This is a genomic window from Enterobacter sp. 2VL (assembly GCF_005503595.1).
Lineage (GTDB): Bacteria > Pseudomonadota > Gammaproteobacteria > Enterobacterales > Enterobacteriaceae > Enterobacter > Enterobacter cancerogenus.
In genome coordinates this window covers 112,913-170,583 of sequence record NZ_SCNE01000007.1, presented here as the reverse complement: position 1 = coordinate 170,583, position 57,671 = coordinate 112,913, and the positions used below count along the sequence as shown (strand labels likewise).

General features: G+C 55.9%; 52 protein-coding genes (2 of these 52 running past the window's edge). 31 read left to right on the top strand and 21 right to left on the bottom strand.

Features of this window, described 5'->3' with window-relative positions; genetic code table 11:
- From dusB to acuI, 11 genes are all read right to left on the bottom strand, one after another.
- Nucleotides 1-137: the 5' portion of a tRNA dihydrouridine synthase DusB gene (gene dusB / locus FFS28_RS17160; RefSeq protein WP_006178865.1), read on the bottom strand. The gene continues 829 nt to the left of window position 1, outside the view; 137 of the gene's 966 nt are visible here — the first part of the coding sequence; the start codon lies at nt 135-137; the stop codon falls past the left edge of the window.
- A gap of 330 nt (nt 138-467) precedes the next feature.
- The gene (locus FFS28_RS17155) at nt 468-1,208 is read right to left on the bottom strand and encodes a carbonic anhydrase (protein ID WP_088208420.1); all 741 of its coding nucleotides are present in this window, start codon (nt 1,206-1,208) and stop codon (nt 468-470) included.
- 136 nt (nt 1,209-1,344) lie between these two features.
- Complete coding sequence (prmA, locus tag FFS28_RS17150) at nt 1,345-2,226, bottom strand: 50S ribosomal protein L11 methyltransferase (RefSeq protein WP_006178862.1); 882 nt, start codon at nt 2,224-2,226, stop codon at nt 1,345-1,347.
- Nucleotides 2,227-2,237: 11 nt separating this feature from the next.
- Nucleotides 2,238-3,689: a sodium/pantothenate symporter gene (panF, locus tag FFS28_RS17145; RefSeq protein ID WP_137903546.1), complete on the bottom strand. Its 1,452-nt coding sequence runs from the start codon at nt 3,687-3,689 to the stop codon at nt 2,238-2,240.
- Nucleotides 3,679-3,921 (bottom strand): YhdT family protein, encoded by a 243-nt coding sequence (locus FFS28_RS17140; protein WP_006178860.1) that lies wholly within the window; start codon nt 3,919-3,921, stop codon nt 3,679-3,681. The genes panF and FFS28_RS17140 overlap by 11 nt, the downstream gene beginning before the upstream one ends.
- Nucleotides 3,922-4,030: 109 nt before the next feature.
- A complete protein-coding gene (accC, locus tag FFS28_RS17135; RefSeq protein WP_006178859.1) occupies nt 4,031-5,380 on the bottom strand; it encodes an acetyl-CoA carboxylase biotin carboxylase subunit in 1,350 nt (449 codons plus the stop codon).
- 10 nt (nt 5,381-5,390) lie between these two features.
- Nucleotides 5,391-5,858, bottom strand: a complete 468-nt coding sequence (accB, locus tag FFS28_RS17130) for an acetyl-CoA carboxylase biotin carboxyl carrier protein (protein WP_137903538.1) — start codon at nt 5,856-5,858, stop codon at nt 5,391-5,393.
- A gap of 21 nt (nt 5,859-5,879) precedes the next feature.
- Nucleotides 5,880-6,332: a type II 3-dehydroquinate dehydratase gene (gene aroQ, locus FFS28_RS17125; protein ID WP_006178857.1), complete on the bottom strand. Its 453-nt coding sequence runs from the start codon at nt 6,330-6,332 to the stop codon at nt 5,880-5,882.
- 234 nt (nt 6,333-6,566) lie between these two features.
- Complete coding sequence (msrQ, locus tag FFS28_RS17120) at nt 6,567-7,166, bottom strand: protein-methionine-sulfoxide reductase heme-binding subunit MsrQ (protein ID WP_006178856.1); 600 nt, start codon at nt 7,164-7,166, stop codon at nt 6,567-6,569.
- Nucleotides 7,166-8,167 carry a protein-methionine-sulfoxide reductase catalytic subunit MsrP gene (gene msrP / locus FFS28_RS17115; RefSeq protein WP_137903537.1) on the bottom strand — a complete coding sequence of 334 codons (1,002 nt, stop codon included), beginning with the start codon at nt 8,165-8,167 and terminating at the stop codon, nt 7,166-7,168. The genes msrQ and msrP overlap by 1 nt, the downstream gene beginning before the upstream one ends.
- A gap of 77 nt (nt 8,168-8,244) precedes the next feature.
- On the bottom strand, nt 8,245-9,219 hold the full coding sequence (acuI, locus tag FFS28_RS17110; RefSeq protein WP_137903536.1) for an acrylyl-CoA reductase (NADPH): 975 nt from the start codon (nt 9,217-9,219) through the stop codon (nt 8,245-8,247).
- Nucleotides 9,220-9,401: 182 nt separating this feature from the next.
- Here acuI and csrD point away from each other — a divergent pair, with 182 nt between their 5' ends.
- The 8 genes from csrD to tldD all read left to right on the top strand — a co-directional run bounded on the left by csrD (nt 9,402) and on the right by tldD (nt 21,667).
- On the top strand, nt 9,402-11,342 hold the full coding sequence (gene csrD / locus FFS28_RS17105) for an RNase E specificity factor CsrD (protein ID WP_137903535.1): 1,941 nt from the start codon (nt 9,402-9,404) through the stop codon (nt 11,340-11,342).
- A gap of 279 nt (nt 11,343-11,621) precedes the next feature.
- Nucleotides 11,622-12,665, top strand: a complete 1,044-nt coding sequence (gene mreB / locus FFS28_RS17100) for a rod shape-determining protein MreB (protein WP_000913396.1) — start codon at nt 11,622-11,624, stop codon at nt 12,663-12,665.
- 62 nt (nt 12,666-12,727) lie between these two features.
- The gene (gene mreC / locus FFS28_RS17095; RefSeq protein WP_006178851.1) at nt 12,728-13,744 is read left to right on the top strand and encodes a rod shape-determining protein MreC; all 1,017 of its coding nucleotides are present in this window, start codon (nt 12,728-12,730) and stop codon (nt 13,742-13,744) included.
- On the top strand, nt 13,744-14,232 hold the full coding sequence (gene mreD, locus FFS28_RS17090) for a rod shape-determining protein MreD (RefSeq protein ID WP_006178850.1): 489 nt from the start codon (nt 13,744-13,746) through the stop codon (nt 14,230-14,232). The genes mreC and mreD overlap by 1 nt, the downstream gene beginning before the upstream one ends.
- A 9-nt stretch (nt 14,233-14,241) precedes the next feature.
- Nucleotides 14,242-14,835: a Maf family protein gene (locus tag FFS28_RS17085; RefSeq protein WP_006178849.1), complete on the top strand. Its 594-nt coding sequence runs from the start codon at nt 14,242-14,244 to the stop codon at nt 14,833-14,835.
- Nucleotides 14,825-16,294, top strand: a complete 1,470-nt coding sequence (gene rng / locus FFS28_RS17080) for a ribonuclease G (protein ID WP_006178848.1) — start codon at nt 14,825-14,827, stop codon at nt 16,292-16,294. The genes FFS28_RS17085 and rng overlap by 11 nt, the downstream gene beginning before the upstream one ends.
- Before the next feature lie 43 nt (nt 16,295-16,337).
- Nucleotides 16,338-20,138, top strand: coding sequence for an AsmA2 domain-containing protein YhdP (gene yhdP / locus FFS28_RS17075; RefSeq protein ID WP_137903534.1), 3,801 nt, complete (start codon nt 16,338-16,340; stop codon nt 20,136-20,138).
- A gap of 83 nt (nt 20,139-20,221) precedes the next feature.
- Nucleotides 20,222-21,667, top strand: coding sequence for a metalloprotease TldD (gene tldD, locus FFS28_RS17070; protein ID WP_137903533.1), 1,446 nt, complete (start codon nt 20,222-20,224; stop codon nt 21,665-21,667).
- Between the two features lie 48 nt (nt 21,668-21,715).
- Here tldD and aaeR read toward each other — a convergent pair whose 3' ends face one another.
- Entirely contained in the window at nt 21,716-22,642 is a 927-nt protein-coding gene (gene aaeR / locus FFS28_RS17065; RefSeq protein ID WP_042322147.1) for an HTH-type transcriptional activator AaeR, read from the bottom strand.
- 179 nt (nt 22,643-22,821) lie between these two features.
- On the opposite strand from aaeR, the gene aaeX reads away from it, so the two are divergent.
- The 5 genes from aaeX (at nt 22,822) to FFS28_RS17040 (ending at nt 27,798) form a co-directional block, all read left to right on the top strand.
- Complete coding sequence (aaeX, locus tag FFS28_RS17060) at nt 22,822-23,025, top strand: p-hydroxybenzoic acid efflux pump operon protein AaeX (RefSeq protein WP_003860416.1); 204 nt, start codon at nt 22,822-22,824, stop codon at nt 23,023-23,025.
- Nucleotides 23,026-23,032: 7 nt separating this feature from the next.
- Nucleotides 23,033-23,965: a p-hydroxybenzoic acid efflux pump subunit AaeA gene (gene aaeA / locus FFS28_RS17055; protein WP_042322362.1), complete on the top strand. Its 933-nt coding sequence runs from the start codon at nt 23,033-23,035 to the stop codon at nt 23,963-23,965.
- Between the two features lie 5 nt (nt 23,966-23,970).
- The gene (aaeB, locus tag FFS28_RS17050; protein ID WP_137903532.1) at nt 23,971-25,938 is read left to right on the top strand and encodes a p-hydroxybenzoic acid efflux pump subunit AaeB; all 1,968 of its coding nucleotides are present in this window, start codon (nt 23,971-23,973) and stop codon (nt 25,936-25,938) included.
- Between the two features lie 87 nt (nt 25,939-26,025).
- Nucleotides 26,026-27,480: an NAD-dependent succinate-semialdehyde dehydrogenase gene (locus FFS28_RS17045; RefSeq protein WP_137903531.1), complete on the top strand. Its 1,455-nt coding sequence runs from the start codon at nt 26,026-26,028 to the stop codon at nt 27,478-27,480.
- A gap of 45 nt (nt 27,481-27,525) precedes the next feature.
- A complete protein-coding gene (locus FFS28_RS17040) occupies nt 27,526-27,798 on the top strand; it encodes a barstar family protein (RefSeq protein WP_006178838.1) in 273 nt (90 codons plus the stop codon).
- A gap of 59 nt (nt 27,799-27,857) precedes the next feature.
- Here FFS28_RS17040 and yhcN (FFS28_RS17035) read toward each other — a convergent pair whose 3' ends face one another.
- The 3 genes from yhcN (FFS28_RS17035) to argR all read right to left on the bottom strand — a co-directional run bounded on the left by yhcN (FFS28_RS17035) (nt 27,858) and on the right by argR (nt 29,337).
- On the bottom strand, nt 27,858-28,124 hold the full coding sequence (gene yhcN, locus FFS28_RS17035) for a peroxide/acid stress response protein YhcN (protein WP_006178837.1): 267 nt from the start codon (nt 28,122-28,124) through the stop codon (nt 27,858-27,860).
- A gap of 102 nt (nt 28,125-28,226) precedes the next feature.
- Nucleotides 28,227-28,490 (bottom strand): peroxide/acid stress response protein YhcN, encoded by a 264-nt coding sequence (gene yhcN, locus FFS28_RS17030; RefSeq protein WP_006178835.1) that lies wholly within the window; start codon nt 28,488-28,490, stop codon nt 28,227-28,229.
- A gap of 376 nt (nt 28,491-28,866) precedes the next feature.
- Complete coding sequence (argR, locus tag FFS28_RS17025; RefSeq protein WP_006178832.1) at nt 28,867-29,337, bottom strand: transcriptional regulator ArgR; 471 nt, start codon at nt 29,335-29,337, stop codon at nt 28,867-28,869.
- 394 nt (nt 29,338-29,731) lie between these two features.
- On the opposite strand from argR, the gene mdh reads away from it, so the two are divergent.
- Nucleotides 29,732-30,670: a malate dehydrogenase gene (gene mdh / locus FFS28_RS17020; protein ID WP_088208430.1), complete on the top strand. Its 939-nt coding sequence runs from the start codon at nt 29,732-29,734 to the stop codon at nt 30,668-30,670.
- Nucleotides 30,671-30,757: 87 nt separating this feature from the next.
- Here mdh and degS read toward each other — a convergent pair whose 3' ends face one another.
- The 3 genes from degS to zapG form a co-directional block, all read right to left on the bottom strand.
- Nucleotides 30,758-31,825: an outer membrane-stress sensor serine endopeptidase DegS gene (gene degS / locus FFS28_RS17015; protein WP_006178829.1), complete on the bottom strand. Its 1,068-nt coding sequence runs from the start codon at nt 31,823-31,825 to the stop codon at nt 30,758-30,760.
- 92 nt (nt 31,826-31,917) lie between these two features.
- Nucleotides 31,918-33,285, bottom strand: a complete 1,368-nt coding sequence (gene degQ, locus FFS28_RS17010) for a serine endoprotease DegQ (protein ID WP_137903530.1) — start codon at nt 33,283-33,285, stop codon at nt 31,918-31,920.
- Nucleotides 33,286-33,455: 170 nt separating this feature from the next.
- Nucleotides 33,456-33,854 carry a Z-ring associated protein ZapG gene (gene zapG / locus FFS28_RS17005; protein WP_006178827.1) on the bottom strand — a complete coding sequence of 133 codons (399 nt, stop codon included), beginning with the start codon at nt 33,852-33,854 and terminating at the stop codon, nt 33,456-33,458.
- A 189-nt stretch (nt 33,855-34,043) separates the two neighbouring features.
- Here zapG and zapE point away from each other — a divergent pair, with 189 nt between their 5' ends.
- From zapE to nanQ, 15 genes are all read left to right on the top strand, one after another.
- A complete protein-coding gene (gene zapE, locus FFS28_RS17000; protein ID WP_137272581.1) occupies nt 34,044-35,168 on the top strand; it encodes a cell division protein ZapE in 1,125 nt (374 codons plus the stop codon).
- A gap of 374 nt (nt 35,169-35,542) precedes the next feature.
- Nucleotides 35,543-35,971: a 50S ribosomal protein L13 gene (rplM, locus tag FFS28_RS16990; protein WP_006178824.1), complete on the top strand. Its 429-nt coding sequence runs from the start codon at nt 35,543-35,545 to the stop codon at nt 35,969-35,971.
- Between the two features lie 15 nt (nt 35,972-35,986).
- The gene (gene rpsI / locus FFS28_RS16985) at nt 35,987-36,379 is read left to right on the top strand and encodes a 30S ribosomal protein S9 (RefSeq protein ID WP_003860436.1); all 393 of its coding nucleotides are present in this window, start codon (nt 35,987-35,989) and stop codon (nt 36,377-36,379) included.
- A gap of 308 nt (nt 36,380-36,687) precedes the next feature.
- Nucleotides 36,688-37,326 carry a stringent starvation protein SspA gene (gene sspA, locus FFS28_RS16980; RefSeq protein WP_014071978.1) on the top strand — a complete coding sequence of 213 codons (639 nt, stop codon included), beginning with the start codon at nt 36,688-36,690 and terminating at the stop codon, nt 37,324-37,326.
- A gap of 5 nt (nt 37,327-37,331) precedes the next feature.
- Entirely contained in the window at nt 37,332-37,823 is a 492-nt protein-coding gene (gene sspB / locus FFS28_RS16975) for a ClpXP protease specificity-enhancing factor (protein ID WP_137903529.1), read from the top strand.
- A 618-nt stretch (nt 37,824-38,441) separates the two neighbouring features.
- Nucleotides 38,442-39,119 carry a DUF1120 domain-containing protein gene (locus FFS28_RS16970; RefSeq protein WP_137903528.1) on the top strand — a complete coding sequence of 226 codons (678 nt, stop codon included), beginning with the start codon at nt 38,442-38,444 and terminating at the stop codon, nt 39,117-39,119.
- 120 nt (nt 39,120-39,239) lie between these two features.
- Nucleotides 39,240-39,944, top strand: a complete 705-nt coding sequence (locus FFS28_RS16965) for a fimbria/pilus chaperone family protein (protein WP_137903527.1) — start codon at nt 39,240-39,242, stop codon at nt 39,942-39,944.
- 9 nt (nt 39,945-39,953) lie between these two features.
- Complete coding sequence (locus FFS28_RS16960) at nt 39,954-42,374, top strand: fimbrial biogenesis usher protein (RefSeq protein ID WP_137903526.1); 2,421 nt, start codon at nt 39,954-39,956, stop codon at nt 42,372-42,374.
- Nucleotides 42,371-42,931: a DUF1120 domain-containing protein gene (locus tag FFS28_RS16955; RefSeq protein ID WP_006178816.1), complete on the top strand. Its 561-nt coding sequence runs from the start codon at nt 42,371-42,373 to the stop codon at nt 42,929-42,931. The genes FFS28_RS16960 and FFS28_RS16955 overlap by 4 nt, the downstream gene beginning before the upstream one ends.
- 109 nt (nt 42,932-43,040) lie before the next feature.
- Nucleotides 43,041-43,820, top strand: coding sequence for a transcriptional regulator NanR (gene nanR, locus FFS28_RS16950; RefSeq protein WP_006178815.1), 780 nt, complete (start codon nt 43,041-43,043; stop codon nt 43,818-43,820).
- Nucleotides 43,821-43,945: 125 nt separating this feature from the next.
- Complete coding sequence (gene nanA / locus FFS28_RS16945; RefSeq protein ID WP_058609387.1) at nt 43,946-44,839, top strand: N-acetylneuraminate lyase; 894 nt, start codon at nt 43,946-43,948, stop codon at nt 44,837-44,839.
- A 112-nt stretch (nt 44,840-44,951) separates the two neighbouring features.
- Nucleotides 44,952-46,442 carry an MFS transporter gene (locus tag FFS28_RS16940; protein ID WP_006178813.1) on the top strand — a complete coding sequence of 497 codons (1,491 nt, stop codon included), beginning with the start codon at nt 44,952-44,954 and terminating at the stop codon, nt 46,440-46,442.
- Nucleotides 46,443-46,446: 4 nt separating this feature from the next.
- The gene (locus tag FFS28_RS16935) at nt 46,447-47,151 is read left to right on the top strand and encodes an N-acetylmannosamine-6-phosphate 2-epimerase (protein WP_137903525.1); all 705 of its coding nucleotides are present in this window, start codon (nt 46,447-46,449) and stop codon (nt 47,149-47,151) included.
- Complete coding sequence (gene nanK / locus FFS28_RS16930) at nt 47,132-48,001, top strand: N-acetylmannosamine kinase (protein WP_137272586.1); 870 nt, start codon at nt 47,132-47,134, stop codon at nt 47,999-48,001. Before FFS28_RS16935 ends, nanK begins: the two co-directional genes overlap by 20 nt.
- A complete protein-coding gene (nanQ, locus tag FFS28_RS16925; protein ID WP_137903524.1) occupies nt 47,998-48,465 on the top strand; it encodes an N-acetylneuraminate anomerase in 468 nt (155 codons plus the stop codon). The genes nanK and nanQ overlap by 4 nt, the downstream gene beginning before the upstream one ends.
- 37 nt (nt 48,466-48,502) lie before the next feature.
- On the opposite strand, the gene FFS28_RS16920 is transcribed toward nanQ, so the two are convergent.
- Nucleotides 48,503-49,921 (bottom strand): glutamate synthase small subunit, encoded by a 1,419-nt coding sequence (locus tag FFS28_RS16920; RefSeq protein WP_006178809.1) that lies wholly within the window; start codon nt 49,919-49,921, stop codon nt 48,503-48,505.
- 9 nt (nt 49,922-49,930) lie between these two features.
- Nucleotides 49,931-54,391, bottom strand: a complete 4,461-nt coding sequence (gene gltB, locus FFS28_RS16915; RefSeq protein ID WP_137903523.1) for a glutamate synthase large subunit — start codon at nt 54,389-54,391, stop codon at nt 49,931-49,933.
- Nucleotides 54,392-55,078: 687 nt separating this feature from the next.
- Here gltB and mnmL point away from each other — a divergent pair.
- On the top strand, nt 55,079-56,020 hold the full coding sequence (mnmL, locus tag FFS28_RS16910; RefSeq protein WP_137903545.1) for a tRNA modification radical SAM protein MnmL/YtqA: 942 nt from the start codon (nt 55,079-55,081) through the stop codon (nt 56,018-56,020).
- Here the strand turns inward: mnmL and FFS28_RS16905 are convergent.
- Complete coding sequence (locus tag FFS28_RS16905) at nt 56,000-57,502, bottom strand: helicase HerA-like C-terminal domain-containing protein (protein ID WP_088208443.1); 1,503 nt, start codon at nt 57,500-57,502, stop codon at nt 56,000-56,002. The two genes, mnmL and FFS28_RS16905, sit on opposite strands and share 21 nt — an antisense overlap.
- A 137-nt stretch (nt 57,503-57,639) precedes the next feature.
- Here FFS28_RS16905 and FFS28_RS16900 point away from each other — a divergent pair, with 137 nt between their 5' ends.
- On the top strand, nt 57,640-57,671 hold the beginning of the coding sequence (locus tag FFS28_RS16900) for a glycerone kinase (protein WP_137903522.1). Its footprint extends 1,609 nt past the window's final position; 32 of the gene's 1,641 nt are visible here — the first part of the coding sequence; its start codon is at nt 57,640-57,642; its stop codon lies beyond the right edge, outside the window.

Sequence of the window (57,671 nt, the reverse complement as noted above, 5' to 3'; positions counted from 1 at the left end):
GGGTTAGACGACATCATCTCGGAAACGGTTAATCCGGCTCCCATCTCGTAGCACAGCGTCCTGAACGGCCGGTCGGTAATACCTGCCATAGGGGCTGCGATCAGGCGATTTCTGAGCTGGTGGTGTCCGATGCGCATGAGTTAAGAAATGACCATACTGTGACTGCAAGGCGGCGTATATTACGCATTTTTTGCACGAGATGAAAGGCCAAACTTTGAACAATCCTCTGTTGTAGATCAAGGAATCAGCGGCCTGACGTGGTGATGAGATTTATTCACTATTTAAATCATTGAGTTATGTGTTAACGCTTATTTTATAGGCGCTTACAATTTCCCGTAACTTCTCATCGTTTCTGAATAAATGAATCGGTTTAGCGGGATAATCTGCTGTTTTTAGCAGCAGTTTATCCCGCTTCAATGCGATCTGCGTCGCATTTTAGAACATGATCTTAGTGCGAAAAATGCACATTACTCCACGACGACACGGCCATGGAGTGACTGTACCGAGCGGTTATTATCGTGGTGCATGGTATGGGTGAATTTCTCCAGTTGTTCAGCAGAGAGCGTCAAAGGATGTTTAAGGACAACCCAGATAACGCCTTCGGAACACGGAGGAGTAGTAAGCGAGCCGCTAAAACGCCAGTAGGTTTTGTCTTTCGGCAGAAGGTTATTCAGATTAAGGTTCTGATTAATGGTCGCATTTTGCTCCGCATGTTCAGGCATCACTTTCCACAGCTTTTCCAGCTCAGCATTCGGTGCGCCCTTATCAAACATTACCGCAACCACGACCAGTTCGCCTTCAGCATTCTTGTGCACCAGGTGCATTTCCATCGCATAGTTTTTGCCATGGATCGTGTTTTCACTCGGCGCATGGAAATGGAATTGCTGAAGAGACCAGGTCTGTTTATCCAGGGTAATGCTGTCGCGCGTGTCCGCTTTTTCGCCAGCCTGAATGGTGTGCCCGTTGTTCGTCAGCGTGATGGGACCCTCGGTGTAGTGCGTTTGTAACGGGGTGAGGTGGGCCTTAAGGGTGGAATCAATGTTAATCGGGGACTGATTCATACCGCTTTGACAGGTTTTATACGCCTCATCCAGTTCGCCCCAGTGCTCCGGAGCGCCCTCGCCTTCATAGCTCCAGTGTGATGCATACGCTGAAGCGGAAATGATGCTCAGCGCCAGCAGCGCTGCCTTGCCAGTGATGTGTTTCATAATATTCTTCCGGTGAATTTTATTGTTCAAATCATTTAATTAACGCATGATTTGTAAGGGTATTTTACCGGAGAAAACCAGGAGGCGGGAGCAATATCAGAGAGGAAAGGCGTGGTCAGATGACCACGCCAAAAGATCACTTTTTACGGCCAGTAATACGGCACCACTCTTCTTTCTCAACCACCGGATCGAGCGTAAAGAGATCGGCATAGGCTTCGCAGACGCTGTCGGCCTGGCTGGCGAGGATGCCGGAAAGGCCCAGCAGGCCGCCTTCAACGGGCAGCACGCTGATTAACGGTGCCAGCTCGCGCAAAGGGCCTGCCAGAATGTTCGCGACGACGACGTCGGCTTTCATCGCTTCTGGCTGCGCGTCGGGCAGGTACAGCTCCAGACGGTCGGAGACGCCGTTACGTTCAGCGTTATCGCGGCTGGCCTGGATAGCCTGGGGATCGATGTCGATCCCGATCGCTTTCGCTGCGCCCAGCTTCAGCGCGGCAATCGCGAGGATCCCCGAGCCGCAGCCAAAGTCGATCACGGTCTTGCCTTCCAGATCCAGCCCGTCCAGCCACTGCAGGCACAGCGACGTAGTAGGGTGCGTGCCTGTACCAAATGCCAGACCCGGATCGAGCATAACGTTCACCGCGTTTTCATCGGGAACGTCGCGCCAGCTCGGGCAGATCCACAGGCGTTTACCGAACTGCATTGGATGGAAGTTATCCATCCACTCGCGTTCCCAGTCTTTGTCTTCGATCTGCTCGATCTTATGGACAAAGCCTGCGCCCAGAAGCGGGTGGTTTTCCAGAATCGCGACGACCTCGTTCATGTCGGTTTCGGCATCGAACAGGCCGATAACGTCGGTGTCGCCCCACAGGCGGGTTTCACCCGGAAGCGGCTCGAAAACCGGCGTATCATGCGTGTCCTGGAAGGTGATGGAAACCGAGCCGGCCTCCATCAGCGCATCGCTCAGCTCTTCGGCATTCGCGCCGGTTGTATTCAGTTTCAGTTGGATCCACGGCATGGCAAAACTCTTTATTTATCAGTAGAAATCATAGCGGGCTGTGGGACGGGTTGACCAAAACGGTTCCCTACCACAAACGCCAGTAAGCTTAACAGTAACGAAGGCACAATCGGATGGAAGCCCAGATACTGAATATTAAACGTCGCAAGAACGGCGTACAGCACGCCGCCAACCATCATAGCGCTCAGCGCGCCTGCGGCATTGGCCCGCTCCCAGTAAAGCCCCAGCACCAGCGGCCACAGGAAGACCGCCTCAAGCCCACCGAACGCGAGCAGGTTGAGCCAGATGATCATCTCCGGCGGACGCCAGGCGGCCAGCAGCAATAACGCCCCTAACAGCAGCGTAATCACGGCTGACATCCGCTTCAGGCGTCGCTCGTTTTCGACCTGCTCCGGGCGCAGGTTCAGATAGAGGTCTTTAATGATCGTAGCGGAACTTTGCAGGAGCTGAGCATTGATCGTCGACATAATGGCGGCCATAGGCGCGGCGAGGAATATTCCGGCAGCAAAGGGCGGAAGCACTTTGACCATCAGGGTTGGGATCACTAAATCGGGTACCGTCAGGTCCGGGATCACCGCGCGGCCTAATGCGCCTGCCAGGTGCATACCAAACATCAGGATCGCCACAACGATGGTGCCGATGATGATGCCTCTGTGCACCGCTTTGCTGTCTTTATAAGAGATGCATCGCACCGCGGTATGCGGCAGGCCAATCACCCCAAAGCACACCAGCACCCAGAACGAGGTCATAAACGTCGGGGAGAGGATATCGTCCGCGCCCTGCGGCGAGACCAGTTTCGGATCGATCGCTTCCAGGGTTTCCACGGCATGGCTCAGGCCGCCTGCCGCATGCACAATCCCCACCAGCAGAACGATAGTGCCAATAAGCATCACCATCCCCTGCATCGTATCGTTCAGCACGCTGGCACGGAACCCGCCAAAGGCGGTGTACAGCGCAATACTCACCCCGAAGATGATAAGGCCGGTCTCATAGGGGATCCCCGCTGCCGTCTCCAGCAAACGCGCGCCGCCGATAAACTGTACCGTCATCGCACCAATAAAGGCGACCAGCAGGCTCAGGCTTGCGAGCCACACCAGCAGACGGCTCTGATAACGCGCAAACAGCATATCGTTGAGCGTCACGGCGTTATAGCGGCGAGCCAGAATGGCAAATTTTTTGCCAAGGATCCCCAAAGAGAGCCAGACGGCAGGCAGCTGAATCATCGCCAGCAGCACCCAACCTAACCCGTATTTATAGGCGGCACCGGGACCACCGATAAACGAGCTGGCGCTGATATAGGTGGCGGTAAGCGTCATGGCCAGCACAACGCCCCCCATCGAGCGGCTACCGAGAAAATACTCATTCAGGAAGGTGCCGGTGGTCCTTTTACGCATCGCATAAACAGACAAACCAAACACCACTAACAGGTAAGCGATAAGCGGCAGAATGACTTCAGGCTGCATCATCGTCCTCCAGCGGAATATCGCGATAAATGAATTTCACCATTGCCCAGCACAGCAGGATAAAGACCAGCGGCACCAGAAGACACGCCATCTCAAACCAGTGAGGCAGGCCGGTAATGCCGATAGCTGAATCAGGTAAGTAAGCGGTTACTAACCAAGCAGCGAGATAGAGAAGGGTCAGCCACAGCGCCCAGCGCGCTTCTTTATGGGCCTGAACAAAACGCTTGTCCATTTTTTGTCCCTTGTGGATGAAGAAAGCGGGGATTGTACATGATGGGGCATAGCTCCCCCCAGAAATAAAAAAAGGCCGGATTAACCGGCCTTTTCGCGTTGCTGCAAACTTACTTCTCGTTCAGACCGAGTTTCTTCTCCAGATAGTGGATGTTAGTTCCACCATTCTGGAAGTGCTCGTCGCTCATGATGCGCATCTGCAGATCAACGTTGGTTTTGATACCGTCGATGATCAGCTCCTGCAGGGCGTTCTTCATGCGGGCAATCGCCACGTCACGGTTCTCGCCGTAGCAGATGAGTTTACCGATCATTGAGTCATAGTACGGCGGTACGGTGTAACCGGCGTAAATATGAGACTCCCAGCGCACACCAAAGCCACCCGGCGCGTGGAAACGCGTAATTTTACCCGGGCTTGGCAGGAAGGTGTTCGGGTCTTCGGCGTTGATACGGCATTCTACCGCATGGCCTTTGACCACAACTTCGTCCTGCTTGATGGACAGAGGCTGGCCGGCAGCGATACGCAGCTGCTCTTTGATCAGGTCAACGCCGGTGATCATTTCGGTAACCGGGTGTTCAACCTGAATACGGGTGTTCATTTCAATGAAGTAGAACTCGCCGTTTTCGAACAGGAACTCGAAAGTACCCGCGCCGCGATAGCCGATATCCACACAGGCCTTGGAGCAACGCTCGCCGATGTAGCGACGCAGTTCCGGAGTAATGCCCGGCGCTGGCGCTTCTTCGACCACTTTCTGGTGACGACGCTGCATGGAGCAGTCGCGTTCTGCCAGATAGATGGCGTTACCCTGACCGTCAGCCAACACCTGAATTTCGATGTGGCGTGGGTTTTCCAGGTACTTTTCCATGTAAACCATGTCATTGCTGAAAGCCGCTTTCGCTTCCGCTTTTGTCATGGCAATGGACTGGGCCAGTTCTGCATCGCTGCGCACTACGCGCATACCACGACCGCCGCCGCCGCCGGACGCCTTGATGATCACCGGGTAGCCAATGCGTTTCGCATGGGCACGGTTAACATCCATATCGTCGCCCAGAGGGCCGTCGGAGCCTGGTACGGTTGGAACACCGGCTTTCTTCATTGCGGTGATCGCAGACACTTTGTCGCCCATCAGGCGAATGGTGTCGGCTTTCGGGCCGATGAAGATAAAGCCAGAGCGTTCAACCTGCTCGGCAAAGTTGGCGTTCTCAGAGAGGAAGCCGTAACCCGGATGAATTGCCACCGCGCCGGTGATTTCAGCGGCGCTGATGATAGCCGGGATGTTCAGATAGCTTTTTACGGACGGAGCCGGGCCAATACAGACCGTCTCATCCGCCAGCAATACGTGTTTTAAATCGCGATCCGCGCTTGAGTGCACGGCCACGGTCTTGATGCCCAGTTCTTTACAGGCACGAAGAATACGCAGTGCAATCTCGCCACGGTTGGCGATAACAATTTTATCCAGCATGTTCGCCTCGTTACTCGATGACGACCAGCGGCTCGTCAAATTCTACCGGCTGACCACTTTCGACCAGAATCGCTTTCACAGTACCTGACTTGTCAGCTTCGATCTGGTTCATCATTTTCATGGCTTCGACGATGCACAGGGTATCGCCTGCATTGACTTTCTGACCCACTTCGATGAACGCTTTCGCGTCCGGGCTCGGGGTGCGGTAGAAAGTCCCAACCATTGGGGAACGTACGATGTGACCACTGATTTCTGCGGCTGCGGCAGGTGCAGCGTCTGCTGCTGGTGCAACGGCTGCGGCAAGCGCAGGCTGCTGCTGCATCATCGGCGTTGCATAAGCCTGCTGCATTACCGGGAAGCTAGCGGCTGGGGCTGCACGGCTGATGCGTACAGACTCTTCGCCTTCAGAAATTTCCAGTTCGGAGATGCCTGATTCTTCAACCAGCTCGATCAGTTTTTTAATCTTACGAATATCCATGAGTGGGTTCCGTACTCTTGTTTAGTGTGATTGTGACAGGCGTTTTACCGCTGTCTGTAAAGCGTATGAATAACCGTCTGCACCCAGTCCACAGATAACACCAGCGGCGATATCCGACAGGTAGGAATGGTGGCGGAACGGTTCTCGGGCATGCACGTTACTCAGGTGGATCTCGATAAACGGGATACTCACCGCAAGCAGTGCGTCGCGGATAGCAACACTGGTGTGCGTAAACGCGGCCGGATTGATCAGGATATAGTCCACATTGTCTTTAGCCTGATGAATACGGTCGATGATTGCGTACTCCGCGTTTGACTGAAAATGATCCAAATCCACATCTAATGACGCTGCTTCCGTACCCAGACGGTTAACAATTTCACTCAATGTTAGCGTGCCATACTTCTCTGGCTCACGGGTTCCGAGCATGTTCAGGTTCGGTCCGTTAAGGACTAAGATTTGAAATTTACCAGCCATTGTGCCGCTATCTCCTGCGAATCTCGGGTAAAAAACAAAATATACCTTCGATGCGCGATTGTCACCTTTTCAGAGGCCTAAAACCCCTGTCAGGAAAACCAAAGTCGCACATTATAACGATTTCGTAGCATTTGGCAGCTAAATACTGGTCTTATCAGGGAAGATTATCAACCGCAAACCCAAAAAGATTCACGGATGATAAGTATTCTGCGGGAAAACGCACAGTTTCGCGCACTATCGCAACCACTGGCGGAACTTCTTATAACGCCACGCCAGCAGGCCCAGCGCCAGGAGCGCATAGAGGATGGGCTGCGGCGAGAGAATTTTCACCGACCACAGGTAATGAATGGGGGCGAGGATCGCAACCAGATAGACGACGTTGTGCAAATACTGCCACCGTCGGCCCAGTTTTCGCTGGGCATACTGCGTGGAGGTGAGCGTCAGCGCCAGCAAAATCAGCCAGCTCACAATGCCCAGCGTCAGGTAGGGGCGCGTCACCAGTTCGCGGCCCAGTAGCGACAAATTGTTAATCCCCAACTCAAGCAGCGCATAGCTGGTGAGATGGATCGTCGCCCAGGCAAAACACCATAGCCCTAACAGACGACGGGTGCGTATCAATAATGGCTGTTTAGCGTAACGCGCCAGCGGTGAGACCAGCAAGGTCGCCAGTAAAAATTTCAGAGCCATCCTACCCGTAAAGTGCTGGATATCCTTCGCCGGGTCGGCGCTGAACGCGCCTGCATTCACCGCCCAGAACAGCCAGATAAAAGGAAGCAAACCGGCCAGGTGCAGCAGCACCTTCAGCCAGACGATCTGCTTTGCGGTTAAGCGCACTAGAAATTCTCCCGTAAATTCAGCCCACGGTACAGAGACGCCACCTCATCCGCGTAGCCGTTAAACAGCAGCGTCGGCTGGCGTTTAACGTCCAGCGCACCGCCCGACCCGATAAACCGTTCGGTGGCCTGCGACCAGCGCGGGTGATCCACATGCGGGTTCACGTTAGCAAAAAAGCCGTATTCGCCCGGTGCCGCCAGGTTCCAGGTGGTGGGTGGGCGCTCGCGGGTGAGTTTGATGCTGACAATGGACTTAATCCCTTTAAAGCCGTACTTCCACGGCACGGTCAGGCGAATGGGTGCCCCGTTCTGCGGCGGCAGCGCTTTGCCGTAAACGCCCACGGTCAGCAGCGTAAGCGGATGCATGGCTTCGTCGAGGCGCAACCCTTCCACATAGGGGTATTCAAGCCCGCCGCCGATAAAGCGGTCCTTTTGACCCGGCATCTCGTCTGGCGCATACCGCGTCTGGAACGCGACGTACTTCGCGTTGCTGGTGGGCTCAACCATCGCCAGCAGCTTATGCAGCGGGAAGCCAACCCAGGGAACCACCATGGACCAGGCCTCCACGCAGCGCATCCGGTAGATGCGCTCCTCCAGCGGAAAACGGGTGGTGAGGTCGTGGTGATCCAGCGTCAGCGGTTTGGCAACCTCGCCGTCAATTTTTAGCGTCCATGGATCGGTTTTCATGCTGCCCGCATTGGCCGCAGGATCGGCCTTATCAAGGCCAAATTCATAGAAGTTGTTATAGCCCGTGACTTTATCTTCTGGCGTCAGCGCCAGTTTATTTTGCCATTGTGGGGGTTTCGTAAAGGTGAGGGGCGCACCGGAGGGCGCTTTTGGGCGGTCGTTACCCTTAAACCAGTCGAGCAGGTCGGCGTGGGCCGCAGGGGTAAGCGTTAAGGCGGTCGCGCTGATGCCAAGCATTTTCAGGATCTGGCGGCGCTGTAACATAAAGACAGATTCAGACGTTACGTCGGCTTCCGTCAGCTTTCGGGTTTTCATGGCATCCTCCGTCATGCGTTTTTGTAATCATGACGGAGGAGAGCGGTTAGCGCGAATATGTCACGAAAATTTGAAGATTAGGCTATTTTCACCAGCGCACGGCCATGGAACTGGTTGTCCATAATCTTATTGGCATAGTCAGGTGCCTGGCTGAGGGAAATTTCGGTGGCACTTTGGGTAAAGAAGGACTCCGGCAGATCACGAACCAGACGCTCCCAGGCTTCAGCGCGACGGGCTGCAGGCGTCATCACAGAATCGACCCCCTGCAGGCGCACGTTACGCAGAATAAACGGCATCACGGTGGTTGGCAGGGCAAAACCGCCCGCCAGACCGCAGGCAGCCACGCAGCCGCCGTAGTTCATCTGCGCCAGGACTTTCGCGAGCACTTTGTCACCTACGGTATCAACTGCGCCTGCCCACAGCTGTTTTTCCAGCGGACGGGTTTCGGCGAACTCTTCCCGGCCAAGGATGCGGCTCGCCCCCAGCTGACGCAGGTAGTCATGTGTGCTCTCACGGCCAGAGACGGCCACAACCTGATAACCCAGCTTATGCAGCAGGGCAACGGCGGTGCTGCCTACGCCACCGCTCGCGCCGGTCACGACAATTTCGCCAGATTCCGGGCGGATCCCGGCGTCTTCCAGCGCCATCACGCATAACATAGCGGTAAAGCCGGCTGTTCCCACGATCATCGCTTTACGGCCATCTAACCCCGCCGGCATCGGTACCAGCCAGTCGCCCTTCACGCGCGCCTGAGAAGCCAGGCCGCCCCAGTGGTTTTCACCCACGCCCCAGCCGGTGAGCAGCACCTGCTGCCCGGCGTGGAAGCGCGGATCTTCGCTGGTGTGCACATGGCCCGCAAAATCAATTCCTGGCACCATCGGGAAATTTCGGATGATTTTACCTTTGCCGGTAATCGCCAGCGCATCCTTATAGTTCAGGCTGGACCAGTCAATGTCCACGGTGACGTCGCCTTCGGGCAGACGGCCCTCTTCAATGGCTTGCACCGTGGCAAGGGTTTTACCGTCCTGCTGTTCTAAAATCAAAGCCTGCATACTGGTTCCTCACGACTCAGATGATTGGAAAATAATTCCTTAAGACTATACTCGCACAACGAAACGTTATGCCGATTTAACGCAATAAATTGCCAGATAGGCCAGGTTTGGTAGTATGTCGCATCTCAAATGCAAGTTAGCGCTTACTCGCTATTCCATCAACCCACGGAGTAATCTCAAGGATGCGATTAACCACGAAATTTTCAGCGTTTATCACGCTGCTGACGGGGCTCACCATCTTCGTCACGCTGATTGGCTGTTCCCTGAGCTTTTACAATGCCATTCAGGATAAGCTGGTCAATCGCGTTCAGTCGGTGGCATCGGTCATTGATACCCGTCTGATTACCACCTCGCTCCCGGCGCTGTCGCGCGAGCTGGACGAGCTGATGGTGCCGGTAGATATTGTTCAGATCGATATCACCCAGGGCAAAAAAACGGTTTTTAGCCATGCCCGACAAACAAGCTATCGGCCTGCCGGCACGGTGAATCAGTACCGGGAGGTGGCGGTTAATTCGCTCAAACATCCCGGCATGACCATCAGGATGGTCTACCTGGACCCGATGTCCAATTACTTCCGCTCGTTGATGACCACCGCGCCGCTGACCATGGCCGTTGGCTTTATCGTGGTGTTGATTTTTCTCGCCGTGCGCTGGCTGCGTCGTCAGCTCTCGGGCCAGGAGCTGCTGGAGAACCGTTCGGTACGAATACTGAACGGCGAACGCGGTCCGCAGGTGCGCGGTTCGGTCTATGAATGGCCGACACGCACCAGCAGCGCGCTGGACGTGCTGCTGTCTGAAATTCAGTTCGCCAGCGATCAGCGTAGCCGCATGGATACCTTGATCCGCTCCTACGCCGCGCAGGATAACAAAACGGGCCTGAATAACCGTCTCTTCTTTGATAATCAGCTGGCCACGCTGCTGGATGATGCTGAAAAGGTAGGGGCGCACGGGGTGGTGATGATGATTCGCCTGCCTGATTTCGATCTGCTGCGCGATACCTGGGGCCGCCGCGCGGCGGAAGAGAATCTCTTTACGCTCATCAACCTGCTCTCAACCTTTATTATGCGCTACCCCGGTTCGCTTCTGGCGCGCTATCACCGCAGTGATTTCGCCGTGTTGCTTCCCCATCGCACGCTGAAAGAGTCAGAGAGTATTGCCAGCCAACTGCTGAAAGCCGTCGATGCCTTGCCGCAAAGCAAGTTGTTCGACAGAGACGATATGGTGCACATTGGCATCTGCGCATGGCGCGGCGGGCAGGCAACCGAACAGGTGATGGAACATGCGGAAGCGGCAACCCGCAATGCGGTCCTGCAGGGGGCGAACGGCTGGGCGATTTATGATGATTCGCTGCCGGAAAAAGGGCGCGGCAACGTGCGCTGGCGTACGCTGATCGAGCAGATGTTAAGTCGCGGCGGGCCGCGTATATACCAAAAACCGGCGGTTATGAAAAATGGCCTGGTTCATCATCGCGAGCTGATGTGCCGTATTTTTGACGGCACGGAAGAGGTCATCTCCGCCGAATACTTGCCGATGGTGCTGCAGTTTGGCCTGTCCGAAGAGTACGACCGCCAGCAAATCTCTCGCCTGATCCCGTTCCTGTCGTTCTGGCCCGAGGAAAACCTGGCATTACAGGTCACCGTTGAGTCACTGATCCGCCCGCGTTTTCAGCGCTGGCTACGCGATACGTTAATGCAATGCGAAAAATCGCAACGTAAACGCATTATTTTTGAACTTGCAGAGGCAGATGTAGGTCAACACATCAGCCGGTTACGTCCTGTGGTACGGTTAATCAATGCGCTTGGTGCTCGCGTCGCGGTGACGCAGGCGGGCCTGACGCTGGTCAGTACCAGCTGGATCAAGGAGCTGGGTGCCGAGCTACTGAAGCTGCATCCGGGGCTGGTAAGGAATATTGAAAAACGCACGGAAAACCAGCTGCTGGTACAGAGCCTGGTGGAAGCGTGTAAGGGAACACAAACACAGGTATTTGCCGCTGGCGTGCGCTCGCGGGGTGAATGGCAGATGTTGACAGAGCGCGGGGTTGCAGGTGGTCAGGGTGATTTTTTTGCCGCCTCTCAGCCGCTTGACACCAATGTGAAAAAATATTTGCAAAGATACTCTGTTTGACCTGCCGTTTAATCAGTTTTCACGTAGAATATCGCGCCTGTAGCTTTGAGTATGACGAGCAGAAGCCAGTGAACGACCTTTAACGGGTTACAAATGCAAGTGAGGACGCTACTGTTTACTCAGCCCTGAGGGATTCAGGGGATGAATTTGTAACAAAGGAAACGTACTGCACTAATTTTCACCGTAGCTGACGATTTTTGCGCCTTGTCGCTGCTACGTGTGGTTGGTAAAGTAAGCGGATTTTGTATTCCGCCCCAGCTTTCAGGATTATCCCTTAGTATGTTGAAAAAATTTCGTGGCATGTTTTCAAATGACCTGTCCATTGACCTGGGTACCGCGAATACCCTTATTTATGTAAAAGGACAAGGCATCGTACTGAATGAGCCTTCCGTTGTGGCCATTCGTCAGGATCGTGCCGGCTCGCCAAAAAGCGTCGCTGCAGTCGGTCATGATGCGAAGCAAATGCTGGGCCGTACCCCAGGCAACATCGCCGCGATCCGCCCAATGAAAGACGGCGTTATTGCTGACTTCTTTGTGACTGAAAAAATGCTTCAGCACTTCATCAAGCAGGTTCACAGCAACAGCTTCATGCGTCCAAGCCCGCGTGTTCTGGTGTGTGTGCCGGTTGGCGCAACCCAGGTAGAACGTCGCGCAATCCGTGAATCCGCTCAGGGTGCAGGCGCGCGTGAAGTGTTCCTGATTGAAGAACCTATGGCGGCAGCTATCGGTGCAGGCCTGCCGGTTTCTGAAGCGACCGGTTCCATGGTTGTGGATATCGGTGGCGGTACCACTGAAGTGGCCGTGATCTCCCTGAACGGTGTGGTGTACTCCTCTTCCGTGCGTATCGGGGGCGACCGTTTCGACGAAGCCATTATTAATTATGTGCGCCGTAACTACGGTTCCCTGATCGGTGAAGCCACCGCAGAACGTATCAAACACGAAATCGGTTCTGCTTACCCAGGCGATGAAGTGCGTGAGATCGAAGTGCGTGGTCGTAACCTGGCAGAAGGCGTTCCACGCGGCTTTACCCTGAACTCCAACGAAATCCTCGAAGCGCTGCAAGAGCCGCTAACCGGTATCGTGAGCGCGGTGATGGTTGCGCTGGAACAGTGCCCACCAGAACTGGCGTCTGATATCTCCGAGCGCGGTATGGTGCTGACCGGTGGTGGTGCGCTGCTGCGTAACCTCGACCGCCTGTTGATGGAAGAGACAGGTATTCCTGTCGTAGTTGCAGAAGATCCACTGACTTGCGTCGCCCGTGGTGGTGGCAAGGCGCTGGAAATGATCGACATGCACGGCGGCGACTTGTTCAGCGAAGAGTAGTCGGGTGTGAAAGGGTAGCAAATGGCTACCCTTTCTCTCTGACGCGAGAAGACGCATAGCCTATGAAGCCAATTTTTAGCCGTGGCCCATCGCTACAGTTTCGCCTTATCCTGGCGGTGCTGGTTGCGCTTGGGGTCATTATTGCCGATAGCCGCCTCGGTACGTTCAGCCAGATCAGAACGTACATGGATACCGCCGTCAGTCCTTTCTACTTTATATCAAATGGTCCCCGTGAATTACTCGACTCCGTTTCGCAAACGCTGTCTTCGCGTGACCAACTCGAACTCGAAAACCGGGCGTTACGCCAGGAACTGCTGCTGAAAAACAGCGAGCTGTTAATGCTGGGTCAATATAAGCAGGAAAACGCGCGACTGCGTGAACTGCTTGGCTCGCCGCTGCGTCAGGATGAGCAGAAAATGGTCACCCAGGTGATCTCAACCGTCAACGATCCTTACAGCGATCAGGTTGTTATCGATAAAGGTAGCGTTAACGGCGTCTATGAAGGTCAGCCGGTCATCAGCGATAAGGGCGTTGTCGGCCAGGTGGTGGCGGTTGCTAAACTGACCAGCCGCGTGCTGCTGATTTGTGATGCGACCCATGCGCTGCCGATTCAGGTGCTGCGTAATGATATCCGCGTGATCGCGGCCGGTAACGGCTGCACGGACGATCTGCAGCTTGAACATCTGCCAGCCAATACGGATATCCGTGTGGGCGATGTGCTGGTGACGTCAGGTCTCGGCGGTCGTTTCCCTGAGGGCTATCCGGTTGCGGTGGTCTCCTCCGTGAGGCTTGATACGCAACGTGCCTACACCGTGATTCAGGCGCGTCCAACGGCCGGGTTACAGCGTCTGCGCTATCTGCTGCTGCTGTGGGGGGCCGATCGTAACGGATCAAATCCGATGACGCCGGAAGAGGTGCATCGCGTGGCGAATGAGCGTCTTATGCAGATGATGCCGCAGGTTCTCCCTTCGCCGGATTCGATGGGGCCGCCTGCGCCCGTCCCGGCTCCAGCAACGGGCTTAACGCAGCCGCTGCCGGACGCACCGCCACCGCCTCAGCGCTCGTCGGGAGGGCAGTAGTGGCAAGCTATCGTAGCCAGGGACGCTGGGTTATCTGGCTCTCATTTCTTATCGCACTGCTGTTGCAGATTATGCCCTGGCCGGACGACATCCTCGTTTTCCGGCCTAACTGGGTATTGCTCATTCTGCTCTACTGGATCCTGGCCCTGCCGCACCGCGTAAATGTCGGCACGGGTTTTGTGATGGGTGCCATACTGGATCTCATTAGCGGCTCTACGCTTGGCGTGCGTGCCTTATCCATGAGCATTATCGCGTATCTCGTCGCGCTTAAATTCCAGCTTTTTCGTAATCTCGCGCTCTGGCAACAGGCGCTGGTGGTGATGTTGCTGTCGCTCGCTGCGGATGTTGTTGTTTTCTGGGCAGAGTTTTTAGTGATCAACGTCTCTTTCCGACCGGAAGTGTTCTGGAGTAGTGTAGTAAACGGTGTGCTCTGGCCATGGCTGTTCCTGCTGATGCGTAAAATTCGCCAGCAGTTTGCCGTGCAATAAAAGGTTTCTATGACGTCTGTCTATCTTGCTTCTGGTTCACCGCGTCGTCAGGAGTTGCTCACGCAGTTGGGCATCTCCTTCGAGCGCATCGTTACGGGTATCGAAGAGAAACGTGCAGAGGGCGAAAGCGCTCAGCAGTACGTTTGCCGCCTGGCGCGAGAAAAAGCGCAGGCTGGCGTGGCGCAAGTGCCGCACGATCTTCCGGTGTTGGGTGCCGATACCATCGTCATCCTGAACGGTGAAGTGCTTGAGAAACCGCACGACGCGGACCATGCGGCGCGCATGCTGCGCAACATGTCCGGGCAAACGCATCAGGTCATGACGGCGGTCGCACTGGCCGACAGTCAGGATGTGCTGGATTGCCTGGTGGTGACGGACGTCACGTTCAGAGTGCTTACCGATGACGAGATCGCCGCCTATATCGCGAGCGGTGAACCGATGGATAAAGCAGGTGCATACGGTATTCAAGGGTTGGGTGGCTGTTTTGTCAGGAAGATTAATGGCAGCTATCACGCCGTAGTCGGCTTACCGCTGGTGGAAACGTATGAGTTGCTGAGCAATTTTAACTCACTGCGTGAGGGAAGGGATAATTATGACGGCTGAATTGTTGGTAAACGTAACGCCCTCGGAAACCCGTGTGGCCTACATTGATGGTGGCATTCTTCAGGAAATTCACATTGAGCGTGAGGCGCGACGCGGAATAGTAGGCAATATCTACAAAGGTCGGGTCAGTCGCGTACTGCCGGGTATGCAGGCGGCTTTTGTAGATATTGGACTCGATAAGGCCGCGTTTCTGCACGCCTCCGACATCATGCCGCACACCGAGTGCGTGGCGGGCGAAGAACAGAAGCAGTTTGCCGTACGCGATATTTCTGAGCTGGTGCGCCAGGGCCAGGACCTGATGGTGCAGGTGGTGAAAGATCCGCTCGGCACCAAAGGCGCGCGTTTGACCACCGACATCACCTTACCTTCCCGCTATCTGGTCTTTATGCCGGGTGCCTCGCACGTCGGGGTGTCGCAGCGTATTGAGAGCGAAAGCGAGCGCGAGCGCCTGAAAAAGGTGGTCAGCGCCTACTGCGACGAGCAGGGTGGGTTTATCATCCGTACCGCAGCGGAAGGGATCAGCGAAGAGGATCTGGCCTCCGATGCGGCCTATCTTAAGCGCGTCTGGACCAAGGTGATGGAGCGTAAAAAACGCAACCAGACCCGCTATCAGCTTTACGGTGAGCTGGCGCTTGCCCAGCGCGTACTGCGTGATTTCGCCGATGCGCAGCTCGACCGCATTCGCGTGGACTCCCGTCTGACCTACGAAGCGCTGCTGGAGTTTACCGCCGAATACATCCCTGAAATGCCGGGCCTGCTGGAGCACTATACCGGGCGTCAGCCGATTTTCGATCTCTTTGACGTCGAAAACGAAATCCAGCGCGCGCTTGAGCGTAAGGTGGAGCTGAAATCCGGCGGCTATCTGATCATCGATCAGACCGAAGCCATGACCACTGTTGACATCAACACCGGGGCGTTTGTCGGCCATCGCAACCTGGATGACACCATCTTCAACACCAACATCGAAGCGACGCAGGCCATTGCCCGCCAGCTTCGTCTGCGCAATCTGGGCGGCATTATCATCATCGACTTTATCGATATGAATAATGAGGATCACCGCCGCCGCGTGCTGCATTCCCTGGAGCAGGCGCTGAGCAAAGACCGCGTAAAAACCAGCATCAACGGCTTCTCGCAGCTGGGTCTGGTGGAAATGACCCGGAAACGGACCCGTGAAAGCGTGGAACATGTGCTGTGTAACGAGTGTCCTACCTGTCATGGACGCGGCACGGTAAAGACGGTGGAGACCGTCTGCTACGAAATCATGCGTGAAATTGTCCGCGTTCATCACGCCTACGACTCCGACCGTTTTCTGGTCTATGCTTCCCCTTCGGTGGCGGAAGCGCTCAAAGGCGAAGAGTCCCACGCGCTGGCAGAAGTGGAAATTTTTGTCGGCAAGCAGGTCAAAGTGCAAATTGAACCGCTCTACAATCAGGAGCAATTTGACGTAGTCATGATGTAAGGCGCGATGCGCTGCGAGAATAAAGGCTGACAAGGAGAGACGCGTGAGGCGATTGCCGGGGATTTTACTGCTTACAGGGGCAACGCTCGTCGTGATTGTCGCGTTGCTCGTGAGCGGGCTGCGTCTCGTCTTACCGCATCTGGACAGCTGGCGTCCGCAGCTGCTGGCGAAAATCGAATCCTCCACCGGGGTGCCGGTGGATGTCAGCCAGATCAGCGCCAGCTGGCAAAACTTTGGCCCGACGCTGGACGTGCGGGATATCAATGCCAGCCTGAAAGACGGCGGCTACCTCAAAATTAAACGTGTCACCCTGGCGCTGGACGTCTGGCAAAGTTTGCTGCACCTGCGCTGGCAGTTCCGCGATCTCACCTTTTACCAACTTAGGTTCCTGACCAACACGCCGATCAGCAGCGATGGCTCCAGCAAGGGGCTTGAGACCAACCGGTTTAGCGATCTTTTCCTGCGCCAGTTCGATCACTTCGATCTGCGTGACAGTGAGGTGAGCTTCATTACGCTTTCCGGCCAGCGCTCGTCGCTGGCGATCCCCCAGCTGACCTGGCTCAATGGCAAAGATCGCCACCGCGCCGAAGGGCAGGTGAGCCTCTCGAGCCTTAACGGGCAGCACGGTGTTATGCAGGTGCGAATGGATCTGCGTGATGACGACGGCTTGTTAAACAACGGCAAAGTGTGGCTGCAGGCTGACGACGTGGACGTCAAGCCGTGGCTGGGCGACTGGATCCAGCAAAATATGCAGCTCGAAACCGCCCGTTTTAGCCTGGAAGGCTGGATGACCCTGACGAAAGGGGAATTTGCCAGCGGGGATATCTGGCTGAAGCAGGGGGGCGCAAGCTGGAAAGATGAAAAACAACCGCATCAGCTCTCCGTTGATAACCTCACCGCGCATGTGACCCAGGTGAAAGGGGGCTGGCAGTTTGCCATTCCCGATACGCGTATCACCATGGACAGCAAGCCCTGGCCGCGCGGCGCGCTGACGCTCGCCTGGATGCCGGAGCAGGATGTGGGCGGCACGAACAGTAAACGCAGCGATGAGCTGCGCATTCGTGCCAGTAATCTCGATCTGGAGGCGATAGAAGGGCTGCGCTCAATGGCGACGAAGCTCTCTCCGGAACTTGGTGACATCTGGCTGGCAACACAGCCAACGGGTACGGTAGACGCGCTGGCGCTGGACATTCCGCTGCAGGCAACAGAGAAAACCCGATTTCTCGCGTCCTGGACCGGTCTTGCCTGGAAACAGTGGAAGCTCTTGCCGGGCGCAGAACATTTTAGCGGTAAGCTGGAAGGCAGCGTGGAAGACGGCAGGCTGACGGCAGAAATGCGCGATGCCAAAATGCCGTATGAAACGGTTTTCCGTGCTCCGCTTGAGATTGAAAAAGGCTCCGCCGTTCTCAACTGGCTGCACAACGATAAAGGCTTTCAGCTGGATGGCCGCCAGATCGATGTAAAAGCCAAAGCGGTGCATGCGCGCGGTGATTTCCGCTATTTGCAGCCTAAAGGCGAAGAGCCATGGCTGGGTATTCTGGCGGGGATCAGCACCGACGATGGCGCGCAGGCCTGGCGTTATTTCCCGGAAAATCTGATGGGCAAAGCGCTGGTGGACTACCTCAGCGGTGCGATCCAGGGCGGTCAGGCAGATAACGCCACGCTGGTTTATGGCGGCAATCCGCATCTCTTCCCATACAAACACAACGAAGGGCAGTTCCAGGTGCTGGTGCCGTTACACAACGCGACCTTTGCCTTCCAGCCGGACTGGCCTGCGCTGCAAAATCTCAATATCGAACTGAACTTCCTCAATGACGGGCTGTGGATGAAGACGGACAGCGTGGCGCTGGGCGGTGTGACCGCCAGCAACCTGACGGCAAACATCCCGGATTACTCCAAAGAGAAGCTGCTCATTGATGCGGACATCAAGGGGCCCGGCAAGGCGGTTGGCCCCTACTTTGACGGGACGCCGCTAAAGGAATCGCTGGCGGCAACGCTCGATCAGCTGCAGCTGGATGGCGATGTGAATGCTCGCTTACATCTGGACATCCCGCTTGATGGCGAAATGACGACCGCTAAAGGTGACGTCCGGCTCCAGAACAACAGCCTCTTTATCAAGCCGCTGAATAGCACGCTGACCAACCTCAACGGGCAGTTCAGCTTTGTAAACGGCAACCTCAAGAGCGAGCCGCTCAACGCCACCTGGTTTAACCAACCGATCAATATCGATTTTTCCACCACCGAGGGTGAGAAAGCCTACCAGGTGGCGGTCAACATGAATGCCAGCTGGCAGCCATCGCGCATGGGCGTGCTGCCCCGGCAGATCGAAAGTGCGGTCGGCGGCGCGGTTGACTGGCGTGGCAAGGTCGGTATTGAGCTGCCTTATCACGCCGGGGCGCGGTATAGCGTAGATATCACCGGCGATCTGAAAAACATCAGCAGTCAGCTGCCTGCCCCGCTGGACAAAAAAGCCGGGCAGCCGCTGCCGATGAAAATCAACGTGGCGGGTGGCCTCAACAGCTTTGACTTAACCGGCAGCGCGGGCGGGACAAACCACTTTAACAGCCGCTGGCTGCTTAACCGCAAGCTGACGCTCGACAGAGCCATATGGACGACGGACAGCCGAAGCACGCCTCCGCTGCCTGAGCAGGCGGGCGTTGAACTGAACCTGCCGCCTCTGGACGGCGCTGAATGGCTGGCTCTGTTCCAGAAAGGCGTGGGACAAAACGCGAACGGTGTCGTGCAGATCCCACAGACCATCACCGCGCGCACGCCAGCGCTAACGCTGGGCGGGCAAACGTGGAATAACCTCAGCATCGTTTCGCAACCTGCGGCAAACGGTACGAAGGTTGAGGCGCAGGGACGGGAGATCAACGGCACCCTGACTATGCGAGATCACGCCCCCTGGCAGGCGGCGATCCGTTACCTTTATTACAACCCTGCCACGGCGAAGGCAAAAGAGCCGTCTGCGAGCACGCCGCCGCTGAGCAATGCTTCTCGCGTGGATTTCAGCGGCTGGCCCGATCTGCAGCTGCGCTGCGCGGAGTGCTGGCTGTGGGGACAAAAATATGGCCGCATCGACGGTGATTTCGCTATCCGTGGGAATACGCTGAGTTTGACCGGCGGCCTGGTGGATACCGGCTTTGGCCGCCTGACGGCGCAGGGCGAGTGGGTGAACAATCCTGGCGGACAGCGCACCTCGCTGAAGGGCGATATTAAAGGCAATAAGCTGGATGCCGCCGCCAACTTCTTTGGCATCAGCACGCCGCTTCGCGGCTCGTCCTTTGATGTTAACTACGACCTGCACTGGCGCGCGGCACCGTGGACGCCAGACGAGGCCTCTCTGAACGGCATCCTGAAAACCCGCTTCGGTAAGGGCGAAATTGCGGACGTGAGCACCGGCCACGCCGGACAGATTTTGCGCCTGCTGAGCTTCGATGCCCTGCTGCGTAAGCTGCGCTTCGATTTCAGCGACACCTTCAGCGAAGGTTTCTACTATGACTCCATTCGCAGCACAGCGTGGATCAAGGACGGTGTGATGCACACTGACGATACGCTGGTGGATGGTCTCGAAGCAGACATTGCCATGAAAGGCTCGGTAAACCTCGTGCGCCGCGAACTGGATATGGAAGCCGTGGTTGCGCCGGAAATCTCCGCCACCGTGGGCGTCGCGGCGGCCTTTGTGGTGAACCCGATTGTCGGCGCGGCGGTGTTTGCCGCCAGTAAGGTGCTGGGGCCGCTGTGGAGCAAGGTCTCCATTCTGCGCTACCGCATTACCGGCCCGATCGATAAACCGCAGATTAATGAGGTGCTGCGCCAGCCGCGCAAAGATGCACAGCAATGATTTGACGTGGGCGGGTAATTGCCTCACTCTCAATAAATATGAATTTTTTACCGCCCAAGCGGCAACGAACGAGTAGCAATACGATGAGTCTGAACCTGGTAAGTGAACATTTGCTCGCAGCGAACGGCCTGAGCCATCAGGACCTGTTCTCCATTCTTGGTCAACTGACCGAACGCCGTCTCGACTACGGCGATCTCTATTTCCAGTCGAGCTATCACGAATCCTGGGTTTTAGAAGACAGCATCATCAAAGATGGCTCTTATAACATTGACCAGGGCGTTGGTGTGCGCGCCGTCAGCGGCGAGAAAACCGGCTTTGCCTATGCCGACCAGATTAGCCTGGCGGCGCTCGAGCAGAGCGCGCAGGCCGCGCGTACCATCGTGCGCGATACCGGCGATGGCCGTGTGAAAACGCTGGATGAAATTCAGCACTCTGCACTCTATACCAGCCTCGATCCGCTGCAGAGCATGAGCCGTGAAGAGAAACTGGATATTCTGCGCCGCGTGGACAAAGTGGCCCGCGCTGCGGACAAACGCGTGCAGGAAGTCTCTGCCAGCCTGAGCGGTGTATACGAGCTGATCCTCGTCGCAGCAACCGACGGAACGCTGGCTGCCGACGTGCGTCCTCTGGTCCGCCTCTCGATTAGCGTGCAGGTGGAAGACGATGGCAAGCGTGAACGCGGCTCCAGCGGCGGCGGCGGTCGTTTTGGCTATGACTGGTTCCTGGGTGACGTTGACGGTGAAGCCCGTGCCGATGCGTGGGCCAAAGAGGCCGTGCGCATGGCAATGGTGAACCTTTCTGCGGTGGCCGCGCCGGCGGGGACCTTCCCGGTCGTGCTGGGTGCTGGCTGGCCGGGCGTACTGCTGCACGAAGCGGTGGGCCACGGTCTGGAAGGCGACTTCAACCGTCGCGGTACGTCGGTGTTTAGCGGCCAGATAGGGCAGCTCGTCTCCTCCGAACTGTGCACCGTGGTTGATGACGGTACTATGGTTGACCGTCGTGGCTCTGTGGCTATCGACGACGAAGGAACGCCGGGCCAGTACAACGTGCTTATCGAAAACGGCGTACTGAAAGGTTACATGCAGGACAAGCTCAACGCGCGTCTGATGGGCGTGGCGCCAACGGGTAACGGCCGTCGCGAATCTTACGCGCACCTGCCGATGCCGCGCATGACCAACACCTATATGCTGCCGGGGCAATCCACGCCGCAGGAGATTATCGAATCCGTTGATTACGGTATCTTCGCGCCAAACTTTGGCGGTGGTCAGGTGGATATCACCTCCGGTAAGTTTGTCTTCTCGACCTCAGAAGCTTATCTGATTGAGAAGGGCAAAGTGACCAAAGCGGTGAAGGGCGCGACCCTGATTGGCTCCGGTATTGAAGCCATGCAGCAGATTTCCATGGTCGGTAACGATCTGAAGCTCGATAACGGCGTGGGCGTGTGTGGCAAAGAAGGCCAGAGCCTGCCGGTTGGCGTGGGGCAACCTACCCTGAAGGTCGACAGCTTAACGGTGGGCGGCACCGCGTAATTTCCCCGCACCCTGACCCTCTCCCCACGCGGGAGAGGGTCGGTGAACCTACTCTTTACGTCTTCCCCGCATTCCCTGAAACAGTTCCGCCACGTCCACAAAATACTCGGTCAGATAGTTAATACAGACCTGCACCTTCAGCGGCAGCTTATCTTTTTCGGTATACAGCGCGTAGACCGGACGGGGATCGGACTGGTAGCGCGGGAATAAGATCTCCAGCTCGCCGCTGTTGATCTCGTTGATCACCCACATCAACGGGACGTAGGCGATGCCGGCACCCGCCACCAGCCATCGTGAGATGGTCATCGGATCGTTTGTCACGAAACGCCCCACGGGCAGTAGCTTCGTGGAAAGCCCTTCCGGGGCAATCAGTTCAAACTCGTTATCCGGGCGCACGCTGTATTCCAGCCAGGAGTGGTTCGTCAGGTCGGCAGGCTTTTCCGGAACGCCGTACTGTGCCAGATAGCTTTTCGAGGCGCAGACCACCATCGGCATGCTGCCCAGGCGGCGGGAGAAGAGGCTGGAATCCTGCAGTGCGCCGACGCGGATCACTACATCCAGCCCGTCTGCGATCAAATCCGGCGCAGGTATGCCAGTCACCAGATTTACAGTTAAGCCCGGGTACTCTTTGAGCATATCCGCCGTCATGGCGGCGAGGACATTTTGTGCCATAGTTGAAGAACAACCGATGCGTAGCGTACCGATAGGCGTGTTGTTAAAAGCGTAAAGCTGCTCGTGGACATCCTGCACTTCATGCAGCATCCGACGGCAGCCCTGGTAGTAAATTTTGCCCGCTTCGGTTAATCCGATGCTCCGGGTGCTGCGGTTGAGCAGCTTGACCTGCAGTTCATCTTCCAGTTTTGACACCGTCTGGCTGATGGACGAGACGCTCATTTGCAGCTGCCTGGCGGCGGCGGTAAAGGAGCCCAGTTCAACCACTTTGGCAAACACCGACATGCGTTTTAAACGTTCCATTGTTCACTCTGGCTTAAAAGTGATTTAGATCACATATTATAGATAACAGCATAACAGTTACGTTAATATATTATTAATTACATAACGGCGTCGCCACTCTCGCCCGGCTTTTCTTGCTCTCCTGCGGCGGCGCACGCTGAAAAATACCGTAGCCTGCACTCTCTCTAATCAAGGTCAACATGAGTCTGTTTCCCGTTATCGTGGTGTTCGGTTTGTCGTTCCCACCGATATTCTTTGAGCTTCTTTTGTCACTGGCGATTTTCTGGCTGGTGCGCAAGGTGCTGGTCCCAACCGGGATCTATGATTTTGTCTGGCACCCTGCACTGTTTAATACGGCGCTGTATTGCTGCCTGTTCTATCTGATATCGCGCATGTTTGTTTGAGGTTGATGTGAAAACGCTAACAAGAAAAATCTCCCGCACTGCCATTACCATGGCGCTGGTTGTCCTGGCGTTCATCGCGATCTTTCGCGCCTGGGTTTATTACACCGAATCACCGTGGACGCGTGACGCGCGTTTCAGCGCGGATGTTGTGGCGATAGCGCCCGACGTCGCCGGGCTGATTACCGCGGTCAACGTCCACGATAACCAACTGGTGAAGAAAGATCAGGTTCTGTTCACTATCGATCAGCCACGCTACCAGAAAGCATTAGAAGAGGCGGAAGCGGACGTGGCCTATTATCAGGCGCTGGCTTCCGAGAAACGTCGTGAGGCGGGCCGCCGTAACCGACTTGGCGTGCAGGCCATGTCCCGCGAAGAGATCGACCAGTCCAACAACGTGCTGCAAACCGTGCTTCACCAGCTAGCGAAGGCGCAAGCGACGCGCGATCTCGCCCGGCTCGATCTGGAGCGTACGGTGATCCGCGCGCCGTCTGACGGCTGGGTCACCAACCTGAACGTCTACGCCGGGGAGTTTATCACCCGTGGCTCCACCGCGGTGGCGCTGGTGAAACAGAACTCCTTCTACGTTCTGGCCTATATGGAAGAGACGAAGCTGGAAGGCGTGCGTCCGGGTTACCGCGCGGAAATCACGCCGCTTGGCAGCAACCGCGTCTTTAAAGGCACGGTCGACAGCGTGGCCGCAGGCGTCACCAACTCCAGCAGCAGCAATGACACCAAAGGGATGGCGACCGTGGACTCCAACCTTGAGTGGGTCCGTCTGGCGCAGCGTGTACCGGTACGTATTCACCTGGATGAACAGCAGGGCAATCTCTGGCCTGCAGGCACCACGGCCACCGTGGTGATCACAGGCGAAAAAGACCGCGACGCCAGCCAGGACTCTCTCTTCCGTAAAATCGCCCACCGCCTGCGCGAGTTTGGTTAATCGCTATGGGTATCTTTTCCATCGCCAGCCAGCACCTCCGCTTCGCCGTGAAGCTGGCGTGCGCCATCGTGCTGGCGCTGTTTGTCGGCTTTCATTTTCAGCTCGAAACGCCCCGCTGGGCGGTGCTGACAGCGGCGATTGTCGCGGCGGGGCCGGCCTTTGCGGCGGGTGGTGAACCCTACTCGGGCGCCATTCGCTACCGCGGGATGTTGCGTATCGTCGGGACGTTTATCGGCTGTATCGCGGCGCTTACCATTATTATTCTGATGATCCGCACGCCGCTGCTGATGCTGATGGTGTGCTGCATCTGGGCGGGCTTCTGTACCTGGGTCTCCTCGCTGGTAAAAGTAGAGAACTCCTACGCCTGGGGACTTTCGGGTTATACCGCGCTGATTATCATCATCACCATTCAGGCAGAGCCGCTGCTTGCCCCACAGTTTGCCGTCGAACGCTGCAGTGAAATTGTCATTGGTATTGTTTGCGCCATCGTGGCCGACCTGCTGTTTTCGCCACGTTCCATCAAGCAGGAAGTGGATCGCGAACTGGATGCGTTAATTGTCGACCAGTACAAACTGATGCAGCTGTGCATTAAGCATGGCGACAGTGAAGAGTTTGATAACGCCTGGGGTGGCCTGGTACGGCGCACCACCGCGCTGGAAGGGATGCGCAGCAACCTGAATATGGAGTCTTCCCGCTGGTCCCGTGCAAACCGTCGTCTTAAGGCGATCAACACCGTGGCCTTAACGCTGATAACCCAGGCGTGTGAAACCTACCTGATCCAAAATACCCGTCCTGAAGTCGTGACCGACACCTTCCGCGAACTCTTCGCCGAGCCGGTTGAAACGGTGCAGGACGTGCATAAGCAGCTCAAGCGCATGCGTCGCGTCATCGCCTGGACCGGCGAGCGCGATACGCCAGTGACCATTTACACCTGGGTCGGGGCGGCAACGCGCTACCTCTTGCTCAAGCGCGGCGTCATCGGGAATGCCAAAATCAGTGCCGCAGAAGAAGAAGTGCTACAGGGCGAAGTGGTGATCAAAGCCGAGTCGGCGGAACGCCACCACGCGATGGTGAACTTCTGGCGCACCACGCTGGCCTGTATGCTCGGTACGTTGTTCTGGCTGTGGACCGGCTGGACCTCCGGCAGCGGGGCGATGGTGATGATCGCCGTTGTTACCTCACTGGCGATGCGTCTGCCGAACCCGCGCATGGTCGCTATCGACTTCCTGTACGGCACGATAGCTGCTCTGCCGCTTGGGGCTTTCTATTTCCTGGTAATTTTACCCTCGACGCAGCAGAGCATGCTGTTGCTCTGTATCAGCCTTGCGGTCATGGCGTTCTTTATCGGTATCGAAGTGCAGAAACGTCGCCTGGGATCGCTGGGGGCGCTGGCAAGCACCATCAATATCCTCGTGCTGGATAACCCGATGACGTTCCACTTCAGCCAGTTCCTCGACAGCGCGTTAGGTCAGCTGGTGGGCTGCTTCCTGGCGATGATGGTGATCCTGCTGGTGCGGGATAATTCGCAGGCGCGCACCGGCCGCGTGCTGTTAAACCAGTTCGTTTCGGCGGCCGTATCGTCGTTGACCACCAACACCGCGCGCCGTAAACAGAACCATCTGCCTGCGCTCTATCAGCAGCTGTTTTTACTGCTGAATAAATTCCCGGGCGACGTTGCCAAGTTCCGCCTGGCGTTAACCATGATCATCGCGCACCAGCGTCTGCGTAATGCGCCGGTGCCCATCAATGACGACCTCTCCAGCTTCCACCGTCAGCTTCGTCACACCGCCGATCATGTGCTCTCGGCGACCAGTGACGACAAACGTCGGCGTTACTTTACCCAACTGCTTGAGGAGCTGGATATCTACCAGGAGAAGCTGCGGTACTGGGACGCGCCGCCGCAGGTGACCGAGCCGGTTGGGCGTCTGGTGTATATGCTGCATCGATATCAAAACGCACTAACCAATAGCTGACTACGTAAAAAGCCGACGCCAGAAGCGTCGGTTTTTTTATGGCTATACTTATTTCTGCAGGCTCTTACATTCAGACAGGGAGGACACATGACTACCCAGGCTCTCCAGGACCACATCCTTTTTCAGAACGGCTATCTGGTTAACGGCATCTGGAAAACGCTCGACACCACCTTTGAGGTGCTGAATCCGGCCACCGGTGAAGTGATCACCCGCGTGGCGAAAGCAGGAAAAGCCGAAACCGAAGAGGCGATTGCGGCGGCGACAAAAGCATTTCCCGCATGGCGTGCCGAAACCGCGAAAGAGCGCTCGGCGATCCTCTATCGCTGGTATGAACTGATTATTGAGAACAAAAGTTGGCTCGGGCGGCTGATGACTACCGAGCAGGGTAAGCCGCTGAAGGAAGCCGAAGGCGAGGTAGAGTATGCCGCCAGCTTCATTCAGTGGTTTGCCGAACAGGCGAAGCGCGCAAACGGGGAAATCATTCCACCGATCAAACCCGGCTCCCGCATTCTGGCGACCCGCGAACCCATTGGCGTGGTTGCCGCCATCACGCCGTGGAATTTTCCTATGGCGATGCTGACGCGCAAACTCGGCCCGGCGCTGGCCGCAGGTTGCACCGGCGTGATCAAGCCCGCCAATAACACGCCCCTGAGCGCCTTCGCGCTGCTCACCCTGGCGAAGCAGGCGGGCGTGCCGGATGGCGTGCTGAATGCCGTGGCTGGGAGCACATCTGAAATCAGCGATGCCATTATGGCCAGTCATGACGTGCGGAAAATCTCGTTTACCGGCTCGACCGCCGTGGGCAAAACGCTGGTGCGTAACGCGGCCGAGACCATGAAAAAAGTCTCGATGGAGCTGGGGGGAAATGCCCCGTATATCGTTTTTGAAGACGCGGATATCGATGCCGCGGTGAAAGGCGCTATCGCCAACAAATTCCGCAATGCCGGTCAGGTGTGCGTCAGCGTAAACCGTTTCTACATCCAGGAAACGGTCTATGACAAGTTTGTTAATCAGCTGGCCGACGCAGTGAAGGCGCTGAAGGTCGGCAACGGCCTCGACGAGGGGGTGGTTGTCGGTCCGCTGATCGAACCATCGGCGGTGAAGAAAGTACAAGAGCACGTTGAAGATGCCGTTGCGAAAGGCGCGACCGTGCTGGCCGGTGGTAAACCCCATGAGTTGGGCGGCAACTTCTGGATGCCAACCGTGCTGGGGGATTGCCATGAAGGCATGAAGCTGGCGGAAGAGGAGACGTTTGGCCCGGTGGCGGCCTGCTTCCGCTTTACCTCAGAAGATGAAGTTATTATGCGCGCCAACAATACCCCTTACGGGCTGGCGGCATACTTCTACACCCAGAATTTGTCGCGCGTGTTCCGCGTCTCGCAGGCGATTGAGAGCGGGATGATTGGCATCAACGAGTGTGCAGTCTCTACGGAGCTGGGACCGTTCGGCGGCGTGAAAGAGTCCGGGCTGGGCCGGGAAGGTTCCGTACTGGGGCTGGAAGAGTTTCTGGAAGTCAAAACCCTGCATATCGGGGGATTATAATAGTCAGGGCGGCGTTTGCCGCCCGCCTGGATCGGGTGGCTGGCAATGAAAATTTATACCTTTGATTTTGACGAGATCGACAGTCAGGAAGACTTCTATCGTGAATTTAGTCGAGTGTTTGGGCTGGAACAGGGAAGCGTTACCGATCTTGATACGCTGTGGGATGTGGTCACCGGTAATCAGCTACCGTTACCGTTTGAGATAGAATTTATCCATTTGCCTGACAAGCTGCGCCGACGTTTTGGCGCGCTGGTGCTTCTGTTTGATGAAGCCGAAGAGGAGCTGGAAGGGCAGCTGCGTTTCAACGCGCGGCAGTAATAAAAAAGCCCCTGACCGGGAGGTCAGGGGCAAGTCGTATGATGAGATACGACGAGGGTTTATTTATACAGTTCAGCCGTGGCGTGCCAGTGGTCACCCTGATTCAGTTCGGTGACGCGGTAGCTGCTGGCGCCCGCTTTTTCAGCTTTTGCTGCCAGATCGTGACGGATATCCATCGGCGAGCCGGTAATAGATGTTACGGATACGCTACCCATGGACTGCAGATTTTGTGCCTGCTCCGCATTGACCTGCTGAACGGCTGCGCTCGCGCCGAAAGAGAGAACGGATGCTAAGCCAAGGGTTGCGATGATTAATTTGGTTTTCATAGTCTTTACTCCTGAAATTATTTGCTCAACGGCGAGAAGGGTTGAACTGCTATTTTTATGCCTGGTGCCGTTGAGGGGTAATTCGTCTTCTGCTACTAAAACTTATTTGTACAGCTCTGCGGTAGCGTGCCAGTGATCGCCTGAACGTGCTTCGATGACACGGTAAGATGATGCACCTTGTTCTTCCGCTTTCTTGTTCAGCATCTCATGCATGTCCATTGGGGAAGTACCCACTGCACCAACGGAGACCGTACCAATCGCCTGACGGGATTGCGCCTGATCGGCGTTGATGGAATCGGCTGCGAAAGCACCGAATGACAGGACAGAGAGAACGCTAAGTGCTGCTACAGTTGTTTTGATTTTCATGATTCTTTACCTCGTCGAATTTTTTACTGGGGTCTTCATTTCGTGACCCTCATCACAAAATCTAGTATACACTAATAACGGAAAAAATTAATACCAGACTAATGGTTTCGCGTGTAATTACGCGTTAATAAGATTCATTTTTATAACCAAAATGCATAAAATTGGTTGCTTATTAGCCATGTTGCGTTTTTATTTATAAGAAAATCATAGGGATATGACGATTTGATTTTTCGTGCGATCTTGGGCGGTGATATTCACTGGATGAATGTTAATGGGAGGTAAAAAGCACTATTTGCTAAAGTAAGCGCAGTGGAAAGCAGGGGGAAATACATGGGGAGCAGAACAATCCCCGCAGACGGGCCACGGGGAGAGTGGATTACAGTTCTTGTTCGAACAGCACCAGAATAGCTTCGTAAAGGTCTTTAACCGAGAAGCCGTTTGCCGGGGTAGTAAAGATAGTGTCGTCACCGGCGATGGTGCCGAGAATACCTTCCGCTTTGCCGAGGGAGTCCAGCAGACGCGCAATTAACTGCGCCGCGCCCGGGCTGGTGTGGATAACCACCACGGCATCGTTATAGTCGATATCCAGTACCAGATTCTTCAGCGGGCTGGAGGTGGTCGGCACGCCAAGTTCAGCCGGCAGGCAATAGACCATCTCCATTTTGGCGTTACGCGTACGCACCGCACCAAATTTGGTTAACATGCGGGAGACTTTCGACTGGTTGATGTTGTCGAAGCCTTGTTCCTGTAGCGCGTGAACAATTTCTCCCTGAGAACTGAATTTCTCTTCTTTAAGCAGCGCTTTGAACGCCCTTACTAACTCTTCTTGCTTAGACGAGCTTCGCATAAGTCACCCGAAATATGACGGTAGAAACAACATTATTATGCATGTGGATGAATTTTTATGCAAACAATCAGCCAGGGGCCTGGCTGAAATAATGTTATGAAAAGGGAGTGATTTTATCAGGTTTCGTTATCAGAAAACATGCCTGGCTCACGCCACGCAAATAAGCTTAAAAGTAAATTAAATGTTATCAAAATGATGTTGTTTTGATGGCGGGGCAGGGTGTATTGTTAACCCCTCTTAAATCGTTGCCGCTGTTGCCCGGATGGCATTCTGGCAATAAAGGCGTGTGACCTCAAAATATTTAGCGACGAAAATTGTAATTATTTACCTGCTGAATTATGGTCCCCGCAACGGATTTACAGATACTAAAGTTAACCATAATAAGGAGTTTAGGATGAAAGTCGCAGTCCTCGGCGCTGCTGGTGGTATCGGCCAGGCGCTTGCCCTACTACTGAAAACCCAACTGCCTTCCGGCTCAGAACTCTCCCTGTACGATATTGCTCCTGTCACCCCTGGTGTGGCGGTCGATCTGAGCCACATCCCGACAGCTGTGAAAATCAAAGGCTTCTCCGGTGAAGATGCGCGTCCTGCTCTGCAGGGTGCAGACGTCGTGCTGATCTCCGCAGGCGTAGCGCGTAAACCAGGTATGGATCGCTCAGACCTGTTCAACGTGAACGCGGGCATCGTGAAAAACCTGGTACAGCAGATCGCTGAAACCTGCCCGAAAGCGTGCATCGGCATTATCACCAACCCGGTGAACACCACGGTTGCTATCGCCGCCGAAGTGCTGAAGAAAGCCGGTGTTTACGATAAGAACAAACTGTTCGGCGTCACTACTCTGGACATTATCCGTTCCAATACCTTCGTGGCTGAGCTGAAAGGCAAACAGCCTGCGGAGATTGAGGTTCCTGTGATTGGCGGCCACTCTGGCGTGACCATTCTGCCTCTGCTGTCGCAGATCCCGGGCGTGAGCTTCACCGAGCAGGAAGTGGCTGATCTGACCAAACGCATTCAGAACGCGGGTACCGAAGTGGTCGAAGCGAAGGCGGGTGGCGGATCGGCAACGCTCTCTATGGGCCAGGCGGCGGCGCGTTTCGGTCTGTCTCTGGTGCGTGCGCTGCAGGGCGAGAAAGACGTTGTGGAATGCGCTTACGTTGAAGGCGACGGCGAACACGCTCGCTTCTTCTCTCAGCCGCTGCTGCTGGGCAAAAACGGTATCGAAGAGCGTAAGTCTATTGGCACGCTGAGCGCGTTTGAACAACACGCGATGGAAGGCATGCTGGACACGCTGAAGAAAGATATCACCCTGGGCGAAGAGTTCGTTAACAAGTAAAACATACTCTTCTGCTATAGGCCGGGTAAGCGTGAGCGCCACCCGGCAAAAAAAACCGAAGCACAGGCTTCGGTTTTTTTATGGCTGTCAGTTCGTCGCCGGGTATTCCTGAATCGTTACCTGAATGGTCAGCTTCTTATCGTTACGCATGACTTCGACAGGGATGATGGAGCCTGGGCGGATCTCTGCCACCTGGTCCATGGTTTCCAGCGCGGAAACGGCCGGGACACCATTAACCGATACGATGACGTCGTTCACCTGAATCCCCGCGTTGGCCGCCGGGCCGCCCGGAGAGACTTCGTTCACCACGATACCCTGGATCGGATCGATACCGCCGCCCTGCGAGTGCATTGGCGCAATTTCACGTCCGCCGATGCCGATATAGCCACGGATCACCCGGCCATCGCGGATCAGCTTGTCCATAATCTTTGTGGCCAGCTGGAAGGGAATGGCAAAACCGATGCCTTCCGGCGTTTCACCGTCGTTGCTCTTATCGAACGAAAGGGTGTTGATCCCCATCAGCTCGCCCAGCGAGTTTACCAGCGCGCCGCCGGAGTTCCCGTGGTTGATTGATGCGTCGGTTTGAAGGAAGTTCTGCCGTCCTGACGGGTTCAGTCCGATTCGCCCGGTGGCGCTAATAATCCCCTGGGTGATGGTTTGCCCCAGGTTATAGGGGTTACCGATGGCCAGCACCACATCACCGATGTGCGGGGTGCGTTTGCGGTTAATCGGAATGGTCGGCAGACCGCCCGTGGCGTTGATTTTCAGAACGGCCAGATCGGTCAGGCTGTCAGAACCGACCAGAAGCGCCTCAAACACGCGGCCATCCTGCAAGGCGACGATGATCTGGTCAGCATCATTGATGACGTGTTTGTTGGTAATGATGTAGCCGCGTTCGTCCATAATGACGCCGGAGCCGAGCGTGCGGATCTCCAGCTGATTATGGCTTGAGGAGTTAAGCCCGCGATTATAGACATTCACCACGGCGGGCGCGGCGCGGCGAACAGCCTGATTATAGGTGGCAGGCGTGTCATCCGTGCTGTCGAACTGAGGGGCCGTCAGTTTGTTGAACTGGCGTAAAGACGGCATCGCCACTAGCAGCAGGCCAGCGACAAGTAAACCAATGACAATCGAACGAGTGAGCTTTAAAAGCATGATGCGCGCGTCGGTAATAAAGGAACGGTTTGCAGCATAACATGAGTTATCCGGACATCACACGCGACGGCGATGTCCGGTGTCGCAAATGCTTAACGCAGTAAAATGTAGATCGTATCGTTGCCACGAACAATCTGCAGGGCAACGACGGCCGGTTTGCTTTCCAGGATCTTGCGCATTTCCGCAATGGACTGCACGCGATTGCGGTTAACACCGATGATCACGTCCTCCGGGTGTAAACCCGCCTGGGCAGCCGGACTGCTCTTCTCGACCGTATCGACGGTAATGCCTTTGGTGCCGTCTTTAAGCTGACCATCGCTCAGCGTCGCCCCTTGCAAGGCTGGCGCAATAAGCTCTGCGCTGGCGGAGGAGGAGGTGCTCTTGTCGAGCGTCACTTCCACGTCCATTGGCTTGCCATCGCGGATCAGGCCCAGCTTCACTTTGGCCCCCGGCTCGGTGGTCGCGATGCGCGAACGCAGCTCGGCGAAGCTGCTGAGCGGCTTATCGTTCAGGCTGACAATCACATCACCGGATTTCACCCCTGCTTTGGCCGAGCCGGAGTTGGCGAGCACTTCGCTGACAAACGCCCCGCGCTGCACGTTAAGGTTAAACGCTTTGGCGATATCCGCGCTCATCTCCATGCCCTTGATCCCCAGCAGGCCACGTTTGACTTCGCCAAACTGAATCAGCTGCTGAGAGAGGGTTTTGGCCATATTGCTGGGAATGGCAAAGCCAATCCCGACGCTGCCGCCGCTTGGGGCGAGGATAGCGGTGTTAATGCCGATGAGCTCGCCGTTGAGGTTAAGCAGCGCGCCGCCGGAGTTCCCCCGGTTGATGGAGGCGTCGGTCTGGATAAAGTTTTCCAGCCCTTCCAGATTCAGGCCGCTGCGCCCGAGCGCAGAGACAATGCCGGAGGTAGCGGTCTGGCCTAAACCGAACGGGTTACCCACCGCGACGGCAAAATCACCCACGCGCAGCTTGTCGGAGTCGGCAATGGCAATCTGGGTCAGCTTGCTCGGATTCTGTATCTGGACCAGCGCGATATCGCTCTGATCGTCTCCGCCAATCAGTTTGGCATCAAACTCCCGTCCGTCATTAAGCTGGACGCTGATTTTATCCGCCTGGCTGATGACGTGGTTATTGGTCAGGATATAGCCTTTGGCCGCATCAATGATGACCCCTGAGCCGAGGCCTTCAAACGGCTGTGCCTGCTGGTCGGGGGCTTCGTCGCCAAAGAATTTCTTCAGCTCTTCAGGGACGCGCTGGCTTTGCAGCGCGGTGCCTTCAACTTTCACGCTGACCACGGCGGGCAAGACTTTTTCCAGCATCGGCGCGAGGCTAGGAATGGCCGTCTGGCCGGGAACCTGTGCAGGCAGCGTTGCGGTAGCCGGGAAGGATGCCGAGAGCGATAACCCGACACTTAACGCGATAGCGCTTAACAGCTGGTTTTTTTTCTTCATCGATGCTGACTCTTGTATCCTGGAATGAAAGAAGAACGGCCCAAAAACATATTGATGTTATTGAATTTTAATCCACTGAACAATGAGGCGTTAGACTAAATAATAGCTGGGGACGAGAAGAAAGGACGGGCGCAACCGAGGCGCCCGTAAAATTTATTCAGGTTGTGCGATTAATCGCGTTTTGCGCCACCGCGCAGCAGGCCGGATGCGCCGTCTGAGTAGTCACGAGGCATCTGTACCGGCGCCTGATCGTTACCCGCTTCGGAGTCAGCCAGGCGGTTGCGGAACGGGTTGGTTTCCGCGGTCATTTCCGGCAGCAGGCTGCTGGAGCTTTTTGCCATGTGCTGATACAGCTGGCGATAGTCGGTTGCCATGTTATCCAGCAACTCCGCGCTACGCGCAAAATGGCTCACCAGCTCTTCACGATACTCTTCCAGCTCGGCTTTGTTCTTTTCCAGTTCGTACTGCAGTGACTGCTGCTGACGCAATTTGCGATTACCGAAACGCATGGCCACAGCACCAATGATAATGCCGACGACTAACCCAATTAGCGCGTATTCCCAGGTCATGAACTTCTCCCGTTGTCTTGTTGTTCCGTAGGGTGTTGGCTCGGCTCCTGCCTGTGCCTGATTATGCCACTATAACCGCTATTTCCGCAGAAGTGGAATCCTGACGTATCATCGCGTAGTGTAGAACGGCCTTTTTTTCATCAGTCACGCCTGCTGGTGAGTATTAACCGAAGGAATAACAATAAGATTATGCAAAGCCTTTCCCCCTCATCGCGATATCAACAGGCCCTGGATACGGGCTCACACCAGCCAGATAACGTACAGCGTGAAGCGGTCAACCGCCTCGATAAGATTTATCAGGCGCTGACGCACAAACCCGAAGAAACGGCGCAGGGCGGCGGGTTGAAAGCGGCCTTTGGCCGGTTGCTGGGCAAAAAAACGCCTCAGGCTGATGCACCGGTTCGCGGCTTATATATGTGGGGCGGCGTAGGACGGGGCAAAACCTGGCTGATGGACATGTTCTACCAGAGCCTGCCGGGGACGCGTAAGCAGCGTCTGCACTTCCACCGTTTTATGCTGCGGGTGCACGAAGAGCTGACGGAACTACAGGGCAAAAGCGATCCGCTGGAGATTGTTGCCGATCGCTTTAAGGCCGAAACGGACGTGCTTTGCTTTGACGAATTTTTTGTCTCCGATATCACCGACGCCATGCTGCTGGGCGGCCTGATGAAGGCCCTGTTTGCGCGGGGGATCACGCTGGTGGCAACCTCGAATATTCCACCGGATGAGTTGTACCATAACGGGCTGCAGCGCCCGCGTTTCCTGCCAGCTATTGATGCCATCAAACAGCACTGTGACGTGATGAACGTCGATGCGGGCGTCGATTATCGTCTGCGCACGTTAACCCAGGCACACCTGTGGCTTTCGCCGCTGGACGCGCAGACCACGAGCCAGATGGATAAACTGTGGCAGGCGCTGGCCGGGGCAAAACGTGAGAATGCGCCGGTGCTGGAAATAAACCATCGCCCGTTACAAACGCTGGGCGTAGAGAATCAAACCCTGGCCGTTTCCTTTGCCACGCTCTGCGTCGATGCCCGCAGCCAGCATGATTACATTGCGTTATCGCGCCTCTTCCATACCGTGATGCTGTTTGATGTGCCGGTAATGACGCTGCTGATGGAGAGCGAGGCGCGCCGCTTCATCGCGCTGGTCGATGAGTTTTATGAGCGGCACGTCAAGCTGGTGGTCAGCGCGGCCGTGCCTTTATATGAGATCTATCAGGGCGAACGCCTGAAGTTTGAGTTCCAGCGCTGTCTGTCGCGCCTGCAGGAGATGCAGAGCGAAGAGTACCTCAAGCGTGAGCATATGCCATAAACGGCACTTGGGGGCAATATCAGCCTTTATTACGCTACCCTATCCCCGTGGGAGAGGGGCTGGGGGTGAGGGCAACGGCTTTATTACGCTACCCTCTCCCTGTGGGAGAGGGGCTGGGGGTGAGGGCACCAGACTGCACAAATCCCACCCCCGAAAAACCCACTCCGAATCACATTTAGGGGTCGATCTTTGACCTCAACTTCTCTATAATCTTGCGACCCCACGTTACGAGAAGGTTTTTTCCCGAAACTTTCTATGTGTCGGCATGTGCTATTCGAAGGGGTAGGTTTGCCGGACTCTGTCGTGTGAACCTCAACTGACTAAACGTTTGGGTGTTCACCAACGTGTAACTTATTTATTTGGGTAAGCTTTTAATGAAAACTTTTACAGCTAAACCAGAAACCGTACAACGCGACTGGTATGTTGTTGACGCGACCGGTAAAACTCTGGGCCGTCTGGCTACTGAACTGGCTCGTCGCCTGCGCGGTAAGCATAAAGCGGAATACACTCCGCACGTTGATACCGGTGATTACATCATCGTTCTGAACGCTGACAAAGTTGCTGTTACCGGCAACAAGCGTACTGACAAAGTGTATTACCATCACACCGGCCACATCGGTGGTATCAAAGAAGCGACCTTTGAAGAGATGATTGCTCGCCGTCCTGAGCGTGTGATTGAAATCGCGGTTAAAGGCATGCTGCCAAAAGGCCCGCTGGGTCGTGCTATGTTCCGTAAACTGAAAGTTTACGCAGGCAACGAGCACAACCACGCGGCACAGCAACCGCAAGTTCTTGACATCTAATCGGGATTATAGGCAATGGCTGAAAATCAATACTACGGCACTGGTCGCCGCAAAAGTTCCGCAGCTCGCGTGTTCATCAAACCGGGCAGTGGTAAAATCGTAATCAACCAACGTTCTCTGGAACAGTACTTCGGTCGTGAAACTGCCCGCATGGTAGTTCGCCAGCCGCTGGAACTGGTTGATATGGTAGAAAAACTGGATCTGTACATCACTGTTAAAGGTGGTGGTATCTCCGGTCAGGCAGGTGCGATCCGTCACGGTATCACCCGCGCTCTGATGGAGTACGACGAATCCCTGCGTTCTGAACTGCGTAAAGCTGGCTTCGTTACTCGTGACGCGCGTCAGGTTGAACGTAAGAAAGTGGGTCTGCGTAAAGCACGTCGTCGTCCACAGTTCTCCAAACGTTAATCCTTTTCTGCTCACGCAGAACGATTGGCGAAAAACCCGCTTCGGCGGGTTTTTTTTATGGATAATGCGCAGGTTATCCACAGCATCAAGGCATATATCTTCTCTTTTTCCACATTTCCAGAATCCCCTCACCACAAAGCCATCAAAATCTGGTAAACTATCATCCAATTTTCTGCCCAAATATCAGTGAATACTCGGTTTTTGTTCGATTCTTGAACAGTGTGTCTTCTCTGGGATGGGCGATACTTCATCTGGCTGGCCTCGTTGGGCCAGTAGCAGTAAAATTCTGAATATACCTGGAGGTTTTCATGGCTGTCGCTGCCAACAAACGTTCGGTAATGACGCTGTTTTCTGGTCCTACTGACATTTATAGCCATCAGGTTCGTATCGTGCTGGCCGAGAAGGGTGTCAGTTTTGAGATCGAGCATGTGGAAAAGGATAACCCGCCTCAGGATCTGATCGATCTCAACCCGAGCCAAAGCGTACCGACGCTTGTGGATCGCGAGCTGACCCTGTGGGAATCCCGTATCATTATGGAATACCTGGATGAGCGTTTCCCGCATCCGCCGCTGATGCCTGTTTACCCTGTTGCACGTGGTGAAAGCCGCCTGTACATGCAGCGCATCGAAAAAGACTGGTACACGCTGATGAACGTTATCGTCAACGGTTCCTCTTCTGAAGCCGATGCTGCACGTAAGCAACTGCGTGAAGAACTGCTGGCTATCGCACCTGTCTTTGGTCAGAAACCTTTCTTCCTGAGTGACGAATTCAGCCTGGTGGATTGCTACCTGGCTCCGCTGCTCTGGCGTTTGCCAACCCTGGGCGTCGAGTTCAGCGGTCCGGGCGCGAAAGAACTGAAAGGCTACATGACGCGCGTCTTTGAGCGCGACTCATTCCTGGCATCTTTAACTGAACCGGAACGTGAAATGCGTCTCGGCCGAGGCTAATGACTGTGGAAATGTCACAACTTTCACCACGCCGTCCGTATCTGCTGCGCGCCTTCTATGAATGGCTGCTGGACAACCAGCTCACGCCGCACCTGGTTGTGGATGTGACGTTGCCAGGCGTGCAGGTTCCGATGGAATATGCGCGTGACGGGCAGATCGTGCTGAACATTGCGCCGCGTGCGGTAGGCAACCTTGAACTGGCTAACGATGAAGTGCGTTTCAATGCGCGCTTCGGCGGTGTGCCACGCGTGGTTTCCGTTCCGCTGGCTGCGGTGCTGGCTATTTATGCGCGTGAAAACGGCGCGGGGACCATGTTCGAGCCGGAAACGGCTTATGATGAAGACGTCGCCAGCCTCAACGATGAAGAAGGCGCGTCGGAAAACGAGACGGTTATGTCAGTTATTGAGGGTGATAAGCCTGATAATAGCGACGATAACGATCCCGATGACGATCCGCCACCGCGCGGTGGTCGCCCGGCCTTACGCGTGGTTAAATAGTACAAACGATGTTCTATTGCTAATCCGGTTGGTTAATAGCCAACTGGATTTTTTATTTATGGAAGCAAAATATCATTAAAAATAATTATTAGAGAATTTTTTAAGCGTGCTGAATTGAAACCATTCTTATACCGGATGCATTGATACGCCAGCGGCTGCGTTTGCAGCACATCCCTACAGCCCACGCGGCTTTATCGTCAAAATGAAGACATAAAATTGTACCGCTAAGCCTGTTAAGTCGTGCAGAACGCCGCATATCCCGTTACCTTTTTTTATCCCTGCTCTTATCTCAATTCATTAAAAAATAACATATAAATGTAATAAATCATTAATAATGTAATTAGGGGGAAGCGTAACGTAAATATCGCGTCAATCGAGGCGTGAGCATTCGTATCATGAATGAAAATAGCAATAAGTACGCTATTAGCACGTAGTTAATAATCACAGCTTATAGATCTTATAATGCTAAAGAGAGTCGTTAAATTTCCTAAATTGAATCTATTAATAAAAAATATATTATCACACCATGCTTTAACGCATGCCTAAAACAGAAAGAGATAAATTGAATTTATCAAAACTGTATAAAATATTTCATGATTCAATGTTAAGGATTAACAAGTGAAAAAGGTTCTTCTCGCTACTGCGCTTTCCCTGTGTGTCACTTCTGCTTTCGCAGCAAACCCAACTGCGGTACTGAAGGTTAGAGGTACACTGACCAATGCGGCATGTACGCCAGTATTAAGCAACGGTGGTACCGTTGACTACGGTACTATTAACCTGGGTAGCCTGAGCCCAACTAACGTCAACCAGCTGGGTCAGAAAAATATCGACCTGACCATCAACTGTGCTGCAGCAACACGCGTTTCCTGGAATATGGTTGACGATCGCGCTGATACCAACGCCAACCTGGAAGTCGCAAACGCACGCTTCGACGGTGATGCCCTGACTTCTACCGACCAGACTTTTGGTGTCGGCAAAACTGCCGGTAACGTTAAAATCGGTTCCTATTCTCTGTTTGTGAAAACAGACAGTGTTAAAGCCGATAACGTTACCGTCGATCCAATCATCCGTTCCGGTACTACCGGTGCATGGACGAAGACCACGAACGGTTCCGCTCAGGGACAGAGCCTGCGTGACTTTACCGTTGCGACCACTGGCTCTGTTGACCCGCTGGCATTCCAGACCGCTACCTTCCCACTGGTAACGTCTTTGGCAATCGACAAAACGTCTACCCTGGCGATCACTGATGACACTAATCTGGACGGTCAGATCACCATCAGCCTGCGTTACCTGTAATTTTTTATAGCGTAAACGACAGCTAAATTAACGCAGAGAGTAAATGGCATACATTTACTCTCTTTGTCTTAGCGCGATCAACATGGAATGTGAAGTTGTTGCTATCAAGGAGATAACACGATGCAATGCTTAAAATCAGATGTTTTTAAAACGCTCATCGCTGCCGCATTATTGTCGATGAATGTTGCCGCGCACGCGGAAGGGATGGTTCCCGAGACCAGTTTGCTCATTATTGATGAGGCAACACATAGCGGGACGATTAATATAAAAAACACCGATTCTCATCCCTCGCTACTCTATACAAATATTATTGACCTGCCGGATGATCAAGGCCTGAAACTGATTGTGACGCAACCCGTGGTTCGTCTTGAGCCGGGTCAAACACAGCAGCTGCGCTTTATTCTGCAGAGCAAACAACCCCTGGATGTAGAACATTATAAACGTGTTACCTTCGATGGTATTCCACCGAAAAAAGACGATAACAAAATAAAGATTGGGATCAATATCCGTCAGGATATCCCGGTACTGATCCGTCCTGCGAAACTGGGTGTGGTGACGGATGCGTGGAAATATTTGAAATGGTCGTCGACGGGTTCAACCGTTACCGCAACTAACCCGAGCAAATATGTTGTTCGACTGGCACAAAAAGTCGTACTTCAGCCGTCTGGGGCCATTGGGACGTTTGATAAAACCTATATTTTGCCGGGCGAAACGATGTCCGCTTCGTTAAACAAATCGGCAAGCGGCGACGCTAACGTCAAATTCTTCCCTGCAAGCCGCTATGGCGTAGAAGTACCGAGCTTTATTTCGGAATTAAACAAATAAAACAGGACGTTGACGGTGAGTAAACGAAGCCGCCTTGCAATTTGTGTCCGCGCCATTCTTTGCGGCACACTACCTCTGGTTATCCTCGAACCCACTTCCGTCCTGGCGAGGGAAGTGATGTTTGATATGGGCGTCATGCAAACGCTGGGTTTAAATGCAGATTTAAACAAGTATTTTGCAGAAGCTCCCCGGTTTTTACCCGGCACTCACTCCGTCAACGTAAAAGTTAACGGCCAGGAGCGCGGGGTAGCTGCCGTCCGGTTTAACCAGGACGGCAAGCTTTGTTTTGATAACGATCTTCTCGATTTTGCGGGATTGATGCCCGTTCCGATTGGGGCGAAAGAAAGTTGTCACGATATCCACGACGACTATCCCCGCGCGGTCATCAACGCCCTGCCGAACCAGGAAGCCGTTGAGCTGTATCTCCCGCCTGAAGCCGTTAACAGCCTCTCCTCGGACATTAAAAACTTTCAGCATGGCGGCACCGCAGGGCTTCTGAACTACACGCTGTTCAGCACCCTGAACGAATACGGTGATAGCGATAGCAGCCGCTACTCCCAGGCAAACCTGGAAGCGGGCTTTAACGCCTTCGACTGGTCGCTGCGCAGCAACTATATCCTGACGGATGACGACGGCAAAAAAAGCGCGGATAGCATCTATACCTATGCGGAGCATGTCTTTGTCCCGCAAAAGCTCACGATGCAGATCGGCGAAATCAACGCCAACTCAAACGTGCTCAGCGGCGTTCCCATTACCGGTATTCAGCTTATGCCAACGGACGGCCTCACCCAGAGTGGCTCTGGCGTGAGCGTCTCCGGTATCGCACGTTCTTCGCAGGCCCGCGTTGAAATTCGCCAGAACGGGCAGCTGATTTTCAGCACCCTGGTACCCGCCGGTCCCTTCACCCTTGATGACGTTCCCGTCGCGCGTAACAACGTGAATCTTGATGTGTCCGTGGTTGAAGCGGATGGTGCCATCAACCGCTTTATTGTGCCTGCCACCGCCGTGAAGGCGCGCAACCTGTCGCGGCCGCAGGGTTTGACCGTTTCCCTCGGGCAGGTGAGAAATATTGACAGCGAATACAGCGATCCGCTGGTGATGAACGTGTCCGACGGCTGGCGCATTTTCCCGTGGATGAACCTGGTTGCCTCCGCCGCGGCCGCGGAAGATTACCAGGCCGCGGGTGGAAAAACGGATTTCCTCGTTACCGATGACTGGACGTTGTCGACTACCGCGGCGGCAAGTAAAGCGTCGTTCGGAGACAGCAATAACGGCCTGAAAACCGAGCTGGAAAGTAATGTCAGGCTGAGCGAAGACGTTGGATTTTCCGCCAGTGCAACCCACTACAGTGGGGGATATCGCGAACTGTCCGATGCCATGGACGATGAGTACACGGGGTATGACAACACCTATAGCGGTAGCCTCAACGTCTCTGCCGGCGCGGCTGGCAATATTAGCGCCGGGTTTACCTACAACCAGAGCGGCGGGGACGATCAGGATTCGCGCTATCTGCTGCTCTCGTGGGGCAAAACCTTTAAATACGCGTCCGTGACGGCAAACTGGCAGAGCGCGGTAGGCAACGTTGATGACGATCAGGACAACGATCTGCTGTACATCAACGTGAGCATTCCGCTGAGTAGCGGCCAGTCGGTCAGCACCTATATGCGTAAAGAGGGTGACAGCACCAGCTACGGCGTGTCTAACAGCGGGTCCATTGGGGATAACACCCACTACTACATCTCCGCCGACCGCGACCAGGATTCTAAACAGAACAGCGTTAACGGCAACCTCAACACCAACCTGCACTACACGCAGGTCAGCGTTGGAGGCGGCACCAGCGGTGATAACCAACGCAACTACAACGCTACCCTTTCAGGCGGCGTGGCGGTGCACAAAAACGGCGTGACCTTCTCGCCATATGCCATCCGGGATACCTTCGCTATCGCCCGGTTGAGCGAGAAGAAAAGCGGGGTAGAGATATCCTCACCTCAGGGCACCATCTGGACCGATGCCTGGGGACAGGCCGTTATTCCTTCTCTGAATGAATGGCAAAACTCACGTATCGAAGTGGATGCGAATAAGCTGCCGCAAAACATGACCCTGGCAAACGGGACCAAGTACCTTGCCGCAGGGCACGCCTCGGTAAGCGAAGTAGACTTCAGGGTGCTCAATAGCCGACGCGTCATGCTGCGCGTGAAGATGAGCAATGGGCAGGCGCTAAAAAAAGGGCTGACGATTGAGGATGCCAGGGGCAATTACATTGTGACCAGCGTGGACGATGGCCACGTCTTTATCAACGACGCAGAGCAACTTTCAGGGCTGTACGCCATAGACGACAACAACAATCGCCTGTGCAAAATTAACTACAGCCTGCCTGAGAAGCGTGATGAAGAGGCGTTTTACGAAGAAATTAATGGAGTATGCCAATGAATAATCGACGTTTAGGCGGCCTGGCGGCACTGATGATGGTTGGCATGTCGTCTTTTGCCTGGGCCGATGAGTGCCAAATCACGCTCTCTCAGCCCGTGGTGGACTACCACACGATGCGCCGCGAGGATATCAAAGCCACGCAGCAGGACTGGCATAAAATGGCCGATCGTGACGTGAACGTGAACGTCTTCTGCCCGGAGCCGCAGAAGATGGCGGTGTTAGTGCAGGGCGCTTCCGGTGAAAAAGGGCGCTTTATGCTGGGCCAGTCCGGCGGCGTTGCGGTAAAAATTGCCGATCTGTTCGTTGATGGTAAAAGCTATACCGTGGGTAAGACGGTCGATCAGCTGAACTTCACGCCGGTCAGCGGCAGCCCTTCGCCGTTCTATCTGCACAACAATGAAGCGGTTATCGCGGTGGAAAATAACCAAATCCCATCCGGACGGCAGATGAGCTTTAAGGTAACGCTATCGCCGGTGTTAAAAGACGCTGCCTTTAGCCATGTTACCGATCAAACGTCCCTTGAGAGTGATTTAACCTGGAGTCTGCTGACGAAGTAGTCCCGCCTCCCACGTCCTGCCGTCCCTTCCCGGCGGCAGGGCGCTGTTTCGCGCCCTCAGATATCCTGTGTTATGATGAAGCGTTTTCCTTCTCCGGCACCGGACTGCTATGAAACCGATTGATCTCAAAGCTGAAAAGTCATCCGAAACGATGGGGCGTATGCTGCGTCGGCGTCCGCTGGCGCGTAAAAAGCTGTCCGACATGGTGGAAGAAGAGCTGGAGCAGATGATCCGCCGTCAGGAGTTTGCCCAGGGCGAGCAGCTTCCCTCCGAGCGTGAACTGATGGAATTCTTCAACGTCGGTCGCCCCTCGGTGCGTGAGGCGCTGGCGGCGCTGAAGCGTAAAGGGCTAGTGCAAATCAACAACGGCGAACGTGCCCGCGTCACCGTCCCTTCGGCTGATACCATTATCAGCGAGCTGTCGGGGATGGCGAAAGATTTCCTGACCCAGCCTGGCGGCATTGCCCACTTCGAGCAGCTGCGCCTGTTCTTTGAATCCAGCCTGGTGCGCTATGCCGCAGAGTACGCCACAGACGATCAGATCGATCGCCTGACCAGGGCGCTGGACATTAACAGCCAGTCGCTCAACGACAACGCGCTGTTTATTCGATCCGACGTCGATTTCCACCGCGTGCTGGCCGAGATCCCCGGCAACCCGATTTTTAATGCCATCCACGTTGCGCTGCTTGACTGGCTGATTGCCGCCCGTCCTCAGGTGCCCGATGCCGAACTGTATCAGCACAATGAAGTCAGCTACCGTCAGCACATTGCGATCGTCGATGCGATCCGCCGACGCGATCCTGATGAAGCCGATCGCGCGCTACAAACCCATCTCAACAGCGTTTCCGCCACCTGGCACGCTTTCGGCCAGCATTCCAGCGCCAAATAATCACGATCCTTTAGTGAAGTAGATCGCAATATACGCGTTCTCTATGATACTGCTGCATAAGTGATCTGGTATAACAGGTATAAAGGTATGTCGTTATAACAAACACACGATCGCTTGAGGTAACTATGGCAATGCAACTACGCGGCGTAATGGCCGCACTCCTGACCCCGTTTAACCAGCAGCAAATGCTGGACGAAGAGAGCCTGCGCCGGCTGGTGCAGTTCAATATTGCGCAGGGAATCGACGGGCTTTACGTCGGCGGGTCAACAGGGGAGGCCTTTGTACAAAGCCTTTCCGAACGCGAACAGGTGATGGCGATCGTAGCGGACGAGGCGAAGGGCAAAATCACCTTGATCGCCCACGTCGGCTGCGTGAGCACAGCTGAAAGCCAGCAGCTCGCAGCCTCTGCGGCGCGCCAGGGCTTTGATGCTGTGTCCGCCGTCACGCCGTTCTACTATCCGTTCAGCTTTGAGGAACATTGCGATCACTACCGTGCAATTATTGATTCTGCGGATGGTTTGCCGATGGTGGTCTATAACATTCCGGCGCTGAGCGGGGTCAAACTGACGCTCGATCAGATCAACACGCTGGTGACTCTCCCGGGCGTGGGGGCGTTGAAGCAAACCTCAGGGGATCTTTTCCAGATGGAGCAGATCCGCCGGGCGCATCCGGATCTGGTGCTCTACAACGGCTACGACGAAATCTTTGCATCCGGTCTGCTGGCAGGGGCTGACGGCGGCATCGGCAGCACCTACAACATCATGGGCTGGCGCTATCAGGCCATTGCCCGGGCGGTACGCGAGGGGGATAACGCCACCGCGCAGCGTCTGCAAAGCGAATGCAACAAGGTCATCGACCTGCTGATCAAGGCCGGCGTTTTCCGCGGCCTGAAAACGGTGCTGCACTATATGGATGTGGTCTCCGTCCCGCTGTGCCGTAAGCCGTTTGCGCCGGTAGATGAAAAATTTGTGCCGGCACTTAAAGCCCTGGCAGAGCAACTGATGGCGGAAAAACGCTAACGCACTGCCGGATGGCGTTTCGTTTATCCGGCCTGTAAAAACGCGATACGTAGGCCGGATAAGGCGCAGCCGCCATCCGGCTCAACGACATAGAAATCGTCGGGAGAGTCAAATGAGTATGTCTACCCAAAGCATCCCGTGGTATCGCCATCTTAGCCGCCCCCAGTGGCGTGCGTTCTCCGCCGCCTGGCTGGGATATCTGCTTGATGGCTTCGATTTTGTATTAATAGCCTTAGTTCTGACGGAAATAAAAAGTGAATTTGGCCTCACCACGGTGGAAGCGGCAAGCCTGATATCGGCGGCCTTTATTTCACGCTGGTTCGGTGGCCTGCTGCTGGGCGCAATGGGCGATCGCTATGGCCGCAAGCTGGCGATGATCACCAGCATTGTACTCTTCTCCTGCGGCACGCTGGCCTGCGGTTTTGCGCCGGGCTACGTCACCCTGTTTATCGCCCGCATGGTGATCGGTATGGGGATGGCGGGGGAATACGGTTCCAGCGCAACCTACGTGATTGAAAGCTGGCCGACGCAGCTGCGCAACAAGGCAAGCGGTTTTTTGATCTCCGGATTTTCCGTGGGTGCGGTGATAGCCGCTCAGGTCTACAGCCTGGTCGTGCCGGTGTGGGGCTGGCGCGCGCTGTTCTTTATCGGCATTTTGCCTATCGTTTTTGCTCTCTGGCTGCGTAAAAACATACCGGAAGCGGAAGACTGGAAGGCGAAGCACGAAGGTAAAGCGCCAGTACGCACCATGGTCGACATTCTCTATCGCGGCCCATACCGCGTGATTAACATCCTGATGACCGTGTTTGCCGGTACCGCGTTGTGGTTCTGCTTTGCCGGAGAGCTGAATAATGCGGGGCTGGTGGTGATCCTGGGCCTGCTGTGCGCCATCGTGTTCATCAGCTTTATGGTGCAAAGTAGCGGCAAACGCTGGCCTACGGGCGTCACGCTGATGGTGGTGGTGCTGTTTGCTTTTCTCTACTCATGGCCGATTCAGGCGCTGTTGCCCACCTGGCTTAAAACCGAGCTGGGGTATGACCCGTCAACGGTGGCGCGCGTGCTGTTCTTTAGTGGGTTTGGGGCAGCGGTAGGCTGCTGCGTGGGCGGTTTCCTCGGAGACTGGCTGGGCACGCGCAAGGCGTACGTCTACAGCCTTATGGCCTCGCAGCTGCTGATCATCCCCGTCTTTGCGATCGGTGGCGCAAATGTCTGGGTACTGGGCTTGCTACTCTTTTTCCAGCAGATGCTGGGGCAGGGCATTTCCGGGATCTTACCCAAGCTCATTGGCGGCTATTTCGATACCGACCAGCGTGCCGCCGGGCTGGGCTTTACCTACAACGTCGGGGCGCTGGGCGGGGCCATTGCGCCGGTGATTGGCGCCTTGCTGGCGCAAAACATGGAGCTGGGCACGGCATTGGGGTCGCTCTCGTTTGGCCTGACGTTCGTGGTGATCCTGCTCATCGGTCTGGACATGCCCTCACGCGTTCAGCGCTGGGTCCGCCCGGAAGCCCTGCGTACGCACGACGCGATTGACGGTAAACCGCTGAGTGGCGCAGTGCCGTTGGGTGCCGACAAACGCGGCCCGATCAAACATAAAGGATAATGTGATGTCGTTGATTGAAACCCTGAGCCAGAAAATAAACGTCACGGGCGGGCTGATCGTCTCCTGCCAGCCGGTGCCGGGAAGCCCGTTAGACAAGCCTGAGATCGTCGCGGCGATGGCGCTTGCCGCTGAACACGCCGATGCCATTGCCGTTCGCATTGAGGGCCTTGCCAACCTGCGTGCCGCGCGACCGCTGCTCTCAATTCCGGTAATTGGCATCATCAAACGCGATCTCCCCGATTCGCCGGTACGCATCACGCCGTTTCTTGAGGATGTGGACGATCTGGCGCACGCCGGGGCGGATATTATTGCCTTTGACGGCACCGATCGCCTGCGGCCTGCCTCGCGAGAGGCGATTGTGGCAAGGATCCACCACCATGGGCGGCTGGCGATGGCCGACTGTTCCTCGCCTGAAGATGGACGCTATTGCCAGCAGCTCGGGGCCGAATTTATCGGCTCGACGCTCTCGGGCTACCTGACGCCGGACACGCCCGACGAGCCTGATCTGGCGCTGGTACGTGCCCTGAGCGAAGCTGGCTGTCGGGTTATCGCCGAAGGACGCTATAACTCCCCGGAACTGGCCGCTCAGGCAATGCAGCATGGGGCGTGGGCGGTAACCGTGGGGTCTGCGATCACCCGGCTGGAGCATATCTGCCAGTGGTTTAACGACGCGATGCGTGAGGTGCGCCATGACAACCCTGGCCATTGATATCGGCGGGACAAAGCTCGCCGCCGCGCGGGTTGAGGGCCGCAGCATTACCGCTCGCCGCGAGTGCGCAACCCCCGCCAGCCAGACGCCGCAGGCGTTGCAGGAGGCGTTACGCACGCTGATCGCGCCGCTAAGGGCGCAGGCCGTGCGGGTGGCGGTAGCCTCCACGGGCATCATTCACGAAGGCGTACTGACCTCCATTAACCCGTCGAATCTGGGCGGGCTGGCGCAGTTTCCGCTGGTGGCGTCTCTCTCTGCAATGACCGATTTGCCCGTGACGGCAATCAACGATGCGCAGGCCGCGGCATGGGCCGAGTTCTGCGCGCTGCCCGATAATGACGATATGGTCTTTCTGACCGTATCAACCGGCGTGGGCGGTGGCGTGGTGCTTAATGGCAAACTCCAGACGGGCCGCGGTGGGCTGGCCGGCCATCTGGGGCACACTCAGGCCGACCCGGCGGGGCCGCTGTGCGGCTGCGGGCGACGCGGCTGCGTCGAGGCCATTGCCTCCGGGCGTGGAATTGCGGCGGCAGCACACGGTGAACTGGCCGGGCTGGATGCAAAAGCGATATTCGCCCGCGCGGCGCAGGGCGATCCTCAGGCCCGTCAGCTGGTGGCGCACTCCGCGCGAACGCTGGCCGCCCTCATTGCAGACGTCAAAGCCGTCACCGACTGTCAGACCGTGGTGGTAGGCGGCAGCGTGGGGCTGGCGGAAGGGTATTTACCGCAGGTTGCCGGATATCTGTCTCAGCAGCCGGGTGTTTATCAGGTCGCGCTTCGGGCGGCGCATTATCGCCACGATGCCGGGCTGTTGGGTGCCGCGCTTGTGGCTCAGGGAGGCACGTTATGATATTGGGCGAGTTACCGTCGCTGGCGTCATCAGGGTTACCCGCACACTTGCAGCACGCCATAACCCTGGCGCTTGCCGCACGGCCGCAGGAGAAAGCGCCCGGCCATTACGCGCTGCAGGGCGAGGAGATCTTTATGAACGTCATGCAGTTTGTCACCCAGTGGCCGGAGCAGAAGCAGGCCGAGCTGCACGAAGCGTATATTGATATCCAGCTGCTGCTGGCGGGTGAAGAACGTATCCTGTTTGGTGTTGCGGGGGCCGCGCGCGAATGCGGGGAATGGCATAGCAGTGAAGATTATCAGCTGTGTAGCCGCATTGAAGGGGAGCAATCGCTGGTACTGCAACCGGGAATGTTTGTGGTCTTTATGCCGGGAGAGCCGCACAAGCCGGGCTGCGCGGTGGCTTCGACGGGGGAGATCAAAAAGGCCGTTGTGAAGGTCCGTGCCAGCCTGTTAACCGCGTAAAAAAAGCCGGATGGCGTGTGCTCATCCGGCTCGTTTTTTACACTTCCAGGTAGTTCAGGATCCCGTCAGCCGCTTTACGACCTTCGGCAATCGCTGTGACCACCAGGTCGGAACCGCGAACGATATCGCCACCGGCGAAGATTTTCGGGTTGCTGGTCTGGAAGGCATTGTCGCTGCCTTCCGGAGCAATCACGCGGCCCTGCGAATCCAGCTCAACGCTGTGCTTCGCCAGCCACTCCATGCTGTGTGGACGGAAGCCGAACGCCATCACCACCGCATCCGCCGGGATCACATGCTCGGAGCCCGCCACGATTTCTGCACGGCGACGGCCTTTCGCATCCGGCGCACCCATCTCGGTACGCGCCATTTTCACGCCGCTCACTCTGCCGTTAGCATTCACTTCCACGCCCAGAGGCTGGATGTTGAACTGGAACTCCACACCCTCTTCACGCGCGTTTTTCACTTCACGCTTAGAGCCGGGCATGTTCTCTTCGTCACGGCGATAGGCACAGATAACGTGCGCCGCATTCTGACGAATGGAGGTTCGCACGCAGTCCATGGCGGTATCACCGCCGCCCAGCACCACCACGCGTTTGCCTTCCATGCTGACGAATGGCTCGTCGGTCGTTTCGCCGTAACCCATGATCTGCTTCGTATTGGCAATCAGGAACGGCAGCGCATCATACACGCCAGGCGCATCTTCATTTTCCAGCCCGCCGCGCATGGACTGATACGTCCCTACGCCGAGGAACACGGCATCGTAATCCTTCAGCAGGTCGTCGAGCTGCACGTCGCGGCCTACTTCCACGTTCAGTTTGAACTCAATACCCATGCCGGTGAAGATTTCGCGGCGGCGGGTCATGACCTCTTTTTCCAGCTTGAAGGCCGGGATGCCGAACGTCAGCAGGCCGCCGATTTCTGGATGACGGTCGAAGACCACCGCTTTGACGCCGTTACGGGTCAACACGTCCGCACAGGCCAGGCCCGCCGGGCCTGCACCAATGATGGCTACGCGTTTGTCGGTTTGACGCACGCCGGTCATATCCGGACGCCAGCCCATTTCGAACGCTTTATCGTTGATATAGCGTTCGATGTTACCGATGGTCACCGCACCAAACTCGTCGTTCAGCGTACAGGAGCCTTCACACAGGCGGTCCTGCGGGCAGACGCGGCCACACACTTCCGGCAGGGTGTTGGTCTGGTGAGACAGCTCGGCGGCTTCAAAAATACGTCCTTCGTTGGCGAGCTTCAGCCAGTTTGGGATGTAGTTATGGACCGGGCATTTCCATTCGCAGTAAGGGTTACCGCAGGACAGGCAGCGGTCTGCCTGCGCTTTGGCCTGGCCTTCTGAAAACGGCTCATAGATTTCTACAAATTCAATTTTACGGATCTTCAGCGGTTTCTTTGGCGGATCAACGCGCTGCAGGTCGATAAACTGGTATACGTTCTGGCTCATTGCTACCCCTTACTGCGCCTGCACACGCAGCTCTGCTGCGCTACGACTACGGTGACCCAACAGTGCTTTCACATCGCTGGACTTCGGTTTAACCAGCGCGAATTTCGCAGAGAACGCTGGCCAGTTCGCCAGGATCTCTTCGCCGCGCGAAGAACCGGTATGCTGCACGTGTTCAGTAATCAAACCGCGCAGGTGTTCTTCGTGGATTGCCAGGGTATCAACGTCCAGCACTTCCACCAGTTCCGGGTTCACGCGTTTGCGGAACTCGCCGTCTTCGTCCAGGACGTAAGCAAACCCGCCCGTCATGCCTGCGCCGAAGTTCACGCCGGTTTTACCCATGACGCACACAATCCCGCCCGTCATGTATTCACAGCCGTTATCGCCGATGCCTTCCACCACGGTGATGGCACCGGAGTTACGCACCGCAAAACGCTCACCTGCACGACCGGCTGCAAACAGACGACCGCCGGTTGCACCGTACAGACAGGTGTTACCGATGATGCTGGCTTCGTGGCTGCGGAAGGCGGAGCCGACCGGCGGACGTACCGCCAGCAGACCGCCTGCCATGCCTTTGCCGACGTAGTCGTTGGCATCGCCGGTCAAGTACAGCTCAACGCCGCCCGCATTCCAAACGCCAAAGCTCTGACCCGCCGTGCCGCTGAAGTGCGCGGTAATCGGATCGGATGCCAGACCCTGGTCGCCGTGCGTTTGCGCGATGTAGCCCGAGAGCGAGGCACCGACGGAACGGTCGGTGTTGCGGATATCAAACCAGAACGTTTTGCTCTGCTTATCATCCACATACGGCTTCGCCTGCTGCAACAGCTGCGCATTCAGCACGCCGTTGTCGAAAGGCGGGTTTTTCTCGGTGCAGTAGACCGCTTTGCCAGGATGCGGCTGCGCGGTTTCAAGCAGTTTGCTCAACGCCAGTTTCTGCTGTTTGGCAGTAAACCCTTCCAGCTCTTTCAGCAGGTCGGTACGGCCAATCAGATCCACCAGACGCTTCACGCCCAGCTGCGCCATCAGTTCGCGGGTCTCGCGGGCGATGAAATCAAAGTAGTTGGTCACTTTGAACGGCAGACCGTGATAGTGATTCTTACGCAGCTTCTCGTCCTGGGTTGCCACACCGGTTGCGCAGTTGTTGAGGTGGCAAATACGCAGGTATTTACAGCCCAGCGCCACCATCGGGCCGGTGCCGAAGCCAAAGCTTTCCGCACCCAGAATCGCTGCCTTGATGATGTCGAGGCCGGTTTTCAGGCCACCGTCCACCTGCAGGCGGATCTTGTGGCGCAGGCCGTTAGCCACCAGCGCCTGCTGGGTTTCCACCAGGCCCAGCTCCCACGGACAGCCCGCGTATTTCACAGAGGAGAGCGGGCTTGCGCCGGTACCGCCGTCGTAGCCAGCGATGGTGATGAGGTCTGCGTAGGCTTTTGCCACGCCGGTGGCGATGGTGCCGACGCCCGGTTCGGAAACCAGCTTCACGGAGATCATCGCCTTCGGGTTAACCTGTTTCAGGTCGAAAATCAGCTGCGCTAAGTCCTCGATAGAGTAGATATCGTGGTGAGGCGGCGGGGAGATCAGCGTCACGCCCGGCACCGAGTAGCGCAGTTTGGCGATGTACGGCGTGACTTTATCACCCGGCAACTGACCGCCTTCGCCCGGTTTAGCCCCCTGAGCGACTTTAATCTGAATTACGTCGGCGTTGACCAGGTACGCAGGCGTTACGCCAAAGCGACCGGATGCCACCTGCTTAATACGCGACACTTTATTGGTGCCGTAGCGGGCAGGATCTTCGCCGCCTTCGCCGGAGTTCGAGTTACCGCCGATGCTGTTCATGGCTTCCGCCAGGGCTTCATGGGCTTCCGGGCTGAGCGCGCCGATAGACATCGCCGCGGTATCGAAGCGTTTGAACAGCTCGGTTGCTGGCTCCACGTCGTCGATGCTAACCGCCTCGTCGCCCGGGTTAAGGGCAATAAGATCGCGCAGCGTCGCCGCCGGACGGTTATTCACCAGCTCAGCGTACTGCTGATAATCACGGTATTCACCGCTCTGCACCGCCTGCTGCAGCGTGCGCACAACGTCCGGGTTGTAGGCGTGGTATTCGCCACCGTGAACGTATTTCAGCAGGCCGCCCTGATCCAGCGGCTTACGTGCCAGCCAGGCGCGTTTCGACAGGTTCACCAGATCCTGCTGGAAATCAGCAAAACCGGCTCCGCCGATACGGCTGATCACGCCCTGGAAGCACAGGTTCGCCACATCGTCGTGCAGGCCAACCGCTTCAAACAGCTTCGAGCAACGGTAAGAGGCAATGGTCGAGATGCCCATTTTGGACATGATCTTGTACAGGCCTTTGTTGATGCCGTTACGGTAGTTCAGCATCACGGCGCGGTAGTCTTTGTCGATCGCACGGGTATCTACCAGGCGTGCCAGCGTTTCGTAGGCCAGATATGGATAAATGGCCGTCGCACCAAAGCCTAACAGCACGGCGAAGTGGTGCGGGTCACGGGCGCTTGCGGTTTCAACAATGATGTTGGCGTCGCAGCGCAGGCTCTTGTCCACCAGACGCGTCTGGATCGCTCCTACGGCCATCGGCGCAGGCACCGGCAGACGGTTTTTGGCGATGTTGCGGTCGGAGAGCACCAGCAGAACGGTGCCGTTGCGCACCATCTGTTCGGCTTTATCACACAGCGCGTTTACCGTCTCTTTGAGGCTCGTTTCGGTCACGTCGAAAGTGATATCGAGCGTGTCGGCGCGATAGTGCTCCTCTTTCATGGTGGTCAACTGCTTGAAATCGGAGTAGAGCAGGATCGGCGATTTAAAGGTCAGACGGTGGGCCTGGCCTTCGGCTTCGCAGAAGACGTTCATCTCGCGACCGATGCTGGTGGCCAGCGACATGACGTGCGCTTCACGCAGCGGATCGATTGGCGGGTTGGTAACCTGCGCAAACTGCTGGCGGAAGTAGTCGTAAATGATGCGCGGCTGGCTGGAGAGCACGGCAAATGGGGTGTCATCGCCCATTGAGCCGACCGCTTCCTGGCCGTTTTCACCGAGCACGCGGATCACCGAGTCCAGCTCTTCCGCGCTGTAGTTAAACTGTTTCTGGAAGCTCGCGAGGGTGTCGTCGTCCATCTCGCGGCTGCCCACTTCGTCGTCGGACAGGTCTTCGAACGGCACCAGACGGCGGACGTTTTTCTCCATCCATTCTTTGTACGGGTGGCGGCTTTTCAGGTCGTTATCGGTTTCGGCGGAGTGAAGAATACGCCCGCCACGGGTATCGATAACCATCAGCTCGCCCGGTCCAACGCGGCCTTTCTCGACCACTTCGTCAGGCTGGTAATCCCAGATACCGACTTCAGACGCGCAGGTGATGAGCTTATCTTTGGTGATAACGTAGCGCGCCGGACGCAGGCCGTTACGGTCCAGGTTACAGGCGGCAAAGCGGCCGTCGGACATGACGATGCCCGCCGGGCCGTCCCACGGCTCCATGTGCATGGAGTTAAAGTCAAAGAACGCGCGCAGCTCCGGATCCATATCCGGGTTGTTCTGCCAGGCCGGTGGCACGAGCAGACGCATGGCGCGAACGATGTCCATCCCGCCTGCCAGCAGCAGCTCAAGCATGTTATCCATGGAGCTGGAGTCCGAGCCGGTTTCGTTCACGAACGGTGCGGCGTCGTGCAGATCGGGGATCAGCGGCGTCTGGAATTTATAGGTACGGGCGCGCGCCCACTGGCGGTTACCGGTGATGGTGTTGATTTCGCCGTTGTGTGCCAGATAGCGGAACGGTTGAGCCAGCGGCCAGCGTGGAACGGTGTTGGTGGAGAAGCGCTGGTGGAACAGGCAAATGGCCGATTCCAGACGCAGGTCCGCCAGGTCCAGGTAGAAGCGCGGCAGGTCAGCCGGCATACACAGACCTTTATAGATGTTCACCAGGTTGGAGAGGCTACAGACGTAGAACTCTTTATCGTCCTGAAGACGTTTTTCAATGCGGCGGCGAGCGATAAACAGACGGCGTTCCATATCACGTGGACGCCAGCCCGCAGGCGCGTTGACAAAAATTTGTTCAATGCGAGGCAGCGAGGAGAGGGCAATTTCACCGAGCACCCCTTCATTGGTTGGCACATCGCGCCAGCCGACAATCGACAGGGTTTCGCGCTGAAGTTCTTCTTCAACGATGCGGCGTGAGGCGGCTGCTTTTTCAGGATCCTGATTCAGGAACAGCATGCCGACAGCGTAGTTTTTGGCTAAACGCCAGCCGCGCTCTTCCGCCACGATACGGAAGAAACGATCCGGTTTTTGCAGCAGCAGACCGCAACCGTCGCCGGTTTTACCATCGGCAAGGATGGCACCACGGTGCTGCATGCGGGCCAGTGCGTGAATGGCAGTACGCACTACCTTGTGGCTAGGTTCGCCTTCTATGTGGGCGATCAGGCCGAAACCACAGTTATCCTTCTCAAGGGATTTATCGTACAACATATCAGTGAACCTCCCCAGGCTCGTCGGGCTTCTCTCTGAACGTTACCGTGGCGCACAGGCACAGAAAGAGCATGGCGACGGGGATTGCGTTTCATACGCGCACCTCGCATTCGCCCTCTTTTTCATCCTTTCGCGCAGGTAAACAAGTTTGAGGACTTGCTTCAGAGGGAATCTCAATTACTGCATAAATATGATGAGCAGATTGCTCATCCAGAAAGCTTCCAGCGGATTTCCAACTTATCGGGAATTGGTACACAGGTCAAATGGCAATCTTATTTATACAAAAATGTGCTAATAGGTAGGTAACTTTCTGTTTAAAAAGATAATTTATCTATTTTTACAACCACGCTTTGCTCCGGGAAGCGCGCAGGGAGTGTGATCTGACTCACTATATGAAAGCGGTATTATCCCCGCAGCGTGCTGAATAGCCGTTTTAAAGCAGAATAATCATCTGGGCTGGGGTGCAAACCCGCATAAAGTCACTGTTTTTACGCGCTGGCGCTATAAATGAAAAAAACCATCAGAACATAAGGAAAAGTAATTACGGTTTGTTTGAATGAAACTGCAGTTATAGTGATTATTTATTCATAGGGGTAAAGGCCGTCCAGAGCGATTGATCCAGGTCATCGCCGACAGAGGCTAAAAATGGCAGGCTTGTCCCCTTTCTCCGGGACGGTCTATCAGATTATGCAGTTACAGAAATTAGTCAATATGTTTGGTGGGGATCTTTCGCAGCGTTACGGGCAAAAGGTTCATAAGCTGACGCTGCACGGCGGTTTTAGCTGCCCGAATCGCGACGGCACCATCGGGCGTGGTGGCTGCACGTTCTGTAACGTGGCCTCGTTTGCCGACGAAGCCCAGCAGCACAAATCCATTGCCGAACAGCTTGCGCATCAGGCAAGCCGGGTAAACCGCGCGAAGCAATATCTGGCCTATTTTCAGGCCTATACCAGCACATGGGCGGAGGTGCAGGTGCTGCGCGGGATGTATCAGCAGGCGGTCAGTCAGGCCAACATTGTGGGGCTGTGTGTGGGCACACGCCCGGATTGCGTCCCGGACGCGGTGCTGGATTTGCTCAGCGAGTATAAAGAACAGGGTTACGAGATCTGGCTTGAGCTGGGGTTGCAGACCGCGCACGATAAAACCCTGCATCGCATCAACCGTGGACACGATTTTGCCTGCTATCAGCGCACCACCCGTCTGGCGCGCGAGCGTGGGCTAAAAGTTTGCTCGCATTTGATTGTCGGCTTGCCGGGGGAAGGGCAGCAGCACGGGCTTGAGACGCTTGAAAAAGTGGTCGAAACCGGCGTCGACGGCATCAAGCTGCATCCACTGCATATTGTGAAAGGCAGCATTATGGCGAAAGCCTGGGAATCAGGCCGCCTGAACGGTATCGAACTTGAAGACTATACGGTGACCGCCGGGGAGATGATTCGCCATACGCCGCCGGAAATTGTCTACCATCGCATCTCCGCCAGCGCCCGCCGTCCAACGCTGCTGGCACCGCTGTGGTGCGAGAACCGCTGGACGGGGATGGTGGAAATCGACCGCTTCCTGCAGGAGCACGGTGTACAGGGTTCTGCCCTGGGGAGACCGTGGGTTCCCCGCCTACCGACGACGGCCGCCTAACAGGCTTCCCAGCATGCCGCGGATGATCTGATTGGTGACCTGACGCGCTGCGCTTTTCGCCATCGTCTGCACCACGCCGTCGCGCTTACCGCCGCGCGGCCCGGTGGTACCAAACAGAATGTCCTTCAGGCCGCCCAGGATCCCGTCGTCCACGGCCACGGACTGGCCTTTGGCGGGTGGCGCGCCCTGCGATTCTGCCGTTGCCTGCACCCCTTTTTGCAGCATTTCGAACGCGGACTCCCGATCCACCTCATCTTCGTATTTGCCGTAGAGGGGGGAATGGTTAATCAGACCGTTACGCTCATCATCGGTGACCGGTCCCATACGCGAGCACGGGGCGATAACCATGGCACGCTCTACCACCGACGGGCTACCCTTTGCGTCCAGGAAGGAAATCAGTGCCTCACCGGTGCCCAGCGCCTGAATAGCCGCTTCGGTATCAAAAGCCGGATTGGCGCGCATGGTTTGCGCAGCGGCTTTGACCGCCTTCTGATCCTTCGGCGTAAAGGCGCGTAAGGCATGCTGTACGCGGTTGCCGAGTTGCCCCAGAACATTGTCCGGGATGTCCGACGGGTTTTGCGAAACAAACCAGACGCCGACGCCTTTTGAACGGATCAGGCGGATCACCTGCTCAATTTTATCCAGCAACACCTGCGGCGCATCGTTGAACAGCAGGTGCGCCTCGTCAAAGAAGAACACCAGCTTCGGTTTATCAAGGTCGCCTGCCTCAGGCAGTTGCTCATAAAGTTCAGAGAGCATCCACAGCAGGCTGGCGGCATAGAGCTTCGGCATTTGATAGAGCTTTTCTGAACTCAGTATGTTGATGATGCCTTTGCCCTGACTGTCGGTACGCATCCAGTCTTTAATATCCAGCATCGGCTCACCGAAGAAATGCTCGGCGCCCTGTTGCTCCAGCGTCAGCAAACCGCGCTGGATGGCACCCACCGAGGCGCTGCTGATATTGCCGTACTGGTTCTGGAAGGATTTGGCGTTATCGCCGATATACTGGGTGATGGCGCGCAGATCTTTGAAATCAAGCAGCAGCAGCCCCTGATCGTCCGCAATGCGGAAGATAATATTCAGGACGCCGGTTTGCACCTCGTTAAGATCGAGAAGACGCGCCAGCAGCAACGGACCGAGATCGGAGACGGTGGCGCGCACCGGATGCCCCTTCTCACCGAAAATGTCCCACACCACGACCGGGTTGCTGTGCGGGGTCCAGTCAGTGATGCCAATATTTTTCAGACGTTCGAGCAGCTTTTCTGAAGCCGTCCCTTCCTGAGCCACCCCGGTGAGATCGCCTTTAACATCGGCCATAAATACCGGTACGCCCGCCTCTGAAAGCGACTCTGCCAGCTTCTGCAGGGTAACGGTTTTTCCCGTCCCGGTCGCGCCGGTGATCAGACCGTGTCGGTTGGTCATAGCGGGGAGTAAAAACAGCTCTTTTTCCAGCGTCCGGGCGATTAGCAGCGGTGTACTCATGATCCACATCCTCTCATTTTCATGAGTGGAGTATAGGCAACCCGACGGCAAATTGTCTGCGCAAATTCCTGACTTTGCGGCGCATTATCCAGCGCAGACTATGCTTTTTCATACGGTAAACAAAATTTTGGGAAGCTATGTCCAGATTCTTTTTTAATGACCGCAAACA

Excerpts from the sequence above, each read along its gene's own strand:
- FFS28_RS17155 (WP_088208420.1), bottom strand. The coding sequence starts at position 1,208 with ATGAAACACATCACTGGCAAGGCAGCGCTGCTGGCGCTGAGCATCATT.
- prmA (WP_006178862.1), bottom strand. The coding sequence starts at position 2,226 with ATGCCGTGGATCCAACTGAAACTGAATACAACCGGCGCGAATGCCGAA.
- panF (WP_137903546.1), bottom strand. The coding sequence starts at position 3,689 with ATGCAGCCTGAAGTCATTCTGCCGCTTATCGCTTACCTGTTAGTGGTG.
- FFS28_RS17140 (WP_006178860.1), bottom strand. The coding sequence starts at position 3,921 with ATGGACAAGCGTTTTGTTCAGGCCCATAAAGAAGCGCGCTGGGCGCTG.
- accC (WP_006178859.1), bottom strand. The coding sequence starts at position 5,380 with ATGCTGGATAAAATTGTTATCGCCAACCGTGGCGAGATTGCACTGCGT.
- accB (WP_137903538.1), bottom strand. The coding sequence starts at position 5,858 with ATGGATATTCGTAAGATTAAAAAACTGATCGAGCTGGTTGAAGAATCA.
- aroQ (WP_006178857.1), bottom strand. The coding sequence starts at position 6,332 with ATGGCTGGTAAATTTCAAATCTTAGTCCTTAACGGACCGAACCTGAAC.
- msrP (WP_137903537.1), bottom strand. The coding sequence starts at position 8,167 with ATGAAAACCCGAAAGCTGACGGAAGCCGACGTAACGTCTGAATCTGTC.
- acuI (WP_137903536.1), bottom strand. The coding sequence starts at position 9,219 with ATGCAGGCTTTGATTTTAGAACAGCAGGACGGTAAAACCCTTGCCACG.
- csrD (WP_137903535.1), top strand. The coding sequence starts at position 9,402 with ATGCGATTAACCACGAAATTTTCAGCGTTTATCACGCTGCTGACGGGG.
- mreB (WP_000913396.1), top strand. The coding sequence starts at position 11,622 with ATGTTGAAAAAATTTCGTGGCATGTTTTCAAATGACCTGTCCATTGAC.
- mreC (WP_006178851.1), top strand. The coding sequence starts at position 12,728 with ATGAAGCCAATTTTTAGCCGTGGCCCATCGCTACAGTTTCGCCTTATC.
- FFS28_RS17085 (WP_006178849.1), top strand. The coding sequence starts at position 14,242 with ATGACGTCTGTCTATCTTGCTTCTGGTTCACCGCGTCGTCAGGAGTTG.
- rng (WP_006178848.1), top strand. The coding sequence starts at position 14,825 with ATGACGGCTGAATTGTTGGTAAACGTAACGCCCTCGGAAACCCGTGTG.
- tldD (WP_137903533.1), top strand. The coding sequence starts at position 20,222 with ATGAGTCTGAACCTGGTAAGTGAACATTTGCTCGCAGCGAACGGCCTG.
- aaeR (WP_042322147.1), bottom strand. The coding sequence starts at position 22,642 with ATGGAACGTTTAAAACGCATGTCGGTGTTTGCCAAAGTGGTTGAACTG.
- aaeX (WP_003860416.1), top strand. The coding sequence starts at position 22,822 with ATGAGTCTGTTTCCCGTTATCGTGGTGTTCGGTTTGTCGTTCCCACCG.
- aaeB (WP_137903532.1), top strand. The coding sequence starts at position 23,971 with ATGGGTATCTTTTCCATCGCCAGCCAGCACCTCCGCTTCGCCGTGAAG.
- FFS28_RS17045 (WP_137903531.1), top strand. The coding sequence starts at position 26,026 with ATGACTACCCAGGCTCTCCAGGACCACATCCTTTTTCAGAACGGCTAT.
- FFS28_RS17040 (WP_006178838.1), top strand. The coding sequence starts at position 27,526 with ATGAAAATTTATACCTTTGATTTTGACGAGATCGACAGTCAGGAAGAC.
- yhcN (WP_006178837.1), bottom strand. The coding sequence starts at position 28,124 with ATGAAAACCAAATTAATCATCGCAACCCTTGGCTTAGCATCCGTTCTC.
- yhcN (WP_006178835.1), bottom strand. The coding sequence starts at position 28,490 with ATGAAAATCAAAACAACTGTAGCAGCACTTAGCGTTCTCTCTGTCCTG.
- argR (WP_006178832.1), bottom strand. The coding sequence starts at position 29,337 with ATGCGAAGCTCGTCTAAGCAAGAAGAGTTAGTAAGGGCGTTCAAAGCG.
- mdh (WP_088208430.1), top strand. The coding sequence starts at position 29,732 with ATGAAAGTCGCAGTCCTCGGCGCTGCTGGTGGTATCGGCCAGGCGCTT.
- degS (WP_006178829.1), bottom strand. The coding sequence starts at position 31,825 with ATGCTTTTAAAGCTCACTCGTTCGATTGTCATTGGTTTACTTGTCGCT.
- degQ (WP_137903530.1), bottom strand. The coding sequence starts at position 33,285 with ATGAAGAAAAAAAACCAGCTGTTAAGCGCTATCGCGTTAAGTGTCGGG.
- zapG (WP_006178827.1), bottom strand. The coding sequence starts at position 33,854 with ATGACCTGGGAATACGCGCTAATTGGGTTAGTCGTCGGCATTATCATT.
- zapE (WP_137272581.1), top strand. The coding sequence starts at position 34,044 with ATGCAAAGCCTTTCCCCCTCATCGCGATATCAACAGGCCCTGGATACG.
- rplM (WP_006178824.1), top strand. The coding sequence starts at position 35,543 with ATGAAAACTTTTACAGCTAAACCAGAAACCGTACAACGCGACTGGTAT.
- rpsI (WP_003860436.1), top strand. The coding sequence starts at position 35,987 with ATGGCTGAAAATCAATACTACGGCACTGGTCGCCGCAAAAGTTCCGCA.
- sspA (WP_014071978.1), top strand. The coding sequence starts at position 36,688 with ATGGCTGTCGCTGCCAACAAACGTTCGGTAATGACGCTGTTTTCTGGT.
- FFS28_RS16965 (WP_137903527.1), top strand. The coding sequence starts at position 39,240 with ATGCAATGCTTAAAATCAGATGTTTTTAAAACGCTCATCGCTGCCGCA.
- FFS28_RS16955 (WP_006178816.1), top strand. The coding sequence starts at position 42,371 with ATGAATAATCGACGTTTAGGCGGCCTGGCGGCACTGATGATGGTTGGC.
- nanR (WP_006178815.1), top strand. The coding sequence starts at position 43,041 with ATGAAACCGATTGATCTCAAAGCTGAAAAGTCATCCGAAACGATGGGG.
- nanA (WP_058609387.1), top strand. The coding sequence starts at position 43,946 with ATGGCAATGCAACTACGCGGCGTAATGGCCGCACTCCTGACCCCGTTT.
- FFS28_RS16940 (WP_006178813.1), top strand. The coding sequence starts at position 44,952 with ATGAGTATGTCTACCCAAAGCATCCCGTGGTATCGCCATCTTAGCCGC.
- FFS28_RS16935 (WP_137903525.1), top strand. The coding sequence starts at position 46,447 with ATGTCGTTGATTGAAACCCTGAGCCAGAAAATAAACGTCACGGGCGGG.
- nanK (WP_137272586.1), top strand. The coding sequence starts at position 47,132 with ATGACAACCCTGGCCATTGATATCGGCGGGACAAAGCTCGCCGCCGCG.
- nanQ (WP_137903524.1), top strand. The coding sequence starts at position 47,998 with ATGATATTGGGCGAGTTACCGTCGCTGGCGTCATCAGGGTTACCCGCA.
- FFS28_RS16920 (WP_006178809.1), bottom strand. The coding sequence starts at position 49,921 with ATGAGCCAGAACGTATACCAGTTTATCGACCTGCAGCGCGTTGATCCG.
- gltB (WP_137903523.1), bottom strand. The coding sequence starts at position 54,391 with ATGTTGTACGATAAATCCCTTGAGAAGGATAACTGTGGTTTCGGCCTG.
- mnmL (WP_137903545.1), top strand. The coding sequence starts at position 55,079 with ATGCAGTTACAGAAATTAGTCAATATGTTTGGTGGGGATCTTTCGCAG.
- FFS28_RS16905 (WP_088208443.1), bottom strand. The coding sequence starts at position 57,502 with ATGAGTACACCGCTGCTAATCGCCCGGACGCTGGAAAAAGAGCTGTTT.